This window comes from Psychrobacter proteolyticus, from assembly GCF_038155145.1.
Taxonomy (GTDB): domain Bacteria; phylum Pseudomonadota; class Gammaproteobacteria; order Pseudomonadales; family Moraxellaceae; genus Psychrobacter; species Psychrobacter proteolyticus_B.
Genome location: NZ_JBAKAY010000001.1, coordinates 288,357 through 346,027, shown reverse-complemented (window position 1 = coordinate 346,027; position 57,671 = coordinate 288,357). Strand labels below are relative to the sequence as shown.

Below are 57,671 nucleotides of genomic sequence, written 5' to 3'. Positions count from 1 at the left end.
GTGCTGGCAAAACAGTAAAGCCTATTCCCCTGCTGACGGGCTCTAAGATTAACCCTATCTGATTCGAAAATCCTTTTTTCTCAAAATCATTGATATGCTGGAATTGCTCATAATTGGCAGTCAGTAGCATGCCTGCATGATGGGCGCCATCTGGATGATCGATAAATCCAAGCGCTATAAGCTGCTCCCAGCTAGGCTCTGCTGTAGCCGCAGGAGTTACTAGTATCAATGCTTCTTGCGCCATAGGTTTGCAGCTAACCGTTTCATCATCTGAGATATCCGTCATAAAGCCAATATCAATCTCGTGATTTGCCAGTGCCCGCTCTATATCAGAATTTGGAGCAAAACGATAATCAATCACTAGTTTTGGGTGCTGCTGCTGTAAAGACAAAAGCTGCGGATACAGCTTAAGTCCCACACTACCCGGTGACATCAACCGTACCAATCCTTCATAAGGCGGATCTTCACCGATTCGCTGTTCTAAATTTGATAATCGCTGCAGTATCTCGCCTGCTTCTTTATAAAGCTGCTCACCTGCATTGGTCAATGAGAACTGCTTTCCTTGACGAATCAACAAGTCCGTATCTAGTTGCTCCTCTAACTTACTTATGTGTTGGCTTACACCAGACTGCGTCATATACATACGTTCAGCTGTGCGGGTAAAGTGCCCAACTTCAGCAAGCGTACAGAAAGTTCGTAGCCATGTAATATTTATCATTACGTTTCATACTTATTTATATAATATTTGATAATTTTACATAATAAATGTGCATTTGTATACTGGCCTCACGTTAAACAAGAGTACAGCAAACAGGAGCACAAGCTATGAACAACGTTTATCCAAGAAGCTTTTCGCACATCGGTCTGTCAGTCCCTGATTTAGATGCCGCCGTAAAATTTTATACTGAAGTGATGGGTTGGTACACCATCATGGAACCAACTGAGATTGTTGAAGATGACAGCCCGATTGGTGAGATGTGTACCGAAGTATTTGGTTCTGGTTGGGACAGCTTCCGTATCGCTCACTTGTCTACTGGTGACCGTATCGGTGTTGAGATTTTTGAATTCAAAAATCAAGAAAACCCTGAAAACAACTTTGAATACTGGAAAACAGGTATCTTTCACTTCTGCGTCCAAGATCCAAACGTTGAAGAACTGGCTGAGCGTATGGTTGCAGCTGGTGGTAAAAAGCGTATGGAAAAACCACGCTACTACTATCCTGGTGAAAAACCTTACCGCATGATTTATATGGAAGACCCGTTCGGTAACATCGTTGAGATTTATAGCCACAGCTACGAGCTTATCTATAGCGAAGGCGCATACTAAGTTCAGTATAAATACAGCTTAGTATAAATTTAAGTTAGTATAGATTTAGATTATATCTGATTGAAAAACCAATAGCGTACTCATCATCTGAGTGCGCTATTTTTTCGTGCGCTTTCTATGTGCTCCATCTATCGTATAGAATATGAGCCATGCTACTATTTAAATCGCTTTATATAACTTTATAAATAGTAGCATTTGCCAAATCAAACAATCGATTATCAAGGATGATAAATGACTCAATCTGACGTTACTTTAGACATAGATGACCTGTTGGTTATTAGAGAAGACAATAAAGAAAATGGCGTAGTCACGCTCACCTTAAACCAACCCAAGCAGTTCAATGCATTATCCGTTGAAGTGCTGTCTGCCATGCAAACAGAGCTAGACAGTATCGCTCAAGACAATACGATCAGAGTCGTGGTTATTCAAGCGACAGGCAAAGCATTCTGTGCTGGTCATAATCTAAAACAGATGCGCACGCATGCAGATGCAGCATTTCATCGTGCTCTATTCCAGCAATGTAGCCAAATGATGCTTACCATCAATCGTATGCCGCAAGTCGTCATTGCAAAAGTACAAGGCATTGCCACCGCAGCAGGATGTCAGCTAGTCGCAGCTTGTGACTTAGCCGTTGCCGCTGATAATGCAAAATTTGCCACCTCTGGGATAAACGTTGGACTTTTTTGCTCTACGCCTGCTGTAGCCGTCAGCCGTAATCTACCTCGTAAGCAAGCGTTTGAGATGCTAATCACAGGTGAATTTATCGATGCGCACACAGCCTTGCAATATGGATTAATCAATCGAGTTGCGCCAGTAGAGCAACTTGATCAGACACTACAGTCACTGATAACAGTAATCACTGCCAAGTCTCCGGTAGCGGTGAGAACTGGCAAAGATATGTTTTATAAACAACTGGATATGAACGTTGAAGATGCATATGACTATGCCAGTGACGTGATGACTTGTAATATGATGGCAGACGATGTGAGCGAAGGTATTGATGCTTTTATCGAGAAGCGTCAAGCAGTATGGAAAGGGTGCTAACGGTTTGACAAAAATACTCTGACCAAAGAAAAATGAGGTTACCATTATTATGAAATCATCATAGACCCTAAGATTATAAATGCAAGAGCTACCAATGATCTCAAAAATGGCGAACTACAATCTGGCCAGCGAGTGATAATAAAATATAAATTGGCAAATGGAAGAAACAGATACAAAAGCCCCCAGAGTATTGATTCTTGGAAGGCAATGATAATTAACTTAATGCTATAAACAAGAAGCATAATACCTGCGATTATAAGTATAATAGAACCTAAAATTTCCACGTGATTTTCCTCAAAAATACCCAATAAAAACAAAATATAATCAGCTAAAAAATATTCATAATATTAGTGTTATGATTGCTGAAAACATTACAGCTTCTCAAAATACATTAATTATCTCAGAAATATTGCTAGAATATAATAACAGGTAACGTGAGAAATACATAATATTATAAGACATAAGTTGAATAAATATAACTTGATCTACTTTGATAGCTTATAAAAATATACTCACAAACAATCTATGAGAAAACAGGAAAACAAAAAAAGGCCATGATATCGCTATCATGGCCTTTTTGATTTCTATTTAATACCGGTACTACAGATACTACGAGCAGTCTTTATTCAGCAGCGATGGCGATCATCTCAACCAATAGCTCAGGACGTGCTAAAGCTGACTCACCACAAGCGCGAGCTGGTGGCTGAATACCCTCAAACCACTGGTCATAAACTTCATTCATGGCAGCAAAGTCAGCCATGTCTTTGATCCAAACTGTTACTGATAGTAGCTTTGATTTGTCACTGCCTACCTCTTCTAGCAACGTTTGGATTTTTTCTAGACAAGTCAATGTTTGCGCTTTGATATCGTCTTCTGCATTACCTACCTGACCACACAAATAGATAGTTTGGTTATGGATTACGGTTTTGCTCATACGTTGATTGCTGTGTAGCTTCTTAATCATGTCTATACCTTTCATTTATTAATTTAAGTCTATGCTAACTATAATCAATCCACTATAAAAGCGTTACTGCGTTAACCTCGCTTGAAGTATGACATATACATCTGCACTCGGTTGCCTTGTACCGCTCTTAAATTGGATCAACTATATATCAGATACGCGCTTAGTTAGAAAAACGCTGGGCACTAAATGGTGCAAGATTGACCAATGTAGGCTTATCGTGAATCATCTCTTCAACCAGACGACCTGTCATTGGCCCTAAAGTAAAGCCTTGATGACTGTGACCAAATGCGAACCATAGTTTGTCATGCTTGTCTGCAGGACCGATTACTGGCTTCATATCAGGCATACAAGGACGTGAGCCTGCCCACGCTTCACTTTCAACCGCATCTTCTAATGGCAAGATTTTTTTAGCAAGCTTCAATACAGTTTTTAACTGACCAAAGTTCTTTGGCGCATTCATCGTGGTCATCTCAGCACCAGTGGTGATACGGATACCCTGCTGCATTGGACCCATCACAAAGCCTTTGTCCATATCAAACATACTGTGATTGATGGTGTTCTTTTCTGTCACTTTGAAATGCTGATGATAGCCGCGCATTGGGAACAATGGCAAGTTATAGCCAAGTGGTCCGATCAAATCATTAGACCATGGGCCTGCTGCGATAACCAATTTGTCACTATAGTAGGTATCGTTATCAGTGATAACTTTCCAGCCTTCGCCGTCTTTTACGATTTCTTTCACATCGCTTTCTTTGATCGTACCCTGCATATCTTGGAAGTTTTTTGCATAAGCTTTCACGAGCGAGCTTGGGTTTGATACTTGCCAAGAGTTTTTCCAATGAATCGCGCCAACGAAACCTTCAAAATTGGCACTAGGCTCCATGGCTTTTAGTTCTGCAACGTTCAACACATTATGCTCAACGCCTTGGTTGCGAGCATCAATGGCTGCTGCTTGCGCTTCTTTAAACGTCTCTTCTGAGCGATGCAATTGCAACCAACCATCACGAGTAATGAGCTCGTCAGCACCAGAAGCGCTAATCATGGTTTGGTGCTCACTGGTACAATGCTCAATCAACGTCTGCCACTCTGATTCGATCTTTTTGACTGAAGCCGGCGTAGAGTATTTCCAGTACTGAAGCAGCGCTTGGTGATAACGCAAAATGGCCGGAATACGGTAACGAATGTCAGTCCCTTGGTTTGGCAACACTCTGATCATTTCTGTCAGCTGACGAGGAAAAGGATGTGTATGAATGGCTTCGCGCTGAATCAATCCTGCATTGCCATATGAGGTCTCTGACCCTGGCAATTTTTTGTCTAACAATAATACATTTGAGTTATTTTTTTGTAGATGCCACGCGATTGACGTGCCAACCATACCTGCACCGATAACGATAACTTCGTAGCGCATAACCTATCCTTTTCTTAGGGTGTTAATACAGAGTATCAAATATAAGGGTCTAACAGAATTAGGTGGTAATAGTAACGCATTAGGACAAATTTGAAACCCTTATCTGAGAAATATTTTTGCGTCACATACTTTTGGTTATGAGGTTTTTGAGAAGGTATTTTTGATAGGAATAATACTGGCATTGAGCAATAATCTAGCAACAATTTTGGTGAAAATAGCGTCAAATTATCCAATGTTTTTAGTTATAAAACGTTCAAGTATTCGAAAGCTCACTTATCTATATTACTGAACGGTTTTGTTAGCTTATGTTTAATTGATTGGATAATCAACTAAACATAGAACATTACCACCAAATTGGATCTTCTTCTATCATGGTGCGCCTTGTCGTTTCAACCGTTACCTCGTTTGCAGATAGCTCAGCGATAAAACGTGACGGCTTATCAAAATATCCAGAATAACTAGAAAAGTAGTTTGGTGCTGTCAAATATAACTGCGTTTTGGCACGACTACAGGCAACATAAAACAGCTTACGCTCTTCTTCTAACGCTTCAAAGTCATCCAAAGAACGGTGATGCGGCGTGATGCCATCTACCAATGAGTTGACAAACACTACTGGCCACTCAAGGCCTTTAGCGCTATGAATGGTGGAGATAGTGACTTTGTCATTGCTACTGTCTTGTCCATTATCCGAATTGCCCATCACAGCCACCGAATCATTAGGAGGGTCTAAAGCGAGGTTTTCCAAAAAGCTGTCAAGGCTTGTGTGCTCTGTCGCTAGGTTCTTTAGCACCCGAAAATCTTCGGTACGCTCACGCCAATTTTCTTCAATCAGCTTTAACACTGGAATATAAAACTCAAGAATATGTTCAATAGCTGTCTCGACCGATTCAGCTTGCTGTGCCTTGGTAAGCGCATGATAAAGAGGTTCTAGCTGATCACTTTTTTTCGAAAATGGCGCTGCCAGTAAAGATTCAAACGCATTATTGTCAGCAGTAATGGCTTGGGTTAAGCGCGTCGCCGTCACTGCACCCACCCCTTTAAACAAAGTTAAAATACGATGCCAAGCAATCGTGTCATTTGGGTTATAGAGTATTTTGACAAAGGCCAATACATCTTTGATATGACGTCTTTCAATGAACTTGATACCACCCACCACGATAAAGGGAATATTGCGCGTCATAAACTCTAGCTGTACATAATTGGACTGAAAAGACGTACGGCATAATACCGCAAAGTCGTTGTAGTCATACTCTGGCTTTAGCGCGACAATCTTGTCAGTGATATAGCCCGCTTCTTTTGGCTCATCACTAAGTCGTCGAAATACTGGTTTATGTCCTTCTATCGGCGCATCAGAATACAGCTGCTTTTGATAGCCTAGCGTGATTTGCGCGGACAAAGCGTTGATATAATTTAAAACGGACGGCGAGCTGCGATAATTTTGCTCAAGCTTAATAAGTTTGGCATGAGGATAAGTCTCACCGAACAGCAGAATGTTTTCATAATTGGCACCGCGAAACGCGTAAATACTTTGATTGTCGTCACCGACGACCATCAGCGATACCGACTCAGGCTCGCATATTAAGTCGATTAGCTGCTTTTGCGGAATATTGGTGTCTTGATACTCATCAACCATAATATAGCGATACTGGCTTTGCAGCAGCTGTCGAAAGGTGTCATTGGTTTTTAAGTGGCGTACGACTTGGCTGATGATGTCATCAAAATCATATAAGTGATTGGCGCGCTTATACTCATGGAAGTCAACTGCCAGCTGCTCGATGATAGGAATATGCACGGCAATATCGGGGTAATTGCTTTCGATTAAGTCTCGAATTTGTATACGTCTATTTCTAGACGTCGATATGATATTTTGCAGCGTTTTTTTGCGTGGAAAGGCTTGTGACTTGGTCTGATTAGGATACTTTTTTTCTTTATGCACCAAGTCGATAGCATCCTCACTATCACCAGTATCCAAAATCGTAAACCTTGGATTGATACCGAGCAGCCCTGAATATTGACGCAGTAACATATTGCAAAACGAGTGAAAAGTACCACTAGTGATGCTATTTAATGCTTTATCAGTTGGCAGCTTATCCTCAGCCAGCTCTTCATCTGATAGCTTTTGATTTGAAAGACTGCTTGCTAGCAAGGACTTAGCTCTATCTTTTATCTCATTCGCGGCTTTACGCGTAAAAGTCAGTAGCAAAATCTCTTTAGGCGACACCCCATTTTCCAATAGATAACTGGTCCGATAGGTCAAGGTTTTGGTCTTACCTGAGCCAGCTCCAGCAATGACCAATACTTTACCTTCGATCGTAGTCGCGGCCATTAGCTGATCGGGATTTAACTCACTGGCATAATCGACCTTTAACCCCAATCCACTATCTAGCCTCTGCTTTAACAACTTAATATTTTTTGTCTCAGCAGTATCAATTAAATTTGCTTCTAACTTTTTAATAGCCTGCTCAAGTCGAGTCAGTTTAGGCTTCATCTCAAGGAAGTTCTGCGGGTATTTATAGTGGCGTGTGTCAAAAATCGAGGTTGTCATTGTCTAAAATTGCCTTACATTTTATTTTGGCGATATTATCAGCTTATGTCTGACTGTTTATAGCTTTAGAATAAGTATGATTTGCTAAACCTAGCAGAATATATGTGCTGAATTTACGTGAAGTTCAAGCCCTTATCTATACGTGACAGTTTACCATATTAAAAATTAGTGGTTACTAGCCCACATAAGCTATGCGTCACTCTTATTGATTCGCCTTATTCATTTCTAAGCCCCAAATATGACCTGCTTTTATCATAAAGCTGCTTATCATTATCAGGTAAAAACCTGAGCATATACCGTAACAACCTCACCCCTATTCAGGTAAATTTGCTACAATGTGCCCAATTTTGATTTATCATTTAACCAAACTTTATACCAACTGATTTTATTAATACATTGAGAGAATGTTATGGGTTTTAATTGCGGCATCGTCGGCCTACCAAACGTGGGTAAATCCACCTTGTTTAATGCGTTGACCAAAGCGGGTATCGCCGCTGAAAACTTTCCATTTTGTACCAAAGATCCCAACACGGGTATCGTGCCAGTACCAGACCCACGCCTAAAACAACTGGCTGATATCGTCAATCCTGAACGCGTTCTACCAACGACCATGGAGTTTGTTGATATCGCAGGTTTGGTCGCAGGCGCGTCAAAAGGCGAAGGTATGGGTAACCAGTTCCTAGCCAACATCCGTGAGACCGATGCAATTGCTCATGTGGTACGCTGTTTTGATGATGACAACGTCGTACACGTTGATGGCCGTGTTAGCCCGATTGATGATATCGAAACCATCAACACTGAGCTCGCATTGGCAGATTTAGAGGCTGTTGAACGCGCAATCCACAACCAAACCAAAAAGGCTAAAGGTGGTGATAAGGACGCGCAAGCATTGCTTGATGTGTTCAAAAAAGTTGAACCATTATTAGCAGAAGGCAAAGCGGCTCGTGCAGCTAACCTAGATGCTGATGAGAAAAAACTGATCAGAAGTTATGGTTTAATTACGCTAAAGCCAACCATGTATATCGCTAACGTTTCTGAAGATGGTTTTGAAAATAACCCATACCTTGACGCTGTTCGTGACTATGCCACTGGTGAAGACTCTATTGTTATCGCGCTATGTAACCAGATCGAATCTGAAATTGCGCAGCTCGATGAAGACGACAAAAAAGACTTCCTAGCTGAGATGGACATGGAAGAAGCCGGCCTTGATCAAGTAATCCGCGGTGGTTATGACTTGCTTGATATGCAGACTTACTTTACCGCTGGTGTAAAAGAAGTACGTGCTTGGACTGTCGCTATTGGTGCGACAGCGCCGCAAGCAGCTGGCGTGATCCATACTGATTTTGAGCGCGGCTTTATTCGCGCTGAAGTCATTGCGTATGACGACTTTATCGAATACAACGGTGAGAAAGGTGCTGCTGCTGCTGGTAAGTCACGTCTAGAAGGTAAAACTTACATCGTGCAAGATGGCGACGTGATGCACTTTAGATTTAACGTGTAATTTTAAATAGTATAGCCTGTTTAAAGTTAATTAGCCGGTGTTGGATATTCTCCATCATCGGCTTTATTTTACCTATATATTGTTATATTATAACATATCTTTATATTGCTTATTTGAGGACTTATACTGTGACTAATTACTTCTCTTTCTCTAAACTTGCAGGTATTACGATACTAGGTAGTGTGATGGCAGGCTCTCTATTGGGCTGTCAGCCGAACAACGATTCCGATGCAGCGGTATCTGAAGAAGCACCAATAGATAATCACGCCGAGCATGAACAAGGTCATGAAATGCATAATGATAAAGAGCATGAAGATCACGGCCACGAAGAGCATAGCAATATGGAACATGGTCATGAAGGGCTTAATCATGAAGATCACAGTCATGAGAGTCATAGCCACGAGGAACATACGCACGCAGGTCACGATCATGCCGCTCATGCCAGCAGCAGCACTCCTTTCTCTTGTGAGCCTACTGCTACTATTGGTGTTTCTTATCATAGCGACAGTACACCACAGACAGCGCATTTGCTCATCGATGGTATCGAATACGATTTGACAGCTACTGCTAATAGTGAAACTGATGCTGATAAGGGCATCTATACCAGCGATATTGGATTAGACGATACCCACGGCATCATATGGCAAGTAAATGGAGACAAGGCCACATTGCTCAATAAGACACTGGACAGCGATGTAGCTATCGACAAAGAAGACGTAATTTTTAACTGTCAAAAGTCTTAATATAGTCGATTCAATATAATTTGGATACAAGCAAAGCGAGTGAAGTTACTACCAGTAGTAGGCTAAGCGAAACTGGCACTGCATCCGATTTATAGGGCATTAACTCTAGTCAAATAAGTCTAAAACGGGTACAAGGCAGCCGACTGCAGATTATACAAATAGTACCTCTAAGGAGGGTAACATCGTAGCCGTTTAGTAGTTCTCTGACTATACAGCTGTACCAAGGGCTCTATTTTGCTATGCTAGAGGCTCCCTTGGTTCCGGATGTTTAATATGCTAAGTACTCCAACCTCTTCGTCGTCCCCTACCGCACAATGGTCACATCTCCTCAACTCACAGCGTCTTGGTGCTTTCAAAAAATTTAACGCCAATACCAGTACTCGCTCTCAGTTTCATAAAGACTATGACAGACTGGTATTTTCTCACTCTTTTCGCCAGTTAAATCAGAAAACCCAAGTCCATCCATTGACCAATCAGCTTGGTATTCATACGCGCTTGACTCACTCGCTAGAAGTGTCTTCTATTGGTCGCTCTTTGGGAATGATGGCCGCCGAAAAAATTCATGACGCATTAGGTATCGGCCTACCAGCAGGAGTCTCACCAGCAGATGTCGGCGTGATTGTACAAGCGGCTTGTCTCGCTCATGACATTGGTAATCCGCCTTTTGGCCATGCTGGAGAGTATGCGATTCGTGATTGGTTTAGACAACCTGAACCGCAAGAAATTTTGCAAAATTTAAGCAGCAACGAGCGATTAGACTTACTGGCATACGAGGGTAATGCTCAAGGGTTTCGCCTATTGGCACGTAATGAGCATCATCCTGACAAGGGTGGCATGCGACTTACCTGTGCCACGCTAGGCGCGTTTATGAAATATCCGTGGTTGGCGACTCACAGCAACGATGTCAATGACAACCATTATAATGTGCAAAAATTTGGCTGCTTTTATAGCGAAGCGTCTCAACTAGAAGAGTTAGCTGCGTGTTTGCACTTACCGCGCTCAGAGCAACACGATGGCTTTGCGCGCCATCCATTGGCTTACCTACTAGAAGCGGCAGATGACATCTGTTATGCGCTAATCGATTTAGAAGATGGCATCAATCTGAATATGCTAATCTATAGCGAAGTTGCCACGATATTTTATGAGCTGATTGGTGAACGTCCAAGCAGCGTAAACTTGCCAGCGCATATGTCCGTCAGACAAAGTCTCGCCTCCCTACGGGCACGAGCCATGATGCGGTTGGTCAATACCGTCACCGATGCTTTTGTAGCCAACAGTGATGCATTGCTAGCTGGTACATTGCAAGACAGCCTATTTGCACATTGCGATACCAGTGTGCAGAATGGTATCAATCAAGCTAAGCAATTAGCACGCGAAAAAATATTTAACCATCCGAGCAAAGTAAGAATGGAGCTAATGGCCAATCAGTGCCTGCATAGCCTATTAAATGCCTTTATGCCGCTCGCTTGGACTGGCTCTGAACCTGCTACTATGCAGCCGCCGATGTCTTTTGAGCAGCAACGTCTGTTAAGATTACTACAGCCCCATCTTGACGAACATCGCCGCATCTTGTCTGACGATATCTATCATAATGTCTTAAATATTTTGGATTTTATTACAGGCATGAATGACCATGAAGCTTATCGACTGGCGCAAGAATTGCAGGGTCATTGGGGCACAGTGGTTTAAAAGACCAGTACAGGTTTAGTAAATTAACACGAATGGCGTATTTCAGTCGTATTTATGCGTTGAAATGAGTATGATAAACACCTACCGGACAATTTTGAAATATTATGAGCAGTCGCGAACAAAAGAAACTTCAAACTCGGCACGCTTTTTTTAATGCTGTGCTCGATTTATGTATGACAGGGCAATCTTTTAGCTCTATCAGTCTTAGACAAGTAACACGCGAGGTTGGCGTTGTGCCGACTGCGTTTTATCGCCATTTTGATGATATGGAGTCACTCGGGCGCGCTTTGGTCATTGAGGAATTGGGCGGTACGTTAGCCACGTTAAGTGATAGCCTGCAGATTGGCCGCAAACGTAGCTTTGATCGTCAAATCGCAAAAAGCATTCAGCTATTCTTGTACATGGTCAGCGATCAGCCTTATTACTGGCAGTTCTTGGTCAGTGAGCGTTATGGTGGGTCAGAAGCAGTACGCAAAGCCATTAATGAGTTGATTAAGATACATGCTCAAGGTTTGGCCGACGACTTAGCGTTGCAGCCAGCGTTTACCCATATCAATGCTTATGATCGTCGTCTATTGGCTGAGGCTGGCGTAAATATGTTCTTCTCTTGGATTATTGATTGGCTAGAGCTGACTTACACAGAAGATCATGATGATGAAATTGATCTAAACGAAATCGAAGAGAACAAACAGCTAATGCTACATAACTGTACTCGTCAAGCACAGATGCTTTTTTACGGGGCATATAATTGGAAGTCTAGCGAAGAAACACGCCTAAAAGACTAAATGTCCATCTCTACACCATCTGCTAAAAGCTCGGACGAAATGCCCATAGTCGTTGTGTCACTACTTTGACTTCCTTGGGCATTTTACCGTTTGCCTCACTACTGTTAGCGGCCTGATTATTAGCTGTCTGACTATTATTAACTGCTTGATTATTATCAACGACAGTTTTACTAATCAAGACTGTGGCAAAACGCTCTCTAGCCTGACCGACAGTTGCATTATCAGTCGCTGTGATAAGTGCCATAAATGCTTGGCTATCAACGGCAAGCATTGGTGTTAAGGCTTTTCGTTGCTCATCATTCACACTGCCGAATATCGGTAACTGCCATACTGTATCAATAGACTCTAGCGCCTGCTGTGCGCGCATATCTACCAGAGCCTGCATCTGTTGGCTGTTAGCACCATTAACTAGTGCGGCTAACAATACGGGACTGGCAGTATTGATATTAATAGGCACATAATAAGGCACCGCCGTAAGATAAGGTCGTAATACTGATAATGTCTCAGCGCTCACTCCTTTCACTTCTAGTAGCTGATCGATACTGACAAAAGGCTGATTTGGTAAAGCATCTATTGCTACAGCGTTTGACTGCTGCGCATATACCGTACTTTCATCACCACCATCTTGATATACCTCACCGTCTGCATCTTGCCAATCAAGTATAGCAATAGCGATATCAGGCTTTAGATTTAGTTGCGTGAGGAGTCGTTGGAATATTTCTAAAGCAGCGGTATTGGCCGACCCATCTTGATACAAATTATTAATGTTAAAACGACCAGACTCATCGCGTAGCTCGATGCTGACACTGTGACTAGCCAATGTATAAGGTGGTATAGGCTGCGCCCAGATATCTTGCGCACTATCCGTATCATTGAGGTTGCTATCAGCGCGAATCATCGTCACTGCTAACTGTTGACCTGCATCGATATCTTGCAGCAACTGATTTTGATCGAATAACAGACCACTACGCCTAATTGCAATTTTTTGGCTAGCAAGCATCGATCCTGCAACCACAGTAATACTTACTACCAATAATAAGATAGTCAGCAGTGCAACACCGCGTTGAGAGTTCGCAGTCATTGACATACATAGCCTTTGTTATTGAGCAATTGATGCATTTTAACCACTACCTTCTCAATTATTCGTTTCTACATTGCTATTATCCGCACTGCTATTATTGTCACTACCACTACCGCTGTTGTCATTATTAGCATTGGCATTGGCATTATCATTGCTACCACCATCTGTATCATTGGCTGTGCTTTGACTATTGCTATACGATATCGGTTGCGGAGCAAGTGCCCATTGCCAAGTGATTGGCATGTCTTGGTATGTAAAGCTAACCGCGACTCCTTTCGGCAATAAAACAGCTGTGGGCTTAGGACTCCCTGTATTCGCTGATTGTCTCACCGCTGTATTTATACTACCGCCACTGTTAGCGTCATCGCTCGGAAACTTGGTACTTAGCTCTGGTAGATAAGCTTGCCAGCTTCCTGCTGTGACACCTTCGAGCAATACGCTGTCTAGGCTGACGCTGTCACGCCCGCCTTCCATACTGGTATACTGGCGACGTATCAAACGCTCATCTGCAAAAATATATTCGATACGTTGGAGACTATTGCTACTCTGATATCGTGGATCAGGATCGGCAAAGCGTACAAAGCTGATATGCTCTCCATCTAAGCTCATAAAGGGCTCAGGCGCTATTTCGTTTATTTGTCCGTTTATTTGCTCGCTTAATTGCGGTTTATTGTTCACGTTAGTACTGTCGCTTGTACCACTGTTCGCTGCACTGACACTCTGAGTAATAGCCGCTTGATAAGGGATAATCTGACCCATGTCTTGCTGTAACTGTAAATAAGCGTACTGCAAGACAGCCAGATTGTCAGCATGAAATTGTGCGCGCTCACGAGCACGACTGACCCCATCAAACACTTGCCAGCCTGCAACGGCTAACATCGCAAATATTGCCATGGCAACCATTAGCTCAAGCAGTGTAAAACCACGCTGATGCCTCACAGACCGCTCCCTGCTTGCCCGCTGTTACCTGTGCTTAGACCACTTAAATCCAGACTGCCCGTATCTTGCTCAGCATTACTTAGCATCACAGTGATATCAGTGACCGATGTGCGTGTCTGTCCATCTATAATAGGCGCAACTGCGATATTTACTTCCTTTAGAGCAGGTGTGATAGCGTCACCAACTGTCATTGCTATTTGCCAATCACGTCCTTGAGCTTTAACAGTTTGGGTGCGGTTGGCTGTCAGCCACGTCTCTTGAATTCGTAAATCAGCGGCGGCATTTTGGGCGACGAAGTGAGCAAGCGTACGAGTACGCAATATATCAACTGAGCTCAGATATGCACTACTGGCACTGCTCGCCGCGACTGCTACCACTGCCAAAATAGCCAGAGCAACCATCACTTCGATAAGGGTAAAGCCGCTCTCGCGCCCAGACTTGAGTGATATAAATTTTGATGACATAGGCTGATTTGTCATAGGAGGTTTATATAATTTAGTCACTCTAACCCCTGTCCGATTCGCATGCTACCATCTGGCATTATGGTAATCACCTCGCCCACTAAACGCGAATCATGAAGCACTTCAATGGTGACGGGCGCTGCTTGTCCTGTACCAAACCATAATACTTGGGGTACGTTTTGATCGCTAAACCAAGGCTGTAACGTTTGGGTTCGTCCCGTATTCTGTAAAACGCTAGAATCCAAACTTTGAACTCTAATACTTACGCTAGTAGGCAGTTCAGGCAAGCTAACACCTGACTCAACCTCCCAACTTGGCGTTGGTTTTTTCTCATCAGTAGAGCCTGATAGACCAGCAACCTCTGCCGACAGCTCCATAGCACTTTTAGGCTGACTGTCGATGCTATCTGACATCATCTCTGTTGTTTGGTATGCGATATATGGATTTGATAGGATAACAATGACTGGCTCTACTTGACCTTGCTTATCTGCCTGCAAACGCAAACCCATTGGCTGCATACGCTCAGCCGATAATAGTCGAACGTAGCTCAACGAATCAGTCAGATGCTCATAAAAAGCGCGGTTTTTTCGGGATTCACTGCTCCCGACAGACAAACTCATTATGCCAGCAAATATAGACAAGATAACCACTACCACCACGATTTCTACCAATGTAAAACCAGTCTGTGTCCGACTGTTTATTGATGAGACTGATGATAAGCGATAAGTATCAGTTGATATGGAGGCGCAGCTGCGACAATAGTCTGTAGGGCTTGTATCTAAGCAGCTTGATTGAGACGTTTGACTAATTAGAGTAAAAGAGCAAATAGCCGCTGAACTGGACTGCGTCTTAACACTGACCGGCATATTGCACCTATAAGCCCAATTTTAATTGTCGCAGAATGAGAAAGGAGGTTTGAAGAAGATTAGAAGATACGTGAATTCATACTGCAATTCGTGCTGCAATAGTAAGCATTACAACACGATTTATTAAAGCCGAAAAAGGTTCACAACCCAAAAATTACTTGCTACTTTAGTAATTGGTATTGCGGTGCTCTTCTGATTCAGTATCGATTTGCTCTACCAGCTCTTGCATGTCCTCATCCATGACCTCTTCATCATCAGCAGGATAATGGCTTGGCAACTCTAGCACTTGTTGAACAAAGGCATAACGTAGCGTATCACGGCGACCTAAGTAGCGTTGGTAAAAGCTTGAGTTTAGTAGTCCTGCACCGCCCTGACCAATTGCCCAAATAGACGATAGATAATCACGAGTACTCAAATTACTGTGCTCATCTTTTAGGTATGCGCTAATAATATCAATCAAACGCTTCATGCGCTGGCGACGGATATCATATAACTCACCAAACAAACGATTGAGACCTGTCACTGATGCTGCTAGACGCTCTTCGATTTGGTTCAATAGCATGGCTTTTTGCGGATTGAACAACTGCTGAAAAATCATGCGGGCAACGCCTGCCGAGGGGCAGTCATCAATACGGTTAATCTCAAACAACTGCTCTTCGTAACGAATAATAATACGCAGATAAAGCTCATCTTTACTGGAGAAATGCTTGTACAGGGTGCCTTTAGCCAAATCGAGCTGATCTGCCAAACTGTCTAAAGTGATATCACCATCGCCTGACTCAAGTAGCAATTGTTCTGCCATCGCTAAGATGTTCTCTTCTCGTGCCTTGAACTGGTGCTGACGACTCATAATCTCTCCTAAAACATGACAAGATTAAGCATATGACCATCAATTATGTGCGTACATTTGGCAATGAGCGTATAAAGCTATACAAGAACTGCTGAAATACCATAAAAGGGATATGCTTATATTTACAAATAGTCATTTATAATCATATAGTTACATTTAGTAATTCAAATACTAAAGGGGATAGAACTATACGACTATCACATAAATGACTGACTGGTCATAGCATAACCATTTTAGCGATACTGTGCCAGTAAATTTTCAAAGTTTTTTGCGGTTAATGCTCCGACCTCGTTACTATCACAACCATACATATCTGCGATAAAGCTCGCGACGTAGGGTACGTAGGCAGGCTCATTGGGACGACCACGCTTAGGTACAGGCGCCAAATATGGACTGTCGGTCTCAATCAAGATCCTGTCTCTAGGCATGTGCCTTGCAGTATCTTGGATATTTTGGGCACTTTTAAAGCTAACAATGCCTGAGAAGGAGATATAAAATCCCAAATCTAAAGCACGTTTCGCAGTCTCCCAATCTTCAGTGAAGCAATGAATAATACCATGCTCAGCGCCTTCACTCTTTAAGATATCGATCGTATCTTCTTTTGCGTCACGCATATGGATGACCAGCGGTTTTTTTAGTTGCTGACTGGCATGGATATGGCGTGCAAGACTGGCTTGCTGCTCTTTTTTATTTTCTGTAGACCAGTAGTAATCTAGCCCTGTCTCGCCTATTGCCCATACATGCTCTTTATCAGCAGTCTCTATCAGACGCTCAACCGTCGCTGATTTCAGTACATCAATATCTTCACAAGGATGAATCCCTACACTCATCCCTAGATTTAGTGTCTCGTCACCATAGGTGCTAACAATATTAGCAATCTCGTCATATTCTGCAAAATCACACATAATCGCCATCGCACGGGTAACATTAGCAGTTTTCATGGCGTCAATCGCGCCAGATAATTTACCATCGTATTTCGTCAAATCTAAACGGTTAAGGTGACAATGAGTATCTGTAAACATAAATAATCTCGTTGTTGAAACTTTCTCAATTAAAAGTCTGGGAATTAAAAATTTAAATCTTATTTGCATTGATTGCTGTGAAGGAAGCTGTTTTCAAGTGGCATCGTATTTCCTACTTTTAAAAACCTATTCACTAATGCACGTCTTGATACACATCCTAATACAATAGTTAATTAAGAGGCACGACTCGCATCACCTCTTCTATGGTTGTCACGCCTTCACTAATACGTTTTGCCCCTGATAAACGTAATGGCTGTAGACCTTCACGATAGGCTTGTTGTTTGAGTACATCTAAGTTTGTATCGGCTGCAACCAGTTTTTTTAATTCGTTAGACAATGGCATAATCTCGTATAGGCCGACTCGTCCCTGATAACCAGTGTGTCGACAATGCTCGCAGCCTTGAGCCACATAAATTTGTGCTGGGGCAGGTGCGCGCCAAGGTTGTACCAACTCCTGCCATTGAATGGCAACCTCGCTGTCTGGCACAACGTCTACCGATTTTTTGCAATGCGGGCATAGCGTACGTAACAAGCGCTGTGCCATTACGCCTAAGATAGTTGCTGATGTCAGAAATGGCTGAATACCCAAATCATGCAAACGAGTGATTGAACTTGGCGCATCGTTAGTATGTAATGTCGAGAGCACCAAATGCCCTGTTAATGAGGCTTGTACTGCCATATTGGCTGTTTCAGCATCACGAATCTCCCCTACCATAATGATGTCAGGATCTTGACGCATCAAAGAGCGAATGCCGTCAGCAAAGTTTAAATCGACACCTGGATTTACTTGCATTTGGTTAAATGCAGGTTCAATCATTTCAATAGGATCTTCAATGGTACAGACATTGACTTGTTCAGTCGCTAACTGCTTGAGGGTACTATACAAGGTCGTGGTCTTACCCGAACCTGTAGGCCCAGTGACCAAAATAATCCCGTTTGGATGAGCAGTCAATTCATGCCACGTTTCAAGCTGCTTGCCTGATAGACCAAGCTGAGCAAAGGAGCGCACCAGTACTTCAGGATCGAACACCCGCATGACCAATTTTTCACCAAAAGCGGTTGGCATAGTCGACAAACGAAGTTCTGTCTCTAGTCCCTTCGGCGTTCGCGTCTTTAAACGACCATCTTGCGGTTTACGCTTTTCTGCAACATTTAGCCGTCCTAGAATTTTGATACGTGCGGTCACCGCGACGATGATTGCCAATGGCATCTCATACACCGTATGGAGTACACCATCGATACGGAAGCGAACCTTACCTGTCTCACGACGTGGCTCTAAATGGATATCACTAGCTCGTTGCTCAAAGGCATATTGCAACAGCCAATCAACCACTCTAACAATATGCTGGTCATTGGCATCAGGATTAGTATTGTCACCCAATTGCAATAATGCTTCGACATTGGTCACATCGGCAGCTGCACGCTTATGGACACTATTTGCGCCTGCAATCGCTTGGGTGACTTGATAGAACTCTTGCCGATAGCGTTTAATCTGCTCAGGATTGATATAGACCGTACGATAGCTTTTTGATTTGATCAATTTTTCAATACTTGAGTGCCAGTCAGTATAAAAAGGCTGATCCGTTCCAATAATCACTTCGTCTACAGCGACTTCAATCGGTAGAATATGCTGTGAACGTGCATATTCAAATGACATCAATTGTGTGACTGCAGGGACATCAACTTTTAGAGGGTCAATACGAACGAGAGACATATCTGCTTTAGCCGCCAACCATTGGTTGAGCCAAGCCAAAGTTAACTTATTTTCAGCGCTATTTTCCGTCGCATGGCCATTCGGCAAGCCAAATTCACTAATCGTTAGTAAAGGATGCTGCGCTTTGTCGCGACGGCTAGTAATGACTAGGTTATAGCCGCGTTGGTCAATCACTTTATCTGCCAATAGCTCATCTAGACACCAACGCAAATCAATCACTATCGAGTACTGTTGAGCAGACATATCTCTCTTCTTCTATTGTTTTAAAATGTGTTGTCAAAAACGATACCAATGCAAGCCAGCTACACCGTAACCACAGCGATTATCTGTAGCTGTCCTGATTCTATCAACTGAAAACTCACATCAGCCGATTTATAGCGCATAATGAATGGCGTAGCGATCTCTGTCCGACGATAAGCTGGACGCGGGTCTTGGGCAATTAACTCTTTGATTATGCTCATATCTGAGGCTACTAATTGATTTTGTATACGATGAATCGTAGACGCAACTGCTGTACTATTCGATCCAGTGTTTGCGTCTTTAATACTTGTATCATTGTTATTAACATCACTAGGCTGGCCTGCGCTTACTAGCATCATAAACTGCTCGTTAGCTGCATCGGTCACGGTCACAGTTAATAACTCTGGAGCGGTTGGTGCAAATCCATTCTCTGTCTGAATCAGTGCATCACTATAGGCCACATATGGCTTTATATCGATGATTGGCGTGCCATCTATCATCTCAGCGCCTTCGATAATTAATAATACACGACCTTGAACTATTTTGACTTGTTCGAGCTTGACGACAGATAGGCCTAGCCCTGAAGGACGATACATACTGCGACTGGCAAACACCCCTATTTTTTGATTACCGCCCAATCTTGGTGGGCGTACTTGAGCGCGAAAGCTAGTACTGGTTTCATTGTTATTTTTATATCGATAATTATAATGAAACTGCCAACTCACCCATATATGGCTAAACTTATCCAAACCATCAAATGCAGCTGGCGTATCATATGGCGCTAACATCTCAATGACACTAGTCAAAGCGACCAGGTTTGGTTGGCGCGGCGCACCGAATTTTTGTGATAGCGGAGCACGGTGATAGCCAATAACAGGAGCTTGATGGTAGTTATCTAATAGTGGATTCTCATCAAGCATAGACCAACTCCAGTAATACAAAACTGCCCTGATCAAGCAGTTTTGCCAAATGATACAAAATTACTCACTAACGATATTCCATTTTATCATGCTAGACAATCACTGCTAGACGGATTTTTATTTTAAAGTTTGGTATTATGAGCAAGAAATTTGATGAGAGTCATTTACATTTGGGCGATATGACCGGTAATGCTGTCATCATTGACGCAAATTTACTATGTCTAATAACGTAATAGTTGGTTGTACATAAGCTGATAAAACAGCTGTATTACGCTTATTCATCATTTACTCGTTCATAAAAATAGCAGTTTCGACAACGATTAAAAGACTGATACGTTTTTATAATGTTCAATCTAACATTGAAAATTCTGATTTAATACTTATTCAAACTTAACACACAAATAACAACTTATTAACGAGGACTTTATGTCAAAACTTCGCACCGAAACGGTCACAGAGGTTCATCACTGGAATGACTCTCTATTTAGTATCAAAACCACTCGTGACGATGGCTTGCGCTTTCGTAATGGCGAATTTGCGATGATTGGACTTGTTGTTGATGGCAAGCCACTGCTACGCGCTTATTCAATTGCCAGCCCTAACTATGAAGATCATTTAGAATTCTTCTCTATCAAAGTTCAAGATGGTCCGTTAACTTCACGCTTACAGCATATCAAAGTAGGTGACGAGCTGTTAGTCAGTAAAAAACCAACGGGCACACTAGTATTGGACGATCTGCTACCAGGTAAGAACCTGTACATGCTCTCTACTGGTACTGGCCTTGCTCCCTTCTTGTCACTAGCACGTGACCCTGAAGTGTATGAGCGTTTTGACAAAATCATCTTAGTGCATGGCGTACGTCATGTTCATGATTTGGCTTATCGTGAAATGTTTGAAAATGAGCTACCTAATGATGAAATCTTTGGTGAATGGTTCCGCGAAAAATTCATCTATTATCCAACCGTTACGCGTGAAGAATTCAGAAACCAAGGTCGTGTCACTGATTTGATGAAATCAGGCAAATTGTTCGAAGATATTGGTTTACCGCCAATGAATAAAGACGACGACCGTGTCATGCTTTGTGGCAGCATGCCGTTTAATGCTGAGGTTTCTGCTATTTTAGATGACTTTGGCCTAACTGTTTCACCACGTATGGGTGTGCAAGCAGATTACGCAGTTGAGCGTGCCTTTGTCGGCTAGAATGATGCTATTTAGCATCATTAGAATAAATGAAAAATTGTATAAAATAATACTTGACGCAAGTAAATAGGCTGCTATAATACGCAGCCTATACAGTCAACACTGTAGCCCAATTAGATAATATTTAGTCAATAACTATTATCACCTAACATGCCAGTGTGATGGAATTGGTAGACATGACGGATTCAAAATCCGTTGCCTTTAAAAGCGTGTCGGTTCGAGTCCGACCACTGGTACCATTATTTAGTACAAATCAACCTCCTTTATCGGAGGTTTTTTTGTGCTTATTATTTATATTTTTTAATAAATTCCTAGCTCGTTTATATCGATACTTCAAATGGCATGACAGCGCTTATCTTAATCGGTACCGCATAACTCCATGGCATGCCAGCACTACAATAAAAATATCCATCATTAAATGACACAATATAGGCTGTAAAATCATTACCACACTGATCCATCATCGCTTGTTCATCGCTTTCATCACACACTGCGCACCATATTTTTTTATCACCCCGCGCTAGCATTGCTCGTGTCAAATCGCTCCCTTTTAATTCATGACTCATCATCAGCTCCTTATTTATCTTGAACTTTCTCATTACTATTTTTTTAGAAAGTTAATTTACCAGTACTCAATTTATAAGTTTGGTATGAGCTATAAACAATGTCTTATCAGGTAAATACAATTCCTATAAAAGACCATTTATTACTTTCATAACTATTGATTATTGTGGTTAATATATTGTAAAACGATAGCATTAGAACTGTAACATATAACTATAATATTCATGATGGAAGGCGATAATATTCAGACAGGCGGTATAGAAAATCTGAAAAACTTAAGGTATACACCATACTGAATATCTCTTAGTGAACATATGTTAACTATATTAAATTTACTAGTGTTTTACCGCCATATATCTCTGACTATTAACCTTACACTATATTTAATTATTGATATATAAATTATTCACATATTGCCATATTTTTATAGTTCTATATTCGAAAAAAACCTTTACCGTTTAATAATCGATACTGAAATAAAAGTATTGAGTAATGTAAAATATTAATAATGAAAACTCCTACAGCATCCAATCCACGTAAAATCATTCATATAGATATGGATGCGTTTTATGCCAGTGTAGAACAACGTGACTTCCCAGAATTACGGGGCAAGCCACTAGTGGTTGGTGGAGATCCAAATGGTCGCGGTGTTGTAGCAGCGGCTAGCTATGAGGTTCGTCAGTTTGGAGTGCGCTCAGCTATGTCTTGTTATGAGGCTCGCAAACGTTGTCCAGAAGTCATATTTGTTAGACCACGTTTTGAAGTATATCAAGCTGTTAGCAGCGATATTCGCAACATAATGTACAGCTTAACGCCTCATGTTGAGCCATTATCGCTAGATGAGGCTTATCTCGATGTCACTGGTCTCACCGTACATAAAGGCTCAGCGACATTGATGGCCAATTGGTTAAGAGCACAAATATTGCAACATACAGGATTGACTGCTTCTGCTGGCGTGTCCTTCAACAAGATGTTGGCCAAGATTGCCTCTGACATCAATAAGCCTAACGGCACCGCTATTATTACGCCAGAAGACGCTGATGCTTTTATTAATACACTGCCTATTGAACGATTTCATGGGATAGGTAAAGCAACGGCAAGACGATTACATGCGATGGGCGTGACTAACGGTGCTGATCTACGCCGTATGTCAGCCGAAGTATTGATTAATGAGTTTGGTAAGCGAGGACAGTTTTATCATGATATCGCTCATGGTCGGGATGAACGCGCTGTCAAGTCTGAGCGCCTGCATAAGTCTGTTGGTTCGGAGACTACTTTTAGAGAAAACCTAAACGATGACACGGCGTTACGTGTACAAATCTATGAACAAAATGCGGATGCCTTCGCGCAACTGCACAAAAAAAATCTCATCGCTCATACTATAACGCTCAAGGTTAAGTATGCCGACTTTACTCAGATTACCCGTACGTACACGCTGACCACCGCTTTTAGTAGTGCTGAATCTGCTCATTACTGGTTAGACAAGTTATTCTTAGATATTCCGCGCCAGCTCCCTATCCGATTAGTCGGGGTGACTTTTTCTTCATTGACACCTGCAGCCCAACTATTGCCTCAATTAAATTTATTTGAGTAAAATAAGCAAAGACTAACGTAATAAACATTAGAACAGTTGAAAACTATTACTTTCGCTTAGGCTATTCAAATATGTTTTGTGCACGGTGACTACTTAGTAAAGCAACCTTTTATAGCAGTATTTCTGCTACAATTATGCCAAAATTTCTATCCATTTAAAGACTGATTATGACCAACGCTCACACTGCATCTTCCGATTCTAATACTCCGCCTGATACCAATAACAATAGTGACGTCTTAGATTATCTAAGCGTGGAAGATTACGACTATGACCTACCAGATCGTTTGATTGCGCGATATCCATTGGCACAGCGTTCTGCTTCAAAACTTTTGTACTTGCCTGCTCACATTGACACAAATGCTACGCCTGTAGAAGACTGTTTGTTTTCTGAATTGCCTGAATTGTTAGACGCTGGAGACCTGATTGTATTTAATGATACAAAGGTGATGAAGGCACGCCTATTCGGTCAGAAAGACACTGGCGGTAAACTTGAGGTCTTGATTGAGCGATTGGTTAATGTCTCAGACTTAGATATAGCAACACTGCATTTAGAAGATTCAGATAATGAGTCAGTCAACCAAGAACATATTGCCCTTTGCCATGTAAAAGCCAGCAAAGCACTGAAACTTGGTCAACGTTTTCAACTTGCCGATAGTCATATGAGTGGCGCGATGATTGGTCGTCAGGATAACTTGTTTATTTTAGCCTTTGATGCGCCAATTTTGCCTGATTTAGAACTTTATGGTGAGCTACCTATCCCGCCTTACTTTGAACGTCATGCCGATGACACCGATAATACTCGTTATCAAACGGTATTTCATGACCCTGCTAAGCTTGCAAGTGTCGCTGCACCGACAGCAAGTTTGCATTTCGATGAATTGGTGCTCAATAAGTTGGCAGAAAAAGGCATCAATACTGCTTTTGTGACATTGCATGTTGGCGCCGGTACCTTTGCACCAGTTAAAACAGACAATCTACTCAATCATACTATGCACAGTGAGTCTGCACATCTGCCACAAGCAACTGCTGAGCTGATTAATCAAACGCATGCAAATGGCAATAAGGTTATTGCTATTGGCACCACGGTGACTCGCGTCCTTGAAACGGCGTATCAAAAAACGGCTATTAATGGACAAGCACTCTCTAGCTGGTCAGGGGACACAGACATCTTTATTTATCCAGGGTTTAAATTCGGTGTTATCGATCGACTATTAACAAACTTTCATTTACCCAAATCGACGTTGCTAATGTTGGTATCAGCTTTTTCTGGCAAAGCATCGATTGAACAGGCCTATCAACATGCTATTGAAAAAGAATATCGATTCTTTAGTTATGGCGATGCGATGTTACTTGACAAGAAAATAAGCTGAACATTAAATAAACATTTATGCATTGGACGCAACAGTTGTGAAATAAACTGGTAAACTAAACCGTACTTTGTTATAACAGCAAAGATAACTTATTTTGTAAAGGACTGCTCATGTCTTGTCATTTATCTCGTCGCTTGACTCCTGTACATCGCGCGGTATCGATGGCATTACTTTATTCTGTAGGTTTGGCCGCTATTATTCCAAGCGCGCAAGCTGCAACTATCGGTAAGACAGTCGTTAGCTCAGCTCAACATGAACCTTTAAACGCAAGTATCGTGGTCACCGACATACGAGCGGCTGACTTTTCAGCGAGCTTGGCCAATCCAGTTATCTATCAACAGATGGGATTGACTCCGACTGATTCAATGAATGTGCGTTTTCAAGCAACTTCAGCAACCAGTGGTCAGGTATTAATCAGCACATCACAGCCCGTGTCCAAGCCTTTTGCTGATTTGGTATTATCGATCAATGATAATGGACAGCGAAATATTGTACCAAAAACATTATTAATGCCGTTAAACGATAGTCTACCGATTAATAAGACTCCAGAAAACATTGTCAAAGGTACAAAAAAACCTAATTTACCTAGTGTTTCTGCAAGCACAGTCAAACCGTTAACCGTAAGAAAAGGTGCGCCGCCGCCACTAATATCAGTATCTAACACTGCTGAAAACCAACCAGCTCTAGCAAACATAGCAGCAGTTGATTCTTCTATTTCCAGATCAGTATCTAACATACAAGCCCCGACAGTGACAGCTACTTCGCAGACTAGCAATCTTACTTACGCACCTAGTCGGCTTGATAATGGGCGTTTAAATAGTGATTCTGATATAAAAAATACTATCAGTAATGCAAAGAATACTGATAACGGCCTTAGTTCATCAAACCGTTTAGATAGCAGTGCTTTGAGTGCGAATAACAGCACTGAACCTACGAAAGCTATTGACAACGATAGCGATAAGGCAAGTATAAAAAGCACTCCAATATTAGATAAAGTATTAATTGATAAACCACTCGACACTCTAAATATTCAAGTCATACGGCAGATACAGCCGAGTCGTAAGAAAACAGATGCTGATACATCACCCGTACCTACTCCAACTACTAGCATCATAGCAAGCAATACTGAGAACAATGATACTAGCGTCATTGCAGCTTCTATTGACAATACAACTTCGAAAACTCCTAATAGCGCTATTAATAATACCTCTTCAAATGACATAGCAATAGATAGTTCGACAGTTAATCAATACCAAGTACAACGTAACGATAGTCTATGGATCATTGCCCAACAGATAGCGCAAGAAAATAACCTAGATACTTCAACTGTGATGAAGCAAATTCAAACACAAAACCCTGATGCCTTTATCAATAGAGATGCGGACCAATTAAAAGCAGATGCTAAGCTCAGTCTACCCAGTTACGATGTCATACCGTCACAGAAAAATCTAGAAGCGGCCATCGATGCCCAAAGACAATATATTCGTAGAGCAAATACGGCTGCAATGCAAAAAACAGCTCAAAAATCTATTAAGAAACCATCCAAAAGCACTCAAACAGTCAAGGCCAAACGTCCTAAGAAAGTAGTGATTACTAAAACGCAAATATTACCAAAAGCGCAGTTTTCTGTGCTTGCGCCCGGGCGAGACGGTAATGCAGATGGAACTCAAACGAAATCAGCTTCAAATACTGGGAGTGGTTTGAGCACCGATATACTGGCAACTCTGAAAGCCACAAGGCAGAAAACTGCAGCACAAGCTCAGCGTTTATCAAGTACTAGTAACGCTCTTAATAGTTATACTAAAAAGCTTCAACTACAGAATCAAAAACTGGCTGAGCTACAAGCTCGTCTTAAAAAATTACGTAATCAATAATTGTCTGGTTGATCAACACAAGAGATTGTGATCACAGGCGTAGGAGTAACTATGGACAATATGCTATATATCATCGCTGGATTGGTACTTATTTTATTAGTAGCTGGTTTTTTATTACGTAAAAATAAAGCTCAAAAATCGTCAGTACAATTGCCTACAAATTCAGAAAGAAACACAATTACCCCAACGTCAAAAGTAGATTATGGTGCTCCTACCCAAAATATTGCAATTGATGAGAATAAATTTGATCACGTTACCATTGCTCAGCGTTTTATGGATCAGCAACGTTATGATAAAGCAATTGAAACTCTCGAACGCGGTTTAAGTGACAAACCTAATGATGGAGCACTTTCTCTTAAATTACTAAGCATATACGCTACGATAAATCAGCCAGAAGACTTTGATAATGTTTATGCGTCTATAAAAACGTACAATGACGAGAGTACTATTACTCATGCTGATGAACTAAAGAGTTTATATTTCGAAGAACAGAATCCAGTAGTCGCTCAAGAACTACCAGTAGAAAATATGACTAACTTTGAAAGTATAGACTTTGATTTGCCGCCGAGTAAAGTTGATACCGATGTAATGTCTAGTCGTTCAGTTGTTGAAAGCACTAACAATACTGCAATAAATGAGCCTATCGACAGCTTAGAAGTGTCAGACGAAGTTAACAGTGTCAATCCTACTACCGAAACTTCGAATGATAGCTTTGATCTGACGCTCAGCGATTTAGAGAATGATTTCGATGCGCCTAATACGACAAATGAAACGCCTGTCATACCATTGGACAACGTAAACGACAACGTTTTAGAGACTTCTGCTAACGATAATATTAGTAATAATGAAGATGATGAACTCAGTGACTTTGACTTTGATTCATTTGATGATACTTCGAATGAATCAACTATAGACACTAATCTCTCATATAATGACAATGAGAAAGCAGTACTAGAAGAAGATGAGTTTATCTTAGACTTCGACGATCTATCAGCCGATGTAGATGAAGATATAGCCGTAACTAGTAAAGAGGATTCTAATACAAAAGAACACTCTATCGATACTATTCAAAACAGTGAGGATGACTTTGCTTTATCTCTAGATAACCTAGATACATCGGATAATATAGATACTACCTTAAGTGATGAACTACCTACTACTGAAACAAATAGTGATGATATCGATAACTTTATTTTTGAGGATATTGACTTTGAAGGCAATGCCTCCGAAAACACTACTCTTAAAAAAAATAGCTTTGTAGATATTAACCTTGAGGAACCATTACTCAATAATGATATTGAGTTTAATGATGTTGAAGAATCGAATGTCGCACCTACTGCATCATTGAGATTTGATGACAATACGCTGATAGACGATGATTTTAATATTGACGATGCTGATTCTCTATTTGACGCTCCATCGGTCACTACCCCAGTCTCTACAGCTGCGCCAGTTGAGAGTGATACTTCTATCACGCCTCAAGAAACTGAATCAGCAGAAGATTTTTCATCACGTTTCGCAGCAGATTTTGATTTCGTAAAGTCATTAGACAGTAATCAAGTGACGTTAGACTTGGCAGATCAATATTTACATCTGGGTGAATATGACAGTGCAAAGCGTCTACTCAATGAGGTGATAGCTCAAGGTAATAGTGAACAGAAACAGCAAGCACAGTTACTACTTGAACGTACTGCGTAGTTAATAGTATAGTCTCTTATCAGCAAGTACTTCCTAATCACGGGATGCTTGCTGATTTTTTTTGCATTTAACTCTAATACTATCTATTATTGAACCCTTTAGCCATCGTTGCTCAATTCTCCAGCACCTCTTTTCTTCCATACTTGTTTACTGTGTTGATACTATGCCATCTTCTGTTATGCTCAAAAATCTATCCGACCCTATTCAACTGATTTATGCTGGCGGTACCTTTGGTAGCTATGGCAGACCTTTAGCGCCATTATCAGCAGAAGTGTTTTTGCCTACTCTACAAAAACTTTTATCTGCACAAGACAGTACGAATAATTTACCGACAGTCTCATGGTTAGAAAACACCCTGATCAAAGACAGCAGCCAGCTTACCCCTAACGACTTTGCGCACTTCTATCAACTACTACTGAATGCTTATACCAAAGGTGATAGACGCTTTGTACTCATCACTGGCACGGATACGTTGAGTTACTTAGGCGCATTTTTAGCAGAAGCTTTTGCAGGTAGTGATATTTGTATTGTTCTGACTGCAAGTATGCGCCCATTATTAGACAGTGAAATATTGCATTCCTATAACATCGACGAACATAGCGATGCTTGGGGCAATCTCAACGACTCATTAAAACTAGCCGCTGCTGGTGAGTCAGGCGTGAAAATTAGTTTTGGCGGCGAATCATGGCCTGCTCAAACGGTACAGAAAATTCACAGCCATGATCTGATGGCATTTACTGGTCATTCCCGCGCCGCTTATCCAGCCAATAGCTATATAAAAATTCTATCTGACACTCGTAGGCAACATTGGCTTGATGACCAACAAGACTTGCTGTCCAGTATTCAAACACGCGCTGAAAACACGAGTGTTCATGCGCTATATTGCCTACCTAACGATGTTTCGATGATAAACAACCAGCTACAAGCTTTATTGTCGCAGCCACCATGTGGCATTATTCTATTAGGGTTTGGCGCCGGTAACATCCCTTATTCAGCTGCATTAGCAGAGACACTAACCCTTGCTCATGAGCGTGGACATATGGTGATATCGGCCAGTCAATGTCCATTTGGTGGCGTCAGCGATAGTTATGCGGCAGGCAGTTGGCAGTACGAGCATCATGTCATTGCTGGTGGGCGTTTGACCATACCTGCTATTTATGCCCGATTACTATGGTTGCTACTTCGCTATGATAGTCCTGCAAGACGCAGACAGCGTTGGTTGAACAATATCAGTCAAACTGGCACTAGCATCAAAAAGCGCTAAGCGACTTTTAATTAACTCCCATTTTATAAGTTTAGAAACCCTAATGTCTGAGACTGAAATTATTGAAACTGCACCAACCTACACTTTAGCGATTGCTATTGAGTTCTTAGGAACTCATTATCATGGCTGGCAACGGCAACGAGAGGTTTTGGGTGTACAAGAAGCCTTAGAGACAGCTATCGGCAAAGTTGCCAATGAGCCTGTAGAAGTCATCGCAGCTGGGCGTACTGACGCCAGCGTACATGCGAGCAATATGATTGCCCATTTTACAACTCATGCGTATCGCCCAACTCATAACTGGTTACGCGGTGTAAATAGTTTGCTTCCCGATGATATTGCTCTACGCTGGATACAACCCATGCCAGCTGATTTTCATGCGCGCTTTGGTGCCATTGCTCGTCGCTATCGTTATATTACGCTCAACCAAACACAGCGCCCCGCCATACTAAATCATCAAGTGACTCATATTTATGAGGCGCTTGATTTGAAAGCCATGCAGCAAGCAGCAGCTGATATCGTCGGTACACACGATTTTAGCAGTTACCGTGCTGCAGCCTGTCAATCCAATCAGCCAGTACGCACGATTAGCCATGCCAATCTTTTTGCTCATGGCCAATTTATCGTTTTTGATATACAAGCAGATGGGTTTTTACATCACATGGTTCGCAATTTGATGGGCACATTATATGCCATTGGTAGACATGAGCTAGAGCCAGCAGATTTTTTGAATATTTTGCATAAAAAGGACCGGACGATTGCACCACCTACCGCTTCAGGTGATGGATTGTATTTTATCAATGCTTATTATCCTGAACGTTTTCAAAGTTTATTGCCAGATGCGCCATTAACGCCTGTCTGGTTAAATCTACCTGACTAAATCAATATCATTTGGCATACATATCACTTACATGCTGTCAAGTCAAAAGCAGGTTCGTATTGCTTTAATCCGCTAACTTACGTATAATATGGGCTTATTTTTTAATTGATTGATACAAATTATGGCAAAAGACGATATTATTGAATTTGAAGGCGAAGTCATTGATACCCTTCCTAATACTTTGTTCAAAGTTCGTTTAGAAAACGGGCACGAAATCATCGCGCATATTTCTGGTAAGATGCGTAAGCATTATATTCGTATCTTGACAGGTGATAAGGTTAAAGTTGAAATGACGCCTTATGACCTATCTAAAGGCCGTATCACCTACCGTGGTAAAAACTAAATACTGACTGACCAATAGGGTTATGAAAGTATTAGCATTGGTAAGATACAGCCAATAGCCGAATAGCTACGTTATCGCTGATAGCTGATATGACGCTTGGGTAGTGAAACTGATAATAATAATGAAAATGCTAATCTGCTCATTATTGCCTATCAATATTTTAGTTATTTAGTATTGACTGTTTCTACTTACCACAAAAAATACCGCTAGATTTTAGCGGTATTTTTTTGTTCATTTTTTATGATTTAGTACTATCGCGTTTAACTAAATTCAACAGTTGCGCCGTTTTTTATGACTCCGAGCAAACTAAGCGCATCCCAATTGGTCAAACGCACACAACCTGCTGATGCTTGACGACTAATACGAGCAGGATTTGGTGATCCATGGATGCCATAAGTTGGTTTACTAAGTCCAATCCATACTGAGCCCACTGGATTGTTAGGACCTGGTGGAATGATCAACTTGCTGCCATCATTGGCCGTATAAGTATAGTTGGGCTCGTGCACCTTTACATTGACAGTATGCGTACCTGTTGGTGATGGTGTCGCTGTACTGCCCACTGTCGTCGGATAGCTAGCGATCAAATTGTTGTTATCATCATAAGCGTAGAGTGTTTCAGTGGCTTTATCAGCGACGACACGATGCACAGGCTTGGTATTAGGATTACCAGGGTTATATACCGTGATAATTTCACCAGCAGTAAAACTGGCATCAGGATTAAGCGATTTTAAGTATTTCTCACTGATATGAAACTTCTCTGCCAACGCCTCAGTAATGCTTTCGTAGTACATTCCCTCAAGCTTGGATTTGGCAACAGAATCAGCAGGTATGGTTGTGGTTTTGACATTCACATCTGCTTCAGTGAGCTGATAGCTGACTAGCACTGGTTGAGTTGTGAGATTCTCATTCTTGGTCAGCGCTTGCCACGTCTCATTGTTCAACGTATCGGTTACGTCTAAACCATTCGCTTTTTGGAACGCCTGCATGGCTTTGCGAGTATTTTTGCCCCAGTAGCCATCGACAGGCCCTACTCCGTTGTGATGCCAGTTTAATAGAGCCTGCAGCTTGGTTCCTACGTTACGATCGATATCTGCATCCATTGTCCAAGTGACATTATTTACCTTTTTCGCATTGTCAGATAGGTTCTCAGTTGTGTATTTAATAGTAGGCAATAGCTTATTCAATGAAGTCGCAGCTTTACTATCTCCTGTTAACTTTTGACTTACGCCATTAGTCACTGGACTGACTTCTGCCGGAGCCTTGACGCTACTATTTGCGTTCACACTATCCGTTGTTTCTGCTGCGATGCTTTGCCCCATGAATAGTAAGCTAGAGAGACTAACCACTGTCAATGCTTTACTGATTCTTGTTAATTGATACATCTAACACTCCTCATTTAAGAAATTCTATTTTTGTTTTAAGTTTGCAAATACTACAGTTTTTTGGATTTTTAGAACTTACCTTCGGCATCTAGATTTTGAATATTTTACTTTTGCTAAAAGCAAAATATTTTAGCTCCTTTATAAGCTACTAATATTGTCATATTACCTTGTGAGCATATAACAGCTTTGTGTTAAAAGGAGCTTTGTTGTACAGCGTCTCTGTTAAGACAATGCTTGTAGATAAGTTTTGCTAACAGATAAACAATAAGAAACCCATAAGCCACTTAGTAGCTTATGGGTATATAACACGCAAAATAAGACTGTGGAAAATGCTATATAAGAATAGCCTTTAAACGCAAGTTAACTTATATCAATTTAGCTAAGACCGCCTGACCCATTTCTTTACAGCCTACCTGCTTAAGCCCAGCTTCACTGCTATCTAAAATATCTAGCGTACGTAGACCATCATCAAGCACATCACTAACTGCCTGCTCAATTGCTTGTGCCGCTTCTTCTTGCTTAAAGGTATAACGCAGCATCATAGCAACAGATAAGATAGTCGCTAATGGGTTGGCTTTATCTTGTCCTGCGATATCAGGTGCTGAACCATGACACGGCTCATACATGCCCTTACCTGACTCATCTAAGCTCGCTGATGGCAACATACCGATAGAGCCTGTCAACATCGCAGCTTCATCAGATAGAATATCGCCAAACATATTACCTGTCACCATAACATCGAACTGCTTAGGATTTTTAATCAACTGCATGCAAGCATTGTCAGCATACATATGTGATAGCGCCACATCGCTATAGTCAGCTTGCTGCATCTCGATCATCGTCTGTTTCCACAGCTCGGTGACTTCTAACACATTAGCTTTATCAACTGAACATACCTTAGCTGCTGTGCCTGCTGCTTGCGCACGCGTTTTTGCTAATTCAAAGGCAACTTTACCAATGCGCTGAATCTCACTTGTGCTATACACCATCGTGTTATAGCCCTGCTGCTCACCGTTTTCTAATGTGCGGATACCACGAGGCTCACCAAAATAGATACCGCCTGTTAGCTCACGAACGATCAATAGATCTAAACCTGAGATAATTTCAGGTTTGATACTTGAGGCATTAGCCAACTGTGGATAGAGCTTGGCTACGCGTAGGTTGGCAAATAAACCAAGCTCACCACGGATTTTCAATAGACCACGTTCAGGGCGTTTACTACGCTCGATTGCATCCCATTTAGGACCACCAACTGCACCTAGCAATACGGCATCTGCGGCGCGAGCACGAGCCAATGTCTCATCTGGCAAAGGCTCACCAGTTGCATCAATAGCTATACCGCCAATCAATCCATACTCAAGCGTTAAATCAAGTGAAAACTTATCATTGACAGCCTTGAGCACGTCAATGGCTTGGGTCATAATTTCAGGGCCAATACCATCACCCGCTAATGTTAAAATCGTTGCCATACTGATCCTTTTGGAAATATTTTTATTGGTTGATTATATTTTCGAGCTTTTTATACTCATATTTTATACTGCCATTTTTTTGACTTTAGGTGCTGATGTCACTGCTTTGGCCATACCCGTCTCTACAAACTCGCCTTGATGCTCAGCGTCTAGTTGCTTACAGAATCGGCGCTGTACTTGAGTACCTTGCAATAGCTCAATACATAAAGGCTCAGGTGATGCTGTGTCCAATAGACTGCCTGATTTTTCGCTGCTCTTCTTTTGATAAGCACGTAACTGATAGGTACCTGCTTCAGTGAAATCATGAATCATCGCAAAACGCTCAACATAGCCCATGTTATTCTCTGGATAAAAATTCACATGTACCTCGTGTTTGGCAGGCATGACCCGTGCATAATAGTTGGTCAATCCTGGCATACTCGAAGGTGCTAACGGCACAACTTTTATGGCATTTTTATTGACGAGTGGTGTCATATCCATATTCATCGATGTTTTTGCCATACCTTCTTGACGTGGTAAGGCTGTCATAATCTGAGGATTGATTGGCTCGTGACTGTTGGGCGCAATAATGAGCGTTTTATCTATCTGCACAATTTCGCAATGATATGTACCCACACATGCAATATTTACTTCACCAACGATAGGTTTGATTTTACCCACCCATGCTTCAGCACTCTCTGCCTCATTTATTTTTTGATAGCCCGTCAATAGCTGACAGCCTGACAATAATAAGCTTGCAGCAACAATTGTACTTGTCCATAGAGCATAACGTTTTGTATTCATAATGGCGGCTACTATTCAAGAGAGATAATAAAATGTAGTGAAAAACTACCCTTCATTTTAGACAGTTCACCGCCATAACTCAACGCTGCGTTGCGACTACTCATAGTTTTATGAGCAGTAGATTATAAAATGACCTTCTACGATCTTACGTCGTTAAATATCCACGGTGTTTTTTGCATCATTTGTTGCTCGTAATCTTTGATAGCATCACTTTGTTGCAAGGTTAGACCAATATCATCAAGTCCGTTTAATAAGCAATGTTTGCGAAAGGCATCTACTTCAAAGGCATACTCTTCGCCAGTTGGTGTGATAACGACTTGACGCTCAAGATCCGCGGTCAACTCATAGCCTTCGTTATCGAACGTTGCTTTCATTAACGTATCTACAATCGCTTCATCCAACACAATCGGCAACATGCCATTTTTGAAACAGTTATTATAGAAAATATCTGCAAAGCTAGGCGCAATTACCGTACGGAAACCATACTCTGATAACGCCCAAGGTGCATGCTCACGACTAGAGCCACAGCCAAAGTTTCTGCGTGCCAACAAGATAGTAGCGCCTTGATAACGTGGCTTATTCAATACAAAGTCTGGATTGATGACTCGTGTACTGTTGTCTTGACCAGGATAACCTTCGTCAAGATAGCGCCAATCATCAAATAGATTTACGCCAAAACCTGTACGTTTAATAGACTTTAAAAACTGTTTTGCGATAATTTGGTCGGTATCGACGTTTGCGCGATCTAACGGGCAAACGATACCTGTTTGGGTGTTATAAGCTTGCATAAAATTTCCTATCAATTATATTTTTGCTGGCTGATGATTTTGATAAGCGTATTAAACAGTAAATAATTTTTTACCATCTTTGACACCATGCTCATATATTTATCGTTCATACAAGCATGATGTCAGCTACTTACTATCAGTCTTAAAACGTACGAACATCCACAAAATGTCCTGCCAACGCGGCGGCAGCTGCCATTGCTGGGCTTACCAAATGCGTACGACCACCATTACCCTGACGACCTTCAAAATTACGATTCGACGTTGAGGCACAGTGCTCTTGCGGCTCAAGTTTGTCTGCATTCATTGCCAGACACATTGAGCAACCCGGCTCACGCCATTCAAAACCAGCTTCGGTAAATAACGTATCCAATCCTTCAGCCTCTGCTTGCAACTTCACCTGTCCAGAACCTGCAACAACGATCGCTTCTTTTACGTTATCAGCAACTTTGCGACCTTTGATTACCGCTGCCGCATCACGTAAATCTTCGATACGTGAATTGGTACATGAACCGATAAATATACGATCAAGTTGGATATCCGTAATTTTCTGACCTGCCTCTAGCCCCATATAAGTATAAGCACGTAACCAGCCCTCTTCTTGAGCTTCATCAATGGCTTGATCTGGTGTTGGTACAGATTGCGTGATATCTACTACCATCTCAGGCGATGTACCCCAAGACACCTGCGGTGCGATCTGACTGCCATCGATTTCTACCACAGTATCAAATACCGCGTCATCGTCTGAATATAGTGTACGCCAATAGGCTTCCGCTTGTTCCCATTGTGCTTCGTTTGGCGCATATGGACGACCTTTGACATAGTCAATCGTCGTGTCATCGACCGCAACCATACCGACACGTGCACCTGCTTCGATCGCCATGTTACAGACGGTCATACGACCTTCCATACTCATGTCTTCGAACACTTGACCTGCAAATTCAATCGCGTGTCCTGTACCACCTGCCGTACCAATCCTCGCAATAATAGCTAACACCACATCTTTTGAAGTAACGCCAGCACCAAGTTGACCAGTGACACGGATTTGCATATTTTTTGATTTCTTTTGAATCAAACACTGCGTTGCCAATACATGCTCAACTTCGGAGGTTCCGATACCATGAGCCAAACAGCCAAGTGCTCCATGGGTCGCTGTATGCGAGTCACCGCAAACAACCGTCATACCCGGCAAGACCAAACCTTGCTCTGGACCGACCACGTGCAAAATTCCTTGACGCGCATCATTGATAGTAAATTCAGCAATATCAAACTTGGTGCAATTATCGTCCAAAGTGACAACCTGCAAGCGTGATACCTTGTCTTTAATCCCCGGTACCCCTTCCAAGCGCTCTTTGGTGACGGTCGGCACATTATGATCTGGACTGGCAATGTTGGCCGATAAACGCCATGGCGCTCTATTTGCCAACTCCAACCCTTCAAATGCTTGCGGACTCGTCACTTCATGCAACAGGTGGCGGTCGATATAAATCAGGCTCGAACCATCGTCGCGCTTAGTGACTTCGTGAGCGTTCCAAAGTTTGTCATATAACGTTTGACCAGCCATGTTGCTATCCTTTATAGGTTACTAATTAATTAATTTTTACTTACTTGCAAATTGCCAAGCTAAGATTCTATGTAAATGCTATGTCTATCTATAATGTTTAATAATTACGGTCGTATCTAAGATTTAAATATTATTTCTTCATGAGACCCAACATATGACTAAAATTAACGCTTAAAATACGTTTTAAATGGCAAATAGCCAATTTTTTAGAATAAATATGTCACAATACGCCTCGATGTCTTGTGATTATAGCAGGCAAATCCTATAATAATAATTGATGATTTTTAACCAGACGCAAACTTTTATTTCTAATACGTTGTGATTGGGTCAGCCAACTTTTATTTATAGCTCATAAAGTAGCTAAGGACATTCGTTTGAACACCACAAACTTGACGACATTCGTTACCGTTATGCACACTGGCAGTATCTCAGGTGCCGCAGAAAAGCTGTTTATCACGCAGCCTGCTGTCAGTAAACGTATCAAAAACTTAGAAGACGAGTTTAACATTACCTTGTTTGATACGGTAGGACGCGGGATTGTACCTACTCAAGCTGCCAGCGAAATGCTACCTCATGCCAAGCGTTGGCTAGAAGATTATGAGAATTTTAAAATCAACTTGCAGCATTCTCAGCATATTGTCTCTGGCAAGTTAGTCATTGGTACTAGCCATCATATTGGCCTACATCATTTAGCACCTGTCCTGAAACACTTCATTCAAGCTTATCCAGCTGTTCAGTTAGAAGTACACTTCGTAGATTCTGAAAAAGCACACAAAGCAGTACTAGATGGTGATTTGTCTTTAGCCTTTGTTACGCTACCACCTGTCTATGACAAGCGGCTAACCTATCATACGCTATGGTCAGACCCTCTTTACTTTATGACTGGTACGCTATCAGCGTTGGCAACCAAATCAAATGTCACTTTAGAGCAGCTGGCCCGATACCCTGCTATTCTACCGTCTGCCAATACCTTTACTAGTCAGATTACTTTGGCCGAATTTGCCAAGCACAACTTAAAGCCTTATGCCACGATGAGCACCAACCCGCTTGAGTCTATTCGTATGCTGGTGTCTGTCGGTCTTGGCTGGTCAGTACTGCCTCAAACGATGGTCAGCCAAGATTTGGAACGTATTGATATGGCAGACAATATTGAGCTGCAGCGTTATCTAGGTGTGGTCATTAATCCAAAGCTTACGCAATCTAGCAGTGTCACCGCGCTCTTAGATTTACTGGCTCCTATTGAATAAGACTCGCTAACTATAACAATATATAAATTCTACCTATTCGCATTTGTACCTCTCATGCGTTATAATACGCTTAACGTTGTTTGTATAACAAAAATTTACCACAAGGACACTGATAGTCATATATTGAATACTTCTAGTAAGATATGATGGTTAACAGTAGGTTTAATGGTTTTGATTGATTGTGTAGGTTGCTAATACTCATATATAAATAGCAGATGCGAGCAATAACAATAGATAAGTGGAATGCGAAATTCCCATTGTTCTCTATCTCTATATGAGTGCTAGCCATAGAACGACATCAATCATATATAACTACAGAAGATACTGAAAAAAGCCATTATGTCTTAATTAATGGCTTTTTTTGTCTTTAAATATTGTTTTGGACATCGCCTTGTAGGACAGAACTTTTATAGTTAAAAAATAATTACAGCCAACCATGTTGGTTAAGGACAATTTATATGAACGGAGTTTCTAGTGGCGTGCTGATATCACTCGGCGCCTATTTCTTAGTGATGATTGGGATTGGTGTTTACGCTTATTTTAAGCAAGCCAATGATACTGAAGGCTATATGTTAGGGGGTCGTAACTTAGGCCCAGCAGTAACCGCACTTTCTGCAGGTGCATCAGATATGTCAGGTTGGTTACTACTTGGCTTACCTGGTTATATGTTTGCTGATGGTGTTGTCAGTATTTGGATTGCGCTTGGTTTGACATTAGGTGCATTATTAAACTATCTCATCGTAGCACCTCGCCTTCGTGTTTATACCGAAGTGGCTGACAACGCTATCACCCTACCCGATTATTTTGCCAACCGCTTTGAAGACAAGTCGCATATGCTACGCGTCATCTCAGCAGTGGTCATCATTCTATTCTTTACCGTCTATACCGCTGCAAGTCTTGTAGGTGGTGGTAAACTCTTCGAAAGCTCACTTAACCTCTCATATAGCACTGGCTTATGGGTTACTGCTGGTGTGGTTGTGGCTTATACGCTATTCGGTGGTTTCTTAGCAGTATCTATGACCGATTTCGTACAGGGTGTCATCATGCTGTTTGCCATGGTAATCGTACCTGTCGTTGCCTTTACTGATCTTGGTGGTATTTCAGCCACTACAGAAGCCGTCAGAAATATCGACCCTACCCTTTTAGACGTTACTAGCGGTATGAGTGTCATCGGTATTATTTCGTTAATGGCATGGGGTTTAGGTTACTTTGGCCAACCGCATATTATCGTACGTTTTATGGCAATTCGTTCAGTGAGAGATGTACCGACCGCACGTAACATCGGTATGAGCTGGATGGTTGTGAGCCTTATTGGTTCACTAATGACTGGTTTTGCTGGTCGTGCCTACGTACAAAAAACTGCGATGACACTGGACGATCCTGAGACTATATTCTTAGTATTCACTCAGTTCTTGTTCCATCCATTGGTTTCAGGTTTCCTATTAGCAGCTATTTTAGCGGCAATTATGAGTACTATCTCATCGCAGCTATTGGTTGTATCAAGCTCTCTAACCAAAGATGTATACAAACTATTCTTTGATAAAGATGCACCAGAAGCTCGTCAGGTATTGGTTGGTCGTATCTCAGTGATCATCGTCGCTATCGTTGCCATTATGCTTGCTTCTAACCCAGATAGCTCAGTATTGAACCTAGTTTCTAATGCATGGGCAGGATTTGGTGCAGCGTTTGGTCCATTGGTTATTTTCAGTCTGACATGGCGTGGTATGAACCGTAATGGTGCTGTTGCCGGTATGGTTGTTGGTGCGTTGACTGTTATCCTATGGATTTATGGGCCTTTCCAAGTAGATGGTATGGCACTAAATAGCTGGTTATATGCTATTGTTCCAGGCTTTATCTTAAGTACTATTGCTATCTTTGCTGTTAGTATCATGACTGGGGGCCCAAGACCTTCAGTTTCTGCTAAGTACAAAGAGATGGAGCTAAACTTAAACAAATAAGTTTACGTAATGTCTTAAGTTTATTGCCATAAAAAAACCTCGTCATTATTGGCGAGGTTTTTTTATGAGTAACGACTTAGTATATTTAACCTACTATAGTATCAAAACAAGAAAAATTATGACAAATGAGACAGTTGTACGGACAAAGATAGTAGCATCTGATAGCTCTGTGATGGATATACTACGCTAGATTATCCTAGCCTATTTGGCAGTTCAACTGCCGCTCACTTTTACGAAGTAAGCCTTTATCAACAATACTTCTTTCCTTAATATCACATTTGATTACCTATTTAGATCTTTTCCTTGTATACCTTAAGTATGCTACGTTATTAACAGCTCATTCGGTAAGGTATAAGTGCGTATCTGCTCTTGATCCAAAGGATATGCGTTATACATGGATACGGAGCTAAACTAAGCAAATAAAATATAGCTATGCTATATAAATTAATACTATATAGATAACCTTTGCTGTTCTACCTATATTTGAACACTAATAATAGAATACTTAATAGAAAGCCCATAAAAAAAGCGACCCATCATAGGTCGCTTTTTTACTACATAATAGTCATTAAACCACACTATCTTGCTTGGTAAGATACCTTCACACCAGCAATATAGCCGTCATTGTCTTGGAAATCACCAACGAGCTTGCCGCTAGGTAACTGACCTTTTGCATCACCGAACCATAGGTATTTACCACCTGCCGATATAGCCCAGTTTTCCGTGACGTTATATTTAGCACCAAGACCGACGCTATAGTAACCATCAATAGGACCCAAAGATGTTGTTTCATCACCTGTACCACTGTCCCAACCAACCGTACCGCTGATCGCTAGCGCTGGAGCAACACGCTTAGCCAATCCTAGCTCTACTTGCCATTGGTCATCGTTATATTCAACCAAGTTCAGACCATTAGGCGGATAACGACCTTGACTGACTTCATTATATAAAGGTGGGGTTAATACAAAGTCACTCCATGGAACCCAGCGTACTTTCGCTGTAGCTAGTGTTGTAGGGTTGATACCTGTCTGGAAGTCAAAGTTAACTGATTGAGGTGTAGTCACTTCAATTTTACCACTTCGTGTATCTGAGAGTGCTCCACCCGATGCAATACTTCTAATAGGATAAGTCTCTGAAGTATTCGCATCATGTTCAATTTCAGAACGATAAGTCAATGCAGCTTTCAGTGCAATCTCAGGCTTACTGAAGGCCAAACCTGCAATATAACCATATTCCATATCAGGATTACTGGTTGACGTGTAACCGGTAGCAGGTCCATAAGCTAAGCCGCGTAACTTGGTCGTAGATTGGATACGCTGTGCAACTGGACCACCATATACTTGGAAGTTTTTATTGGCACCAAACTTCATACCAAGAATACCCGTTAGGCTTTGACTACGAACCTCCACATTGGTATTTTCACCAGCAGTAGTGGCTTCAGCAGTTGCTATTGCACCTGCAGTCTGTGGGTCAACTCCATCAGCTGCTAATTCACCAAAAGACTCAGCGAAACTATCGCTTGCAACAAAATTACTTTGAGTATACTCAGCAGCTGCACCGAAAGGCTCATCATATAAGATACCAACACTAAAGGTATCGTTAATGTCAGCTTTTACGCCATAGCGAAAGAAATCATAAGCTTCAGCAATATCGCCCGTCTTATTACCACGTTCGTAATCATTACTATAAGGATCGCTATTAGCAGTATCATAACCGCTTACGTCGGCGTCAATATAAGTATAGGCAGCTTCTGCATAGGTACCATCTTGAAAGAAAGCAGTGACGTCTTGGCCTGAACGATCAAGACCAGCAGCATTAGTCATGCTAGCGACAGAGAGAGTAGCGATTGCTACTGCAAGGGTTTTCAAGTGAAAGGTAGTGCGCATTGTGTATCTCCAACGGTCCTTGTTGTATTACTACTTTAATAACCAATATATAGCATTGCTGCGCTTAACATTGAGAGTATCAAAGTCGTGTCCTAAGTTGAATACTAATGCCTTTTTGACACTAAAACAACAATTAAAGTGCTTTATTTCTCAATTATGACTGAACAGTACAAATAAGATATAAATCAAACAATGTCGTTTACTTCTACTTTTAAATATGAATTTTCTAAAGAATCATTTGTTCACAGGAGAGTTTTTCTTCAGGATAAAACGGATTCACTATGACTATAATACTGCTTATAAAAAAAGCGACCCTTAAAGGATCGCTTTTCTATCAATAACATTTAAAATATTTGCTATATAACTAAGCTGTGAACTACTGAGCTTGGTAAGAAACTTTTACACCAAGTACAAATCCGTCGTTGCTCTCAAAATCACTCACAACTGTTTTACTTGGAATCTGTCCTTCAGCATCACCAAGCCATAAGTATTTACCACCAGCTGAGATTGCCCAGTTTTCAGTAACGTTATATTTAGCGCCTAAGCCTGCACTGTAGTAGCCTTCCGTAGGCCCAAGTGAGGTAACAGGATTACCAGCACCACTATCCCAACCAACAGTTCCACTTACTGCTAGTGCTGGCGCTAGGCGCTTAGCAAGACCTAGCTCTACTTGCCACTGGTCATCATCATAGCTAACTAAATCTAAGCCTTCAGCAGGAATACCTGCGCCTTGTGGTATTGTTGCTAATACTTGACTAACGTTATTGTACGATGATGGTGTAATCGCAAAGTCACTCCATGGTACCCAACGTACTTTGGCAGTCGCTAAGGTCGTTGAGTTGATACCTGTCTGGAAATCGAAGTTTACTGACTTGGGTGTAGTAACTTCAATACTTTCACCGCTATTTGTTGGAAGTCCAAAAAGAACAGCGTTTGGATAAACTTCAGCTGATTGCGCATTATGTTCAATTTCTGAGCGGTAAGTTAAAGCAGCTTTCAATGCGATTTCAGGCTTGCTATATGCAATACCAGCGAGGTAACCATACTCTTGATCAGCACTGATGTGAGCGGTATAACCATTAGCAATACTATAAGCTGGACCACGTAGCTTTACATCAGCTTCAACGCGCTGAGCGACTGGGCCGCCATATACTTGGAAATTCTTATTCTCGCCAAATTTAGCGCCTAGGATACCTGTAATGCTCTCAGTACGTACTTCTACATTAGTACCTTCACCGTTTGCATCTACAAAGTTATTATCACCACTATAATCGGCTGCTGCGCCAAAAGGCTCATCATATAAAACACCAATGCTAAAGGTTTCGTTGATATCTGCTTTTACACCATAACGGAAAAAATCATAAGACTCTGCGATATCATCGATTTTATTACCTGAGGTATCTTTACCAGTAACGTCAGCATCGATATAAGTGTAGACAGCTTCTGCATAAGTGCCGTCTTGTAGGAATGCGGTGATATCTTGACCTGAGCGATCAAGGCCAGCAGCACTAGCAACACTAGCAACAGAAAGAGTAGCAACAGCTACTGCAAGAGTTTTTAAATGAAAGGTGTGGCGCATTTTATATCTCCAAACATCCGCATTGTTTTACTGTTTTACCCATTATTAATTAATAGGTAATCAGCATCCGAGGTGGAAGATAGTAAAGACTTTTTAACACTAAAACAACTACAAAAACATATTATTTCTATGTTATGACCACATAGTCATCAGACAGTATCTATATATAAAAATACGTATATATTTTCCGCTATTAGATGCTTTCTTTTCAAATTATATTTATTAATAATGTGGTGGTCTGTCTGCCATTACATCAAATGGTGCAATACCACTTTCTGTATCCTGACCTTCAATTTGCTTATAAATCAGCTGTAGTTGACGTTGCAGCGTATGAATATCTTTGTCTTGTCGCGTGATTACGTCATCCAGTCGTTCGACGGTAACTTCAAGGTGCGCTAGGCTCATTTGTAAATCGACTACTTGGGCTTGCAAATCATTTTGAACATCAGAAGTATCATCTGTAATTTTAGGTTGGTTCATATTTTTCTCTAAATTATAGTAAGTATTAAATTGAAAGGATGGATTATTAAAGGGTTTGAAGGGTACCGTAAATTAGCGATAAATCTACAAACATAGTCATGGAATAGGAGCAGTTAGTAAAAACAATAAATAGTACTGATAAAACTATTTACTCGCACTACAGTAACGCGGTGGCATGTTATACTGCAGGCAATTTTGCAACAACCCCTACCTCACTATTATATAAGCTTAAGATACTCTATGGCACTGATTCATTTAAAAGACATTCACTTAGCCTTTGGCGTCGCGCCTGTTCTTGATGGTATTGATTTTTCTATCAATACAGGCGAGCGTGTGTGCTTGATTGGCCGAAACGGCGAAGGTAAATCTACTTTGTTTAAACTGATCAATGGCTCATTGCAGCCTGACAGTGGCGAGATTATTACCAACAGTAGCATGCGTGTAGCGATGCTAGAGCAAGACGTTCCCGAGACCAGTGGTCGCATATTAGACATCGTTATGGGCGGTAGTCGTCGTACGGCTGATTTGCTCATTAACTATAATAAGCAAGTCGATATGTGCGCGAATGGTGATATGGATGCCTGTGAGCATATGGCGACCCTACAGCATGATATCGATGCGGTACATGGTTGGGACTTAGAACGCGATGCCATGCGTCTAATTACGACCATGGGCCTTAATCCAGAAGACGACTTATCATCTCTATCTGGTGGTCGTAAGCGCCGCGTGTTACTTGCTCGTGCGCTAGTTACCAAGCCTGATGTACTACTACTAGATGAGCCAACCAACCATCTGGATGTTGAAAGTATCGAATGGTTAGAGCGCTTTTTGCTTGATTGGCAAGGCTTGACGTTATTGTTCGTGACTCATGATAGAGCATTCGTAAATAAGCTATCGACTCGCATTATTGAGCTTGACCGCGGCCAATTGACCAGCTATGACGTAACACAAGGTGAAGGTGGTTACGCACGCTATCAAGAGCTAAAAGAGCTACAGTTACAGGCTGAAGAAAAGAACAATGCCAACTTTGATAAAAAACTGGCACAAGAAGAAGTTTGGATTCGCCAAGGTATCAAAGCACGTCGTACTCGTAACGAAGGCCGTGTACGTGAACTAAAAGCCTTACGTGAAGAGCGTAGCGATCGCCGTGAGCAAGTGGGCAATGTAAACATCACCATGGGTCAAGGCGAGAAAAGCGGTAAGCTTGTCTGTAAAGTTAAAAACTTACATCTTGAATATGACGGCAACGTCTTGGTAGATGATTTTACGACCACTATTATGCGTGGCGATAAAATCGGTATTGTCGGCCCTAACGGTGCCGGCAAAACTACGCTTATTAAAGCCCTACTCGATATGTCTGATGATGAAGTTACCAAGTCTGGTAGTGTCGAATTAGGTACTAATCTGAAAATCGCATTCTTCGATCAGCTGCGTGATCAGTTAGACCTTGAAGCAAGCGTTGCGCAAAACGTTTCGGAAGGCTCTGACTTTGTCGAAGTTGGCGGTCGCAAAACACACATCATGAGCTACTTGCAAGATTTCTTATTTGCACCAGAGCGCGCACGTACACCTGTCAAAGCACTGTCTGGTGGTGAGCGTAACCGAGTACTACTGGCCAAACAGTTATTGAAACCTGCCAATATTTTGGTACTCGATGAGCCGACCAACGATTTGGATATGGCAACACTTGAGCTATTAGAAGAGTCAGTCGCCAGCTTTGGTGGTACGATTTTGCTAATCAGTCATGATCGCTCATTCATGGACAATGTCGTTACCTCTACGTGGGTGTTTGGCGAAGATGAAGATGGTAAAGGAGTGGTCAATGAGTATGTAGGTGGTTATCAAGAGTACCTCGTACAAAAGAACCGCGAAGAAGCATCCCGTGCTGCAAAAGCACCTGCCAACAATGCAGCTAGCAACAAAGCGACAAATAAGTCTGGCGCAGCAGCGAAACCAAATAAGGCAGTCAAAAAGCTAAATTATAACGATCAACGCGAACTGGATAACTTGCCAAAAGAAATTGCTGCACTCGAAGCCGAACAAGTTCAATTGCAAGAAAAGCTGGCCGATGGCTCTTGGTTCAATACTGACTTTGATGCGGCGACAGCTGCTAGTGAGCGTCTTTTAACCATCGAAGATGAGATGATGCATAAGCTTGAACGTTGGAGTGAGCTTGAAGGCTAGTATTGGCAACTCTCTAGCTGAGTTTATTGGAATATCGCATGTGTACTTTGCATTGCGTATTTCGATGAACAAGTTTCTGATGGCCTGACAAAACATTATTAATCATTGTGAAGACATCACCACTTTATTATATAGAGTGGTGATATTTGTTTTACAGCAACTTACAAAGTAGTTAGATGGTGAAAGTTAGTGAACATTACCTTAATTTCAAGTATCATTCGCTATTGCTGAAAATCCTTATTATTTATAAGGTCATCACATCATAATCCTTGTTAAAGCAAAGTTAGCGTTAGACGTTGATAATCCAACTGTTTTGGTTTGATTGTCATATTCAACCTTCTAATATGTCCTATTGAGGTTGCTTTATTTTTAACGCAATAATTTATTTTATCACCGAAATAGCTTAGAATAGCAACAATTAGCAAAATTAGGCACAGCTAAAGTGGCTTGATATTGTATATTTTCTAAGCCACAAACCCAGTGTGGGATAATCCCATTTCATTCACCTGGAGGAAGTATTAATGAGCCAAGCCGAAGGCGTTAATGTACAACGCCGTAGAGTTCTTATTGCCTCAACTGCCGCGATTGGTGCAGCTGGGGTAGCTGCCGTGGCGACACCTTTTGTCCGTTCTTGGTACCCAAGCGCTAAAGCTGAGGCTGCAGGGGCTGCAGTGACCCAAGATATTGGTTCTATCGAAGATGGACAAATGATCGTCGTCAAATACCGTGGTAAACCTATTTATGTGGTTAAGCGCACCGAAGACATGGTTGCAGGACTAGAGTCAGTCAAACCTCTATTATCTGATCCTGAGTCTGATGCGTCTCTACAACCTGAATATTGCAAAAATCCTACTCGCTCTTTAGATCCAACCGTATTGGTTGTCGAAGGCGTTTGCACACATTTGGGCTGTGCACCAAACTACCGTCCTGATGTGGGCGCGGTGGATTTAGGTGGTAATGATTGGTACGGCGGATTTTTCTGTCCGTGTCACGGGTCAAAATATGACTTAGCAGGTCGCGTGTATAGCGGCGTCCCTGCACCACTTAATTTACCCGTTCCAGAATATGGTATGGATGGTACCATCTTGACGGTTGGGGAGGCTTAATATGAGTATGGGTAAAAAGTTAATGCATTGGGTGGACGCGCGTTTTCCAGCGACCGAAACCTATGAATACCATATGTCAAAGTACTACGCACCAAAGAACTTTAACTTTTGGTACTTCTTTGGCGTACTATCAATGATCGTACTGGTCAACCAATTGGTGACTGGTATATGGCTTACGATGATGTACAACCCAAGTGCCGAAGGGGCATTTGCGTCTGTTGAATACATCATGCGTGACGTAAAAGGTGGTTGGCTCATTCGCTATATGCACTCAACCGGCGCATCTGCGTTTTTCGTTGTTGTATACCTGCATATGTTTAGAGCCTTGCTATATGGTTCATACCAAAAACCTCGTGAGCTTATCTGGCTCATCGGTATGGGTATCTACCTAGCACTTATGGCAGAAGGTTTCTTCGGTTACCTACTACCTTGGGGCAACATGTCATTCTGGGGTGCTCAGGTTATCTTGAACTTACCTGCAGCGCTGCCTGTTATTGGTGATGGCCTTGCTGAATGGGTACGTGGTGACTATATCATTTCTGGTATTACCCTAAACCGTTTCTTCGCTCTACACGTTGTTGCTATTCCATTAGTACTCGTGGGCCTAGTATTTATGCATATTGTGGCGTTGCACCATGTGGGTTCAAACAACCCTGATGGTATCGACATCAAAAAGCTAAAAGACAAAAATGGTGTACCATTAGACGGTATCGAATTCCATCCGTACTACACTGTGCATGATATGGTTGGTATCGTAGTATTCTTTATCTGTTTCTTTGCAGTGGTATTCTTCTTCCCAGAAGGCGGCGGTTTTTTCCTTGAGCCACCAAACTTTGAGACAGCGAACTCACTGAAAACACCAGCGCATATTGCACCAGTATGGTACTACACGCCTTTCTACGCTATCTTGCGTGCTGTTCCTGATAAGCTTGGTGGTGTTATCGCAATGGGTGCTGCAATTGCCGTACTGTTCTTGATTCCATGGCTTGATAGATCGCCTGTACGCTCAATGCGTTACAAAGGAATCTTGTCTAAAATCGCGCTTACTGTATTTGCTATTAGCTTTGTTGTATTGGGTTACTTGGGTGCAACACCTGCTACACCAACGGCAACTATCATGGCTCGTGTATTCACGATTCTATATTTCTTGTTCTTCTTACTGATGCCGTTCTACACTGCCATTGAGAAGTGTAAACAGCCACCAGAACGCGTTACCGGAGGTCACTAATGAGCACGCTAATTAAATCCCTAGCTGGTCTAGGCTTAGGCGCGGCATTGACGTTGACTGCTGGTACGGCAATGGCGGCTGGTGGTCACGGATGTGGCACATTTACTAACGCTGAAGGTGTTGAAGAGCATTTGGCTTGTAGTACTGCTCCTATTGATTTTACCAATAAGGGCTCGCTACAAAACGGTGCAAAAATCTTTATGAACTACTGTGCTGGGTGTCACTCAGCTAAGTACGTTCGTCACTCACGCATTGCCAAAGATTTAGAGATACCGCCTGAGTTGGTTGAAAAGTATTTGATGGTTACCACTGATCAAATCGGTGACCACATTACTGCTGAGATCGATCCTGAGATTCAAGCGTCTTGGTTTGGCGCTGCGCCTCCTGATTTATCACTTGAGACACGTCTACGTGGCGACGACTGGGTATATACTTACCTATTATCGTTCTATGAAGATCCAAGCCGTCCTTGGGGTGCAAACAACTTAGTACTGGCCAATGCAGCGATGCCTCACGTATTGCATAATATGCAAGAAGAGTTGAGCCAAGAAGAGTTTGAATCTGAAGTTGGTGACTTGGTTAACTTTATGGCGTGGATGGGTGAACCTGCTCGCCATGACCGTCAAGTAATTGGTTTCTTTGTAATTCTATTCTTATTAGTACTGCTCATCCCAGTTTACTTATTGAATAAAGAATTCTGGAAAGATGTCAAATAAGTCATAGTCAGCAGATAGTTCTGCGAATTAAAAAAGGCACTACTTCGGTAGTGCTTTTTTGTGCCTTGATATAGAGTGTAAATACTAGATAAGCTGGGAAATAAGTCGCTCAGCGCTAATGTTTACGTACACTACCTTGATAAACGTTGCGAGTTTGTTTACGATGACAACCTTCACTATTAACATTAGGCTTTCATGATTGATGCGAATGACATTCCAAGTAGTCAGCTAATTTTGTATGCTGATGACGGCTACGACAGTCATGTGGTACGCCTATTACTTGAAGAAAAAAAGCTCGCTTACTATTTGTCTCGCTTACATTCTGAGCGCCCTGAAGATTTGACTGAGCTAAATCCTTATCATACCTTGCCTGTATTGCAGCAGCGTGAGATTGCGCTTTATGAGATTAACGTCATTTTTGAATATCTTGAAGAGCGCTATCATACAAATAAACTGCTCCCTGAGACACCGCAAGAGCGTGCACAGTTTCGCCAACTGGCTTGGCGCATTCAGCGTGATTGGTTAGTACTTGGTAAACGCTTGTTGACGCATCCAGATAGTTTTAATAAAGCACAAGCTACCATTGCCAAAAAACAGCTCAGTGATTCGTTGATTACTCTGTCACCGCTGTTCGCTCACAAACCTTATTTTATGGCTGATGAGTTTGGTTGGTGTGACGTGTTGTTAGCACCCCTATTATGGCGATTAGACGAGATGGGTATCGAGTTGCCACGTGCTATTAGCCGTCCATTGTTTGAATACCAAACTAGAGTGTTTGAGCGCAGTAGCTTCCAAAAAAGTGTGCGTTGATTAGACAATTATCAAAAGCTGTCCTAAAATAAAGTATAAATAAGATAGACGTTAATTAGCATTTGTCATGTGATAAATTGCTAAACGAGATATTTTTCATTATTAAAAATTATTAGTATAGGAAATCATTAGATGAGCGAAACCACCTCTATTACACCTACCCGCCCTTATATGGTACGCGCACTATATCAATGGATAGAAGACAACGCTCTGACACCATATTTGATGGTCGATGCTACCGCTGACAATGTGCAAATACCAACCGAGCATGTGCAAGACGGTCGTATCGTATTAAATATCGCCAGCCGTGCTACGGGCAACATGAGTATGGAAAATGATTATATTCACTTTAGCGCGCGCTTTGGCGGCGTCTCACAAGAGATTTGGGTACCGCTTACTGCGGTGATGGGGATTTATGCTAAAGAGAACTCGCAAGGAATGTTTTTTGATCCAAAAGAGTATGATAACTATCAGCCAGAAGACGACTCAGCACCAATGTCTAACAACAGTCCTATTAAAGCGCCTAAACCAAAGCGCGATAATAAAGCAGGTTTAAAAGTTTTAAAGTAAATGGCGCTATCTAGTGAGTTAGAAGCTGCAAAAAGCTGAACCCGTCACAGGTTCAGCTTTTTTACGGTTATTTGTATGTCTATGCTATTTTATTAAAAGGCAGTTAGCCTGTGAGCATTGATTACTATTGGCTAATTTTGGTAAACATGACATCATCGACTTGTTCCACCCGATAAATGGGCAATTGTAATACAGCGTTAAATGCCGTGATCACATCATCAGGACTGTCCGCGAAATCAATATTTCCTTCTGTCTCATCCGCATTGTACTCAATACTCAGCTCATCTTGATATTGACTGATAAGACTTTGTACAATGGGGTTTTCTAAGTCCGATGCGGTCAGTATGGTTTGTTTTTCATATATTTCTTGACCATAGCTAATACGTGCATCTCTACGGTACTGCGCCATGACATCACACGCATCATGCGTGAACCAAATCTGATCTGAATAGCCAGAGGGATCCACTAGCATATAACCGTGATGTGCCGTAAAAATCACATAACGTGGTTCGCTGGCGGTATATTCCTTGACCATGTAATGATTGCTCTGCGCAATTTCTAAAAAAGTTAATAGTTGCTCATCATTCATTTGATCAGTAGGTATATCCTCACCACATAAGCCATATCTAGGAATAGTTAATTGCAGGCCACAATCGTCCCGTATAAAGCTAATAATTTTTTGGTACTGCTCTTCACTCAGTTCACCATTGGCAAAGGTGCTTAGGTTGTCTAAAGGATACTCCTCTAATGAGTCGCGCTCAAGTGCTGCGCAGCGTTGTCGTGCTGTTTTTTCATCATCAACAATGTCATATAATGTTTCATTATGATGCTCAACACAGTACCACTCGTCATTGTACATAAAGTCGAATTTGTGAATCGCGTATTTTTTACTCATAAAGCTGGTCCTTGTGCAGTAGTGGTTGGATTATTTTCTTGATTGTGCCGACTCGTATTATTTAAGCACATGGCCGAGCTACACCAATGCTTGATTCTCCGCTGGCGGCTGTGCAACAATCTAATGACTCGGCTCATCGCTGCTGGTACTCTCAATGCGCAGGTCAAAGCATTCGGGATGAAAGGCAAAGAAGTTGTACTCTTTCGTATGTTAAAGTTCCTTATGATGGATATGGGTAGGTTATCAATACAAAGGGAGTCAATGCACTAACCTTGCAGATGGCGGATAGTCATTTCCATTATCCATCCATAATTCAAATGCCATTTTTTCAAATATAGCACTGCCTGATAACCGAAAATCAGTAATGGGTAATTGCGATGGTTCGAGCGCCGTAACCCTCGGTATAACATCCAACATAAACCAGCTATTGTGGGTCAATAATAGTGATTTGAGCTGACCTGTAATGGCAAGTGGTGACAGTAATAAACGGCTGATAGCAGGATTGCTCTGTGCAAAATTAGTATGAAACTGCTCAATATTATTTTTTTGTGCCACGCTAAGCTCACCTTGGATGGCTTGCACAAAATCACCAATAGTAGGTATAAAGCGATGGCGGAAATCTACCAACAGGTGATCTTTTTCACATACATCTTTGATATCCACCTCAGCACCATCGCTGTTGACTAAGACATGGCCAAACATAGGTAATACAATTTCATTCACCGCCCATATGGTATGAAAAATGCGATGCCGATTGTCACTACATAAGTTCTTGGTATTATCGATAAACTGATGAATAGCAATGTAGTCGCTAGGTTGTCCACCGCGCCGACGCGCAGATATTTGGGCATGTTTGATAGAATTCATGAAAGTCTCGTCGCTAAGCAGTAATAAACTTTTGTAAAATATATACAGACTATAGCAAACTTTAATATAAAAAATGAGCCATAAAAAATCCACACGACAACTCAAGTCGTGTGGATTGTTTGATAGGTGTTACTGCGTTTTCGTAATGCTTACTGCCTACGTGCGCGGCAACGTCACGCCGCGCTGACCTTGGTATTTACCACCACGATCTTTATAACTGGTCTCACAGACATCATCAGCATCGCTTTGGAAAAACAGCATTTGCGCAACGCCTTCGCCAGCATAGATACGGGCTGGCAGATTGGTGGTATTACTAAACTCTAAAGTGACGTGCCCTTCCCACTCAGGCTCAAGCGGCGTTACGTTGACAATAATACCGCAGCGCGCGTAAGTCGACTTACCTAGGCAAATAGTCAATACATCACGCGGAATACGGAAGTACTCCATAGTACGGGCTAAAGCAAACGAATTAGGTGGAATTATACACTCGTCACCAACGATATCGATAAAGCTTTTATCATCAAAGTTTTTAGGATCAACGACTACTGAATGTACGTTGGTAAAAACTTTAAACTCAGGAGCACAGCGCACATCATAACCGTAGCTTGAGGTACCGTAGCTAACCAAACGCTCGCCTGCATCATTAAAGCGTACTTGACCTGGCTCGTATGGCTCAATCATGCCGTGCTCTTCGGCCATTTTACGAATCCAGCGGTCAGACTTAATAGACATTGTTGTTCCTTAGCAAATATTTAATAGCGGTTATGATAACAGTATTTTGATAGCGACGATTATACGGAATTGGTGGCTGAATTTATAGAGGAGCGGCTAGTTAAAACTGAATACAGCCATTAATCTCATTTATTCCCATGTTATGTCTTAGAAGCTACCATTTGGCAAAATGATCTTCTGCGAGCCCCATGACATTATCAAGCCTAATAACTTCATCTCTTATTCGAATTTCACCACTATAAAAACCTATCCACTGCTCAAAGATACTGGCTATCACACCGAAATTATCGGTCTTTTTATAGACGATAATCGGTGTGAAGCTCAAATCAATATCGACATTGCTCCAACCAAGATTTTGATGATAGATACGCCATGGCTCTGAAATGCTAGCGTCAGTTTCTACGCCTTCTATACTTGGCTTAAGACTATTTGGCTGATTTGATCGAATACTTGAACCCTCACGAGCAAACATAACGGGTGGTAAATAGAATATCTGCCCGTCAAGCCAGCAAGCATTTTCACTAGCTCCGGTCTCGTTGACACCCATAGACAGATTGAGCAAAAAGTGACGACCATCTGACAAATAGCTAGTGATACAGCTCCAAAACCAATTGGTCTCATAACGCATATAGCCGAGCGTCCAATCTAGATTGGCAATAGTAGCATCGGTGAAAGTTATTTTTTGAGGTTGAGCATCAGGAGCATCAGTATGAAATTTCGACTTGGCTTTAATGAGCAAATGCCCAGATAGTGCGGTCAACGGCTCTTTTTGCGTAAACGTCCAGCCACGCCTACCAGTCGGCGTACATATGGCTAACGGTTGTGCGCTTCGTGCTAACGCTGCCGTTATTGCAACATACTGACTGTCGAGCGCAATATTCATCTGAGCAGGACTAAAATCCAAGGTGACGCTGAGCTTTGTATGTGTAAATGCCATCTGCCCTTGATAACCATCACCATCTAAGTGCGTATGATGCGTCAAAGGCTGTAGCGCCTCACAGACTTCCAGCTGCTGAGTATCCTCATTATAAATGTAAACGAAAGCACTAGTCGCAAGCTTAATCGTTGCGAGCGCGAGGCACACTCGATACGGGGGTTGGAGTATCTGAATGAAGCAGAATTGGTTGGCTTTTAGTTCTTTACGCCAGTTAGGTAAGGATTTTTGTGAAATGAGATGACTATAATAATCTAAGTAGTTGATACTTTTGACTTGGGAGGAAACACCAAAAACAGGCTGACCATTTTGGATAAGATATTCGAGATTTGCCAGTTTTAAGTTGGCGGCAGTATACGGTTTGTCGTGGCTTTTATTCATGATATCGGCATCCTAGCCAAATTTTTCTAAAGGTACTATCTGTCCTTGATAGCTCACGGTGCTATGTGAAATTCTTCTTTTTGCCTGTACAGCACCCACAAAAAACGCTTCAGTTATCACCTTAACTTCAATACTGGTTAATCCATCTGCTAGTGTTTCTGTAACATTGATTGATGCAAGCGCACTCACCCATAAAAAGTGTCTTGGAAACTTTTTTAACAGCTCAGCGAGAGCCTTTGTGAATTTGTTAAAATCGGCAATTACCATTCGGCGATTGCTAAAGTCAGCATTAATCTGATAGCGTTTGCTACTGCCATCTTTATAGTAGCAAACGGCAATCAACTGATTGTTTGAGAGCTCAATGATGTATATCGGCGGGCGAAATAATCGTAGGACTCTATACTGCTTGGGAGTATTGTCTAAATGACTTTGATAAATAGATAAGTTCAAGATATCCTCTTTTTAGACAATACATTCACTTTAAAAGTCGCCAGCTTAGGCTACTTCTCCACCATCAAAAAATCCGCTTGTCATCGATAGGCTTTGCAAATTTATTGATGTTGGTTTCGATATTTTTGGCAATATCTAGGTAATATTGTGCAAACTCATCATCAGCTAAGACGCTTGGCACACCTTTATCAACTTGTGCACGAATGCCACTGGCAAGTGGTAGCTGACCCAATAGCGGTACCTGATACTGCTCAGCGATAAACTCACCGCCACCCGTACCAAAGATCGCTTCGGTGTGGTTACAGTTGCTACACGTATGTAGCGCCATGTTTTCAACCACGCCAAGCACAGGAATGTTGGTTTTGTTAAACATCTCAACGCCTTTTTGCGCATCGAGCAAGGCAACATGCTGCGGTGTCGTGACAATGACAGCACCCGTGACTGGAATACGCTGTGCCAAGGTCAGCTGTATATCACCCGTACCTGGCGGCATATCAATTACTAGATAGTCTAGCTGCGGCCAGTTGGTTTGATTATATAGCTGCATCAATGCACCCGTGGCTTTTGGTCCACGCCATGCAACCGGCGTATTATCTCCATCGAGTAAGCTACCGATAGAGAGCATTGCCATACCATGCGCATCGACCGGTACGAATTGCTCGTTTTCTAGTTGCGGCTTCACATCAGCAACGCCTAGCATCGTTGGCATACTAGGACCATAGATATCGGCATCTAACACACCAACGCGATTGCCAAGCTTCTGTAGTGCTAAGGCGATATTGACCGTGGTGGTTGATTTGCCAACACCGCCCTTACCTGATGCCACAACAATAATATGACGGATACGAGGATGCGCTGCCAACGAAGCTTGCGTAGGTGCAGCTTTCGTAATCGGTGGCTCAGCGTTAGTGTTACTAGCATTGTTATCAGCGCCAGATGAAGACTGAGATTCCATCGCATTGGTCGTCTTTGGCATTTTCTTTGGCAAGCTTGAACCTGAGCCTTTTTCTGGCGCAGGCAGACGCACATTCATATGAATCGTAGTAATACCATGTGGATGTAGTAACTGCCCGAGCTCCTGCTGGATAACTTCAGGATTGCTATCTTTTGGCAAACGCAGGTCTAACGTAAGTGCTTCGCCATCACGCTCAAGCCCTGTGACCATCGTGGCAATACTGACAGCACCTATCTCATATCCAAGTAGGACTTTGTCAACGGCGCTATCACGCTCTGCCTGCTGCTGAGGCGTTTCGGTTTTTGTGGTTTTTTTCTTCATAAAGTTAAACATAGCTACTATTATGGCCTATACAAGTGGGTAGATCTGGCAAATTGCTCAAGCCGTCTCGTTGCGCATATTACAACCGATAACGTTAATGAGTATATTAGCCAAACCTTCTATCGTGACAGTGTAGCTGAATTGGAGGCATAAAAAAACCACAACGCCAGTAGGTCTGACGTTGTGGTATATGCAAATTGTATATATATTAATTCATAAACCAACCATGACTGGCAACGATAGATTGTCCAGTGAATACATTGGTTGGGAAAGCCGCTAAAAATAGCGCCAATTGGGCAATGTCTTCTACTGTCGTAAACTCTTTATCTACGGTATTGACCAGCATAATATCGTTAATAACCGACTCTTCACTGATGCCTTTTTCAGCTGCTTGCTCTGGAATTTGTTTTTCGACCAATGGCGTTTTTACAAATCCTGGGCAAATCACATGCGAGCGTACCTTATGCGCTGCACCTTCTTTGGCCAATACACGGCACAATCCTAGTAGTCCATGCTTCGCGGTTACATAAGGGGCTTTATATAATGAGGCTTCATGCGAATGAGCAGAGCCCATATAAATGACCGTGCCACCTTTATCGCCTTTATACATATGCTTAATCGCTGCTTTAGTGGTCAAAAAAGCACCATCTAAGTGGATGTTAAGCATTTTTTTCCAATCGCTAAACGCCATTTTATCGATAGGGTCAATAATCTGAATACCAGCATTAGAAACCAAAATATCAATACTACCAAAAGTATCAACTAGCTGTTGTACACCATCGTTTACCGCATCTTCCGAGGTAACATCCATGGCAATTGCTATAGCACGTCCACCAGCAGCTTCAATAGCATCAACGGTTTTTTGTGCCGCTTCGAGATTGATATCAGCAATACCAACCGCTGCGCCTGCTTTTGCATAAGTTTCAGCGATGTCACGTCCGATACCACTTGCAGAGCCAGTGACTAATGCTACTTTGCCTGTCAAATCTTGTTCTAATTGGGTCGCCATACATATTCCTTATCATGGTCTAAAATATTATTAGTTTTTATAAAATTGAACTGAACAAATACGCCACTATAATCATAGTGGCGTATTTATTTGCGGGATAAAACATATTAATCTTACGACAGTCACTTTACTGTACAGAGTTTACTGAATAATACTTACTGGCGTTTTTTCTTGTAGTTCGTCAAAGCTCACACCATCTGCTAATTCAACCAGCTTCAGACCCTTATCAGTAACGTCTAATACAGCAAGCTCGGTGATGATACGATCAACCACGCCTTTTCCTGTCAATGGTAGCTCGCAATTGGCTAGAATTTTTGGTTCACCATGTTTATTGACCTGCTCCATCAATACAATCACACGCTGCACACCTGCGACCAAATCCATCGCCCCGCCCATGCCTTTAACCATCTTCTTGGGAATCATCCAGTTGGCAAGGTCGCCTTTTTCTGAGACTTCCATTGCACCCAATATTGCCAAGTTGACATGACCGCCACGAAT

Annotated in this window: 51 protein-coding genes and 1 tRNA gene (2 of these 52 cut by a window edge); 23 read left to right on the top strand and 29 right to left on the bottom strand. The window is 41.9% G+C overall.

Annotated elements, in window-relative coordinates; all coding sequences use genetic code 11:
* Positions 1-718, bottom strand: partial view of a LysR family transcriptional regulator gene (locus tag V6252_RS01380; RefSeq protein ID WP_341608976.1) — the 5' portion only. 152 nt of this gene lie to the left of the window's left edge; the window shows 718 of its 870 coding nt (coding positions 1-718); the start codon lies at positions 716-718; its stop codon lies off the left edge, out of view.
* 107 nt (positions 719-825) lie between these two features.
* On the opposite strand from V6252_RS01380, the gene V6252_RS01375 reads away from it, so the two are divergent.
* Together V6252_RS01375 and V6252_RS01370 are read left to right on the top strand one after the other, a co-directional pair.
* Complete coding sequence (locus tag V6252_RS01375) at positions 826-1,326, top strand: lactoylglutathione lyase family protein (protein ID WP_341608975.1); 501 nt, start codon at positions 826-828, stop codon at positions 1,324-1,326.
* Between the two features lie 231 nt (positions 1,327-1,557).
* Entirely contained in the window at positions 1,558-2,370 is an 813-nt protein-coding gene (locus V6252_RS01370) for an enoyl-CoA hydratase (RefSeq protein WP_341608974.1), read from the top strand.
* A gap of 622 nt (positions 2,371-2,992) precedes the next feature.
* On the opposite strand, the gene V6252_RS01365 is transcribed toward V6252_RS01370, so the two are convergent.
* The 3 genes from V6252_RS01365 to V6252_RS01355 form a co-directional block, all read right to left on the bottom strand.
* Positions 2,993-3,331 carry a RidA family protein gene (locus V6252_RS01365; protein WP_055124581.1) on the bottom strand — a complete coding sequence of 113 codons (339 nt, stop codon included), beginning with the start codon at positions 3,329-3,331 and terminating at the stop codon, positions 2,993-2,995.
* Between the two features lie 163 nt (positions 3,332-3,494).
* Positions 3,495-4,742: an FAD-binding oxidoreductase gene (locus V6252_RS01360; RefSeq protein ID WP_341608973.1), complete on the bottom strand. Its 1,248-nt coding sequence runs from the start codon at positions 4,740-4,742 to the stop codon at positions 3,495-3,497.
* Between the two features lie 343 nt (positions 4,743-5,085).
* On the bottom strand, positions 5,086-7,287 hold the full coding sequence (locus V6252_RS01355; RefSeq protein ID WP_341608972.1) for an ATP-dependent helicase: 2,202 nt from the start codon (positions 7,285-7,287) through the stop codon (positions 5,086-5,088).
* A gap of 409 nt (positions 7,288-7,696) precedes the next feature.
* Between V6252_RS01355 and ychF the strand changes: the two genes are divergently transcribed.
* From ychF to V6252_RS01335, 4 genes are all read left to right on the top strand, one after another.
* Positions 7,697-8,788: a redox-regulated ATPase YchF gene (gene ychF / locus V6252_RS01350; RefSeq protein ID WP_201547425.1), complete on the top strand. Its 1,092-nt coding sequence runs from the start codon at positions 7,697-7,699 to the stop codon at positions 8,786-8,788.
* A 128-nt stretch (positions 8,789-8,916) separates the two neighbouring features.
* Complete coding sequence (locus V6252_RS01345; protein WP_341608971.1) at positions 8,917-9,531, top strand: hypothetical protein; 615 nt, start codon at positions 8,917-8,919, stop codon at positions 9,529-9,531.
* Between the two features lie 273 nt (positions 9,532-9,804).
* A complete protein-coding gene (locus V6252_RS01340) occupies positions 9,805-11,220 on the top strand; it encodes a deoxyguanosinetriphosphate triphosphohydrolase (protein ID WP_341608970.1) in 1,416 nt (471 codons plus the stop codon).
* 104 nt (positions 11,221-11,324) lie between these two features.
* Entirely contained in the window at positions 11,325-12,005 is a 681-nt protein-coding gene (locus V6252_RS01335) for a TetR family transcriptional regulator (protein ID WP_057759356.1), read from the top strand.
* 22 nt (positions 12,006-12,027) lie between these two features.
* On the opposite strand, the gene gspK is transcribed toward V6252_RS01335, so the two are convergent.
* The 8 genes from gspK to tsaA all read right to left on the bottom strand — a co-directional run bounded on the left by gspK (position 12,028) and on the right by tsaA (position 20,098).
* The gene (gene gspK / locus V6252_RS01330; protein WP_341608969.1) at positions 12,028-13,092 is read right to left on the bottom strand and encodes a type II secretion system minor pseudopilin GspK; all 1,065 of its coding nucleotides are present in this window, start codon (positions 13,090-13,092) and stop codon (positions 12,028-12,030) included.
* A 48-nt stretch (positions 13,093-13,140) separates the two neighbouring features.
* A complete protein-coding gene (locus V6252_RS01325; protein WP_341608968.1) occupies positions 13,141-14,025 on the bottom strand; it encodes a type II secretion system protein GspJ in 885 nt (294 codons plus the stop codon).
* The gene (gspI, locus tag V6252_RS01320) at positions 14,022-14,489 is read right to left on the bottom strand and encodes a type II secretion system minor pseudopilin GspI (RefSeq protein ID WP_341608967.1); all 468 of its coding nucleotides are present in this window, start codon (positions 14,487-14,489) and stop codon (positions 14,022-14,024) included. Before gspI ends, V6252_RS01325 begins: the two co-directional genes overlap by 4 nt.
* Positions 14,490-14,524: 35 nt before the next feature.
* Entirely contained in the window at positions 14,525-15,352 is an 828-nt protein-coding gene (locus V6252_RS01315) for a prepilin-type N-terminal cleavage/methylation domain-containing protein (RefSeq protein ID WP_341608966.1), read from the bottom strand.
* Between the two features lie 166 nt (positions 15,353-15,518).
* Positions 15,519-16,202, bottom strand: a complete 684-nt coding sequence (locus V6252_RS01310) for a TetR/AcrR family transcriptional regulator (RefSeq protein ID WP_057759351.1) — start codon at positions 16,200-16,202, stop codon at positions 15,519-15,521.
* A 233-nt stretch (positions 16,203-16,435) separates the two neighbouring features.
* A complete protein-coding gene (locus V6252_RS01305; RefSeq protein ID WP_341608965.1) occupies positions 16,436-17,224 on the bottom strand; it encodes a TatD family hydrolase in 789 nt (262 codons plus the stop codon).
* A gap of 169 nt (positions 17,225-17,393) precedes the next feature.
* Positions 17,394-19,181, bottom strand: a complete 1,788-nt coding sequence (locus V6252_RS01300; protein ID WP_341608964.1) for a GspE/PulE family protein — start codon at positions 19,179-19,181, stop codon at positions 17,394-17,396.
* Positions 19,182-19,240: 59 nt separating this feature from the next.
* Positions 19,241-20,098, bottom strand: coding sequence for a tRNA (N6-threonylcarbamoyladenosine(37)-N6)-methyltransferase TrmO (tsaA, locus tag V6252_RS01295; RefSeq protein ID WP_341608963.1), 858 nt, complete (start codon positions 20,096-20,098; stop codon positions 19,241-19,243).
* A 426-nt stretch (positions 20,099-20,524) separates the two neighbouring features.
* On the opposite strand from tsaA, the gene V6252_RS01290 reads away from it, so the two are divergent.
* Together V6252_RS01290 and V6252_RS01285 are read left to right on the top strand one after the other, a co-directional pair.
* Positions 20,525-21,298, top strand: coding sequence for a ferredoxin--NADP reductase (locus V6252_RS01290; RefSeq protein WP_201566849.1), 774 nt, complete (start codon positions 20,525-20,527; stop codon positions 21,296-21,298).
* A gap of 152 nt (positions 21,299-21,450) precedes the next feature.
* Positions 21,451-21,537, top strand: a tRNA-Leu gene (locus V6252_RS01285).
* Positions 21,538-21,618: 81 nt separating this feature from the next.
* On the opposite strand, the gene V6252_RS01280 is transcribed toward V6252_RS01285, so the two are convergent.
* A complete protein-coding gene (locus tag V6252_RS01280; RefSeq protein ID WP_201572470.1) occupies positions 21,619-21,864 on the bottom strand; it encodes a hypothetical protein in 246 nt (81 codons plus the stop codon).
* Between the two features lie 506 nt (positions 21,865-22,370).
* On the opposite strand from V6252_RS01280, the gene dinB reads away from it, so the two are divergent.
* The 7 genes from dinB (at position 22,371) to infA (ending at position 30,882) form a co-directional block, all read left to right on the top strand.
* Positions 22,371-23,456, top strand: coding sequence for a DNA polymerase IV (gene dinB / locus V6252_RS01275; RefSeq protein ID WP_341608962.1), 1,086 nt, complete (start codon positions 22,371-22,373; stop codon positions 23,454-23,456).
* A 167-nt stretch (positions 23,457-23,623) separates the two neighbouring features.
* The gene (gene queA / locus V6252_RS01270; protein ID WP_341608961.1) at positions 23,624-24,826 is read left to right on the top strand and encodes a tRNA preQ1(34) S-adenosylmethionine ribosyltransferase-isomerase QueA; all 1,203 of its coding nucleotides are present in this window, start codon (positions 23,624-23,626) and stop codon (positions 24,824-24,826) included.
* A gap of 110 nt (positions 24,827-24,936) precedes the next feature.
* The gene (locus V6252_RS01265; protein WP_341608960.1) at positions 24,937-26,700 is read left to right on the top strand and encodes a peptigoglycan-binding protein LysM; all 1,764 of its coding nucleotides are present in this window, start codon (positions 24,937-24,939) and stop codon (positions 26,698-26,700) included.
* 51 nt (positions 26,701-26,751) lie between these two features.
* The gene (locus V6252_RS01260; protein ID WP_341608959.1) at positions 26,752-28,398 is read left to right on the top strand and encodes a FimV/HubP family polar landmark protein; all 1,647 of its coding nucleotides are present in this window, start codon (positions 26,752-26,754) and stop codon (positions 28,396-28,398) included.
* 163 nt (positions 28,399-28,561) lie between these two features.
* Positions 28,562-29,662, top strand: a complete 1,101-nt coding sequence (locus tag V6252_RS01255; protein WP_341608958.1) for an asparaginase — start codon at positions 28,562-28,564, stop codon at positions 29,660-29,662.
* A 43-nt stretch (positions 29,663-29,705) separates the two neighbouring features.
* On the top strand, positions 29,706-30,539 hold the full coding sequence (truA, locus tag V6252_RS01250) for a tRNA pseudouridine(38-40) synthase TruA (protein ID WP_341608957.1): 834 nt from the start codon (positions 29,706-29,708) through the stop codon (positions 30,537-30,539).
* 121 nt (positions 30,540-30,660) lie between these two features.
* Positions 30,661-30,882, top strand: coding sequence for a translation initiation factor IF-1 (gene infA / locus V6252_RS01245; protein WP_021814850.1), 222 nt, complete (start codon positions 30,661-30,663; stop codon positions 30,880-30,882).
* 260 nt (positions 30,883-31,142) lie between these two features.
* Here the strand turns inward: infA and V6252_RS01240 are convergent, their stop codons facing one another.
* From V6252_RS01240 to leuC, 5 genes are all read right to left on the bottom strand, one after another.
* Complete coding sequence (locus tag V6252_RS01240; RefSeq protein WP_341608956.1) at positions 31,143-32,264, bottom strand: L,D-transpeptidase family protein; 1,122 nt, start codon at positions 32,262-32,264, stop codon at positions 31,143-31,145.
* Positions 32,265-32,629: 365 nt separating this feature from the next.
* The gene (leuB, locus tag V6252_RS01235; protein WP_341608955.1) at positions 32,630-33,733 is read right to left on the bottom strand and encodes a 3-isopropylmalate dehydrogenase; all 1,104 of its coding nucleotides are present in this window, start codon (positions 33,731-33,733) and stop codon (positions 32,630-32,632) included.
* A gap of 63 nt (positions 33,734-33,796) precedes the next feature.
* Positions 33,797-34,516: a hypothetical protein gene (locus V6252_RS01230; RefSeq protein ID WP_296207943.1), complete on the bottom strand. Its 720-nt coding sequence runs from the start codon at positions 34,514-34,516 to the stop codon at positions 33,797-33,799.
* Positions 34,517-34,653: 137 nt separating this feature from the next.
* Positions 34,654-35,304, bottom strand: coding sequence for a 3-isopropylmalate dehydratase small subunit (gene leuD, locus V6252_RS01225; RefSeq protein ID WP_341608954.1), 651 nt, complete (start codon positions 35,302-35,304; stop codon positions 34,654-34,656).
* A 142-nt stretch (positions 35,305-35,446) separates the two neighbouring features.
* The gene (gene leuC, locus V6252_RS01220; RefSeq protein ID WP_341608953.1) at positions 35,447-36,865 is read right to left on the bottom strand and encodes a 3-isopropylmalate dehydratase large subunit; all 1,419 of its coding nucleotides are present in this window, start codon (positions 36,863-36,865) and stop codon (positions 35,447-35,449) included.
* 374 nt (positions 36,866-37,239) lie between these two features.
* Here leuC and V6252_RS01215 point away from each other — a divergent pair, with 374 nt between their 5' ends.
* Together V6252_RS01215 and putP are read left to right on the top strand one after the other, a co-directional pair.
* Positions 37,240-38,112 (top strand): LysR family transcriptional regulator, encoded by an 873-nt coding sequence (locus tag V6252_RS01215; RefSeq protein ID WP_057759318.1) that lies wholly within the window; start codon positions 37,240-37,242, stop codon positions 38,110-38,112.
* A 458-nt stretch (positions 38,113-38,570) separates the two neighbouring features.
* Positions 38,571-40,070 (top strand): sodium/proline symporter PutP, encoded by a 1,500-nt coding sequence (putP, locus tag V6252_RS01210; protein WP_160020915.1) that lies wholly within the window; start codon positions 38,571-38,573, stop codon positions 40,068-40,070.
* A 578-nt stretch (positions 40,071-40,648) separates the two neighbouring features.
* Here the strand turns inward: putP and V6252_RS01205 are convergent.
* The 3 genes from V6252_RS01205 to V6252_RS01195 all read right to left on the bottom strand — a co-directional run bounded on the left by V6252_RS01205 (position 40,649) and on the right by V6252_RS01195 (position 44,015).
* A complete protein-coding gene (locus V6252_RS01205) occupies positions 40,649-41,956 on the bottom strand; it encodes an OmpP1/FadL family transporter (RefSeq protein WP_341608952.1) in 1,308 nt (435 codons plus the stop codon).
* 376 nt (positions 41,957-42,332) lie between these two features.
* Positions 42,333-43,535, bottom strand: coding sequence for an OmpP1/FadL family transporter (locus V6252_RS01200; RefSeq protein WP_341608951.1), 1,203 nt, complete (start codon positions 43,533-43,535; stop codon positions 42,333-42,335).
* 222 nt (positions 43,536-43,757) lie between these two features.
* Positions 43,758-44,015 (bottom strand): SlyX family protein, encoded by a 258-nt coding sequence (locus tag V6252_RS01195; RefSeq protein ID WP_341608950.1) that lies wholly within the window; start codon positions 44,013-44,015, stop codon positions 43,758-43,760.
* Positions 44,016-44,255: 240 nt separating this feature from the next.
* Between V6252_RS01195 and V6252_RS01190 the strand changes: the two genes are divergently transcribed.
* From V6252_RS01190 to V6252_RS01165, 6 genes are all read left to right on the top strand, one after another.
* Positions 44,256-46,199 (top strand): ATP-binding cassette domain-containing protein, encoded by a 1,944-nt coding sequence (locus tag V6252_RS01190; RefSeq protein WP_341608949.1) that lies wholly within the window; start codon positions 44,256-44,258, stop codon positions 46,197-46,199.
* A gap of 521 nt (positions 46,200-46,720) precedes the next feature.
* Positions 46,721-47,305 carry a ubiquinol-cytochrome c reductase iron-sulfur subunit gene (petA, locus tag V6252_RS01185; protein ID WP_057759305.1) on the top strand — a complete coding sequence of 195 codons (585 nt, stop codon included), beginning with the start codon at positions 46,721-46,723 and terminating at the stop codon, positions 47,303-47,305.
* A gap of 22 nt (positions 47,306-47,327) precedes the next feature.
* Complete coding sequence (locus tag V6252_RS01180) at positions 47,328-48,533, top strand: cytochrome b (protein ID WP_178379291.1); 1,206 nt, start codon at positions 47,328-47,330, stop codon at positions 48,531-48,533.
* The gene (locus tag V6252_RS01175) at positions 48,533-49,249 is read left to right on the top strand and encodes a cytochrome c1 (RefSeq protein ID WP_298807958.1); all 717 of its coding nucleotides are present in this window, start codon (positions 48,533-48,535) and stop codon (positions 49,247-49,249) included. Before V6252_RS01180 ends, V6252_RS01175 begins: the two co-directional genes overlap by 1 nt.
* 195 nt (positions 49,250-49,444) lie before the next feature.
* Positions 49,445-50,059 carry a glutathione S-transferase N-terminal domain-containing protein gene (locus V6252_RS01170; RefSeq protein WP_165597051.1) on the top strand — a complete coding sequence of 205 codons (615 nt, stop codon included), beginning with the start codon at positions 49,445-49,447 and terminating at the stop codon, positions 50,057-50,059.
* A 132-nt stretch (positions 50,060-50,191) separates the two neighbouring features.
* A complete protein-coding gene (locus V6252_RS01165) occupies positions 50,192-50,629 on the top strand; it encodes a ClpXP protease specificity-enhancing factor (protein ID WP_341608948.1) in 438 nt (145 codons plus the stop codon).
* Positions 50,630-50,753: 124 nt separating this feature from the next.
* Here the strand turns inward: V6252_RS01165 and V6252_RS01160 are convergent, their stop codons facing one another.
* From V6252_RS01160 to V6252_RS01125, 8 genes are all read right to left on the bottom strand, one after another.
* Positions 50,754-51,524: a hypothetical protein gene (locus V6252_RS01160; RefSeq protein WP_341608947.1), complete on the bottom strand. Its 771-nt coding sequence runs from the start codon at positions 51,522-51,524 to the stop codon at positions 50,754-50,756.
* 258 nt (positions 51,525-51,782) lie between these two features.
* Entirely contained in the window at positions 51,783-52,391 is a 609-nt protein-coding gene (locus tag V6252_RS01155; protein WP_341608946.1) for a DUF6915 family protein, read from the bottom strand.
* A gap of 156 nt (positions 52,392-52,547) precedes the next feature.
* On the bottom strand, positions 52,548-53,123 hold the full coding sequence (gene dcd / locus V6252_RS01150; protein ID WP_058024138.1) for a dCTP deaminase: 576 nt from the start codon (positions 53,121-53,123) through the stop codon (positions 52,548-52,550).
* 154 nt (positions 53,124-53,277) lie between these two features.
* Positions 53,278-54,438, bottom strand: a complete 1,161-nt coding sequence (locus tag V6252_RS01145; RefSeq protein WP_341608945.1) for a DUF2804 domain-containing protein — start codon at positions 54,436-54,438, stop codon at positions 53,278-53,280.
* A gap of 12 nt (positions 54,439-54,450) precedes the next feature.
* The gene (locus tag V6252_RS01140) at positions 54,451-54,888 is read right to left on the bottom strand and encodes a hypothetical protein (RefSeq protein WP_341608944.1); all 438 of its coding nucleotides are present in this window, start codon (positions 54,886-54,888) and stop codon (positions 54,451-54,453) included.
* 64 nt (positions 54,889-54,952) lie between these two features.
* Positions 54,953-56,176: an iron-sulfur cluster carrier protein ApbC gene (gene apbC, locus V6252_RS01135; protein WP_341608943.1), complete on the bottom strand. Its 1,224-nt coding sequence runs from the start codon at positions 56,174-56,176 to the stop codon at positions 54,953-54,955.
* Between the two features lie 196 nt (positions 56,177-56,372).
* A complete protein-coding gene (locus V6252_RS01130; RefSeq protein WP_296207954.1) occupies positions 56,373-57,173 on the bottom strand; it encodes a 3-hydroxybutyrate dehydrogenase in 801 nt (266 codons plus the stop codon).
* 141 nt (positions 57,174-57,314) lie between these two features.
* Positions 57,315-57,671, bottom strand: the 3' portion of a protein-coding gene (locus tag V6252_RS01125) for a 3-oxoacid CoA-transferase subunit B (RefSeq protein ID WP_341608942.1). It continues 273 nt past the right edge of the window; the window shows 357 of its 630 coding nt (coding positions 274-630); the start codon falls outside the window, past its right edge; the stop codon is at positions 57,315-57,317.

What these genes read in the sequence shown, in the direction of transcription:
- V6252_RS01305 (WP_341608965.1), bottom strand. Translation starts at nt 17,224, where the DNA reads ATGTTTACAGATACTCATTGTCACCTTAACCGTTTAGATTTGACGAAA.
- V6252_RS01340 (WP_341608970.1), top strand. Translation starts at nt 9,805, where the DNA reads ATGCTAAGTACTCCAACCTCTTCGTCGTCCCCTACCGCACAATGGTCA.
- V6252_RS01370 (WP_341608974.1), top strand. Translation starts at nt 1,558, where the DNA reads ATGACTCAATCTGACGTTACTTTAGACATAGATGACCTGTTGGTTATT.
- V6252_RS01175 (WP_298807958.1), top strand. Translation starts at nt 48,533, where the DNA reads ATGAGCACGCTAATTAAATCCCTAGCTGGTCTAGGCTTAGGCGCGGCA.
- apbC (WP_341608943.1), bottom strand. Translation starts at nt 56,176, where the DNA reads ATGTTTAACTTTATGAAGAAAAAAACCACAAAAACCGAAACGCCTCAG.
- V6252_RS01280 (WP_201572470.1), bottom strand. Translation starts at nt 21,864, where the DNA reads ATGAGTCATGAATTAAAAGGGAGCGATTTGACACGAGCAATGCTAGCG.
- V6252_RS01290 (WP_201566849.1), top strand. Translation starts at nt 20,525, where the DNA reads ATGTCAAAACTTCGCACCGAAACGGTCACAGAGGTTCATCACTGGAAT.
- petA (WP_057759305.1), top strand. Translation starts at nt 46,721, where the DNA reads ATGAGCCAAGCCGAAGGCGTTAATGTACAACGCCGTAGAGTTCTTATT.
- V6252_RS01200 (WP_341608951.1), bottom strand. Translation starts at nt 43,535, where the DNA reads ATGCGCCACACCTTTCATTTAAAAACTCTTGCAGTAGCTGTTGCTACT.
- putP (WP_160020915.1), top strand. Translation starts at nt 38,571, where the DNA reads ATGAACGGAGTTTCTAGTGGCGTGCTGATATCACTCGGCGCCTATTTC.
- V6252_RS01195 (WP_341608950.1), bottom strand. Translation starts at nt 44,015, where the DNA reads ATGAACCAACCTAAAATTACAGATGATACTTCTGATGTTCAAAATGAT.
- V6252_RS01145 (WP_341608945.1), bottom strand. Translation starts at nt 54,438, where the DNA reads ATGAATAAAAGCCACGACAAACCGTATACTGCCGCCAACTTAAAACTG.
- tsaA (WP_341608963.1), bottom strand. Translation starts at nt 20,098, where the DNA reads ATGCTTGATGAGAATCCACTATTAGATAACTACCATCAAGCTCCTGTT.
- V6252_RS01160 (WP_341608947.1), bottom strand. Translation starts at nt 51,524, where the DNA reads ATGAGTAAAAAATACGCGATTCACAAATTCGACTTTATGTACAATGAC.
- V6252_RS01190 (WP_341608949.1), top strand. Translation starts at nt 44,256, where the DNA reads ATGGCACTGATTCATTTAAAAGACATTCACTTAGCCTTTGGCGTCGCG.
- V6252_RS01165 (WP_341608948.1), top strand. Translation starts at nt 50,192, where the DNA reads ATGAGCGAAACCACCTCTATTACACCTACCCGCCCTTATATGGTACGC.
- dcd (WP_058024138.1), bottom strand. Translation starts at nt 53,123, where the DNA reads ATGTCTATTAAGTCTGACCGCTGGATTCGTAAAATGGCCGAAGAGCAC.
- ychF (WP_201547425.1), top strand. Translation starts at nt 7,697, where the DNA reads ATGGGTTTTAATTGCGGCATCGTCGGCCTACCAAACGTGGGTAAATCC.
- V6252_RS01300 (WP_341608964.1), bottom strand. Translation starts at nt 19,181, where the DNA reads ATGTCTGCTCAACAGTACTCGATAGTGATTGATTTGCGTTGGTGTCTA.
- V6252_RS01155 (WP_341608946.1), bottom strand. Translation starts at nt 52,391, where the DNA reads ATGAATTCTATCAAACATGCCCAAATATCTGCGCGTCGGCGCGGTGGA.
- V6252_RS01205 (WP_341608952.1), bottom strand. Translation starts at nt 41,956, where the DNA reads ATGCGCACTACCTTTCACTTGAAAACCCTTGCAGTAGCAATCGCTACT.
- V6252_RS01170 (WP_165597051.1), top strand. Translation starts at nt 49,445, where the DNA reads ATGATTGATGCGAATGACATTCCAAGTAGTCAGCTAATTTTGTATGCT.
- V6252_RS01265 (WP_341608960.1), top strand. Translation starts at nt 24,937, where the DNA reads ATGTCTTGTCATTTATCTCGTCGCTTGACTCCTGTACATCGCGCGGTA.
- queA (WP_341608961.1), top strand. Translation starts at nt 23,624, where the DNA reads ATGACCAACGCTCACACTGCATCTTCCGATTCTAATACTCCGCCTGAT.
- leuB (WP_341608955.1), bottom strand. Translation starts at nt 33,733, where the DNA reads ATGGCAACGATTTTAACATTAGCGGGTGATGGTATTGGCCCTGAAATT.
- infA (WP_021814850.1), top strand. Translation starts at nt 30,661, where the DNA reads ATGGCAAAAGACGATATTATTGAATTTGAAGGCGAAGTCATTGATACC.
- truA (WP_341608957.1), top strand. Translation starts at nt 29,706, where the DNA reads ATGTCTGAGACTGAAATTATTGAAACTGCACCAACCTACACTTTAGCG.
- V6252_RS01130 (WP_296207954.1), bottom strand. Translation starts at nt 57,173, where the DNA reads ATGGCGACCCAATTAGAACAAGATTTGACAGGCAAAGTAGCATTAGTC.
- dinB (WP_341608962.1), top strand. Translation starts at nt 22,371, where the DNA reads ATGAAAACTCCTACAGCATCCAATCCACGTAAAATCATTCATATAGAT.
- V6252_RS01240 (WP_341608956.1), bottom strand. Translation starts at nt 32,264, where the DNA reads ATGTATCAATTAACAAGAATCAGTAAAGCATTGACAGTGGTTAGTCTC.
- leuC (WP_341608953.1), bottom strand. Translation starts at nt 36,865, where the DNA reads ATGGCTGGTCAAACGTTATATGACAAACTTTGGAACGCTCACGAAGTC.
- gspK (WP_341608969.1), bottom strand. Translation starts at nt 13,092, where the DNA reads ATGTCAATGACTGCGAACTCTCAACGCGGTGTTGCACTGCTGACTATC.
- V6252_RS01255 (WP_341608958.1), top strand. Translation starts at nt 28,562, where the DNA reads ATGCCATCTTCTGTTATGCTCAAAAATCTATCCGACCCTATTCAACTG.
- V6252_RS01310 (WP_057759351.1), bottom strand. Translation starts at nt 16,202, where the DNA reads ATGAGTCGTCAGCACCAGTTCAAGGCACGAGAAGAGAACATCTTAGCG.
- gspI (WP_341608967.1), bottom strand. Translation starts at nt 14,489, where the DNA reads ATGTCATCAAAATTTATATCACTCAAGTCTGGGCGCGAGAGCGGCTTT.
- leuD (WP_341608954.1), bottom strand. Translation starts at nt 35,304, where the DNA reads ATGCAAGCTTATAACACCCAAACAGGTATCGTTTGCCCGTTAGATCGC.
- V6252_RS01375 (WP_341608975.1), top strand. Translation starts at nt 826, where the DNA reads ATGAACAACGTTTATCCAAGAAGCTTTTCGCACATCGGTCTGTCAGTC.
- V6252_RS01260 (WP_341608959.1), top strand. Translation starts at nt 26,752, where the DNA reads ATGGACAATATGCTATATATCATCGCTGGATTGGTACTTATTTTATTA.
- V6252_RS01230 (WP_296207943.1), bottom strand. Translation starts at nt 34,516, where the DNA reads ATGAATACAAAACGTTATGCTCTATGGACAAGTACAATTGTTGCTGCA.
- V6252_RS01180 (WP_178379291.1), top strand. Translation starts at nt 47,328, where the DNA reads ATGCATTGGGTGGACGCGCGTTTTCCAGCGACCGAAACCTATGAATAC.
- V6252_RS01355 (WP_341608972.1), bottom strand. Translation starts at nt 7,287, where the DNA reads ATGACAACCTCGATTTTTGACACACGCCACTATAAATACCCGCAGAAC.
- V6252_RS01335 (WP_057759356.1), top strand. Translation starts at nt 11,325, where the DNA reads ATGAGCAGTCGCGAACAAAAGAAACTTCAAACTCGGCACGCTTTTTTT.
- V6252_RS01360 (WP_341608973.1), bottom strand. Translation starts at nt 4,742, where the DNA reads ATGCGCTACGAAGTTATCGTTATCGGTGCAGGTATGGTTGGCACGTCA.
- V6252_RS01315 (WP_341608966.1), bottom strand. Translation starts at nt 15,352, where the DNA reads ATGCCGGTCAGTGTTAAGACGCAGTCCAGTTCAGCGGCTATTTGCTCT.